The organism is Actinacidiphila guanduensis, assembly GCF_900103985.1.
Lineage (GTDB): Bacteria > Actinomycetota > Actinomycetes > Streptomycetales > Streptomycetaceae > Actinacidiphila > Actinacidiphila guanduensis.
The window spans coordinates 344,198-401,868 of the sequence record NZ_FNIE01000007.1 but is presented as its reverse complement, the minus strand read 5'-3'; the positions used below and the strand labels follow the sequence as shown (position 1 = coordinate 401,868).

General features: G+C 74.1%; 43 protein-coding genes and 2 tRNA genes (2 of these 45 running past the window's edge). 14 read left to right on the top strand and 31 right to left on the bottom strand.

The genetic code is table 11. The annotated features are described in order from the left end of the window. A protein-coding gene (locus tag BLR33_RS17915; protein ID WP_093785483.1) for a PfkB family carbohydrate kinase crosses the window boundary here: on the bottom strand, positions 1 to 836 show its 5' portion. Its footprint begins 274 nt before the window's first position; only the first 836 of its 1,110 coding nucleotides appear in the window; the start codon lies at positions 834 to 836; its stop codon lies beyond the left edge, outside the window. A gap of 120 nt (positions 837 to 956) precedes the next feature. On the opposite strand from BLR33_RS17915, the gene BLR33_RS17910 reads away from it, so the two are divergent. Further along, positions 957 to 2,288: a family 4 glycosyl hydrolase gene (locus BLR33_RS17910; protein ID WP_093785482.1), complete on the top strand. Its 1,332-nt coding sequence runs from the start codon at positions 957 to 959 to the stop codon at positions 2,286 to 2,288. Positions 2,289 to 2,439: 151 nt separating this feature from the next. Next, positions 2,440 to 3,243 carry an HAD family acid phosphatase gene (locus BLR33_RS17905; protein ID WP_093785481.1) on the top strand — a complete coding sequence of 268 codons (804 nt, stop codon included), beginning with the start codon at positions 2,440 to 2,442 and terminating at the stop codon, positions 3,241 to 3,243. Here the strand turns inward: BLR33_RS17905 and BLR33_RS17900 are convergent, their stop codons facing one another. Together BLR33_RS17900 and BLR33_RS17895 are read right to left on the bottom strand one after the other, a co-directional pair. After that, positions 3,244 to 4,191 carry a ribonuclease Z gene (locus BLR33_RS17900; RefSeq protein ID WP_093785480.1) on the bottom strand — a complete coding sequence of 316 codons (948 nt, stop codon included), beginning with the start codon at positions 4,189 to 4,191 and terminating at the stop codon, positions 3,244 to 3,246. A 133-nt stretch (positions 4,192 to 4,324) separates the two neighbouring features. After that, a complete protein-coding gene (locus tag BLR33_RS17895) occupies positions 4,325 to 4,681 on the bottom strand; it encodes a histidine triad nucleotide-binding protein (protein WP_093785479.1) in 357 nt (118 codons plus the stop codon). A 208-nt stretch (positions 4,682 to 4,889) separates the two neighbouring features. On the opposite strand from BLR33_RS17895, the gene BLR33_RS17890 reads away from it, so the two are divergent. Together BLR33_RS17890 and BLR33_RS17885 are read left to right on the top strand one after the other, a co-directional pair. Then, positions 4,890 to 5,267: a hypothetical protein gene (locus BLR33_RS17890; RefSeq protein ID WP_093785478.1), complete on the top strand. Its 378-nt coding sequence runs from the start codon at positions 4,890 to 4,892 to the stop codon at positions 5,265 to 5,267. Positions 5,268 to 5,460: 193 nt separating this feature from the next. Continuing rightward, positions 5,461 to 8,811, top strand: coding sequence for a S41 family peptidase (locus BLR33_RS17885; protein WP_093785576.1), 3,351 nt, complete (start codon positions 5,461 to 5,463; stop codon positions 8,809 to 8,811). Positions 8,812 to 8,968: 157 nt separating this feature from the next. On the opposite strand, the gene BLR33_RS17880 is transcribed toward BLR33_RS17885, so the two are convergent. Then, positions 8,969 to 9,922 carry a helix-turn-helix domain-containing protein gene (locus BLR33_RS17880; RefSeq protein ID WP_176930297.1) on the bottom strand — a complete coding sequence of 318 codons (954 nt, stop codon included), beginning with the start codon at positions 9,920 to 9,922 and terminating at the stop codon, positions 8,969 to 8,971. A 117-nt stretch (positions 9,923 to 10,039) separates the two neighbouring features. Between BLR33_RS17880 and BLR33_RS17875 the strand changes: the two genes are divergently transcribed. After that, on the top strand, positions 10,040 to 14,149 hold the full coding sequence (locus BLR33_RS17875; protein WP_143031708.1) for an outer membrane protein assembly factor BamB family protein: 4,110 nt from the start codon (positions 10,040 to 10,042) through the stop codon (positions 14,147 to 14,149). A gap of 403 nt (positions 14,150 to 14,552) precedes the next feature. On the opposite strand, the gene BLR33_RS17870 is transcribed toward BLR33_RS17875, so the two are convergent. The 4 genes from BLR33_RS17870 to hrcA form a co-directional block, all read right to left on the bottom strand. Next, on the bottom strand, positions 14,553 to 15,308 hold the full coding sequence (locus BLR33_RS17870; RefSeq protein ID WP_093785475.1) for a 16S rRNA (uracil(1498)-N(3))-methyltransferase: 756 nt from the start codon (positions 15,306 to 15,308) through the stop codon (positions 14,553 to 14,555). Beyond that, positions 15,305 to 16,312, bottom strand: coding sequence for a nitronate monooxygenase (locus tag BLR33_RS17865; protein ID WP_407639693.1), 1,008 nt, complete (start codon positions 16,310 to 16,312; stop codon positions 15,305 to 15,307). Before BLR33_RS17865 ends, BLR33_RS17870 begins: the two co-directional genes overlap by 4 nt. 428 nt (positions 16,313 to 16,740) lie before the next feature. Beyond that, positions 16,741 to 17,880 (bottom strand): molecular chaperone DnaJ, encoded by a 1,140-nt coding sequence (dnaJ, locus tag BLR33_RS17860; protein WP_093785473.1) that lies wholly within the window; start codon positions 17,878 to 17,880, stop codon positions 16,741 to 16,743. Continuing rightward, positions 17,881 to 18,897, bottom strand: coding sequence for a heat-inducible transcriptional repressor HrcA (gene hrcA / locus BLR33_RS17855; protein ID WP_093785472.1), 1,017 nt, complete (start codon positions 18,895 to 18,897; stop codon positions 17,881 to 17,883). Positions 18,898 to 19,280: 383 nt separating this feature from the next. Here hrcA and BLR33_RS17850 point away from each other — a divergent pair, with 383 nt between their 5' ends. Then, positions 19,281 to 20,042: an MBL fold metallo-hydrolase gene (locus tag BLR33_RS17850; protein WP_093785471.1), complete on the top strand. Its 762-nt coding sequence runs from the start codon at positions 19,281 to 19,283 to the stop codon at positions 20,040 to 20,042. A gap of 99 nt (positions 20,043 to 20,141) precedes the next feature. Beyond that, positions 20,142 to 20,975 carry a DUF3097 domain-containing protein gene (locus tag BLR33_RS17845; protein ID WP_093785470.1) on the top strand — a complete coding sequence of 278 codons (834 nt, stop codon included), beginning with the start codon at positions 20,142 to 20,144 and terminating at the stop codon, positions 20,973 to 20,975. Positions 20,976 to 21,012: 37 nt separating this feature from the next. Here the strand turns inward: BLR33_RS17845 and hemW are convergent, their stop codons facing one another. From hemW to lepA, 3 genes are all read right to left on the bottom strand, one after another. Continuing rightward, on the bottom strand, positions 21,013 to 22,245 hold the full coding sequence (gene hemW / locus BLR33_RS17840; protein WP_093785469.1) for a radical SAM family heme chaperone HemW: 1,233 nt from the start codon (positions 22,243 to 22,245) through the stop codon (positions 21,013 to 21,015). Positions 22,246 to 22,276: 31 nt separating this feature from the next. Beyond that, entirely contained in the window at positions 22,277 to 24,160 is a 1,884-nt protein-coding gene (locus BLR33_RS17835; RefSeq protein WP_093785468.1) for an AMP-dependent synthetase/ligase, read from the bottom strand. A 105-nt stretch (positions 24,161 to 24,265) separates the two neighbouring features. Beyond that, entirely contained in the window at positions 24,266 to 26,152 is a 1,887-nt protein-coding gene (gene lepA, locus BLR33_RS17830) for a translation elongation factor 4 (protein ID WP_093785467.1), read from the bottom strand. A gap of 332 nt (positions 26,153 to 26,484) precedes the next feature. On the opposite strand from lepA, the gene rpsT reads away from it, so the two are divergent. Both rpsT and BLR33_RS17820 read left to right on the top strand, forming a co-directional pair. Then, the gene (gene rpsT, locus BLR33_RS17825) at positions 26,485 to 26,751 is read left to right on the top strand and encodes a 30S ribosomal protein S20 (RefSeq protein WP_093785466.1); all 267 of its coding nucleotides are present in this window, start codon (positions 26,485 to 26,487) and stop codon (positions 26,749 to 26,751) included. Between the two features lie 571 nt (positions 26,752 to 27,322). After that, the gene (locus tag BLR33_RS17820; protein WP_143031707.1) at positions 27,323 to 28,039 is read left to right on the top strand and encodes a hypothetical protein; all 717 of its coding nucleotides are present in this window, start codon (positions 27,323 to 27,325) and stop codon (positions 28,037 to 28,039) included. 52 nt (positions 28,040 to 28,091) lie between these two features. Here BLR33_RS17820 and holA read toward each other — a convergent pair whose 3' ends face one another. Next, complete coding sequence (gene holA / locus BLR33_RS17815) at positions 28,092 to 29,078, bottom strand: DNA polymerase III subunit delta (protein WP_093785464.1); 987 nt, start codon at positions 29,076 to 29,078, stop codon at positions 28,092 to 28,094. Between the two features lie 72 nt (positions 29,079 to 29,150). On the opposite strand from holA, the gene BLR33_RS17810 reads away from it, so the two are divergent. Further along, positions 29,151 to 29,417, top strand: coding sequence for a hypothetical protein (locus tag BLR33_RS17810; RefSeq protein ID WP_093785463.1), 267 nt, complete (start codon positions 29,151 to 29,153; stop codon positions 29,415 to 29,417). A gap of 66 nt (positions 29,418 to 29,483) precedes the next feature. Here the strand turns inward: BLR33_RS17810 and BLR33_RS17805 are convergent, their stop codons facing one another. From BLR33_RS17805 to BLR33_RS17770, 8 genes are all read right to left on the bottom strand, one after another. Then, complete coding sequence (locus BLR33_RS17805) at positions 29,484 to 30,935, bottom strand: MFS transporter (RefSeq protein WP_093785462.1); 1,452 nt, start codon at positions 30,933 to 30,935, stop codon at positions 29,484 to 29,486. After that, positions 30,932 to 31,525 (bottom strand): winged helix-turn-helix domain-containing protein, encoded by a 594-nt coding sequence (locus tag BLR33_RS17800; protein WP_245771475.1) that lies wholly within the window; start codon positions 31,523 to 31,525, stop codon positions 30,932 to 30,934. The genes BLR33_RS17805 and BLR33_RS17800 overlap by 4 nt, the downstream gene beginning before the upstream one ends. A 63-nt stretch (positions 31,526 to 31,588) precedes the next feature. Continuing rightward, positions 31,589 to 33,937: a ComEC/Rec2 family competence protein gene (locus BLR33_RS17795; protein WP_407639692.1), complete on the bottom strand. Its 2,349-nt coding sequence runs from the start codon at positions 33,935 to 33,937 to the stop codon at positions 31,589 to 31,591. 848 nt (positions 33,938 to 34,785) lie between these two features. Beyond that, positions 34,786 to 35,598, bottom strand: a complete 813-nt coding sequence (locus BLR33_RS17790; RefSeq protein ID WP_093785574.1) for a ComEA family DNA-binding protein — start codon at positions 35,596 to 35,598, stop codon at positions 34,786 to 34,788. An 831-nt stretch (positions 35,599 to 36,429) separates the two neighbouring features. Continuing rightward, entirely contained in the window at positions 36,430 to 37,275 is an 846-nt protein-coding gene (locus tag BLR33_RS17785; RefSeq protein ID WP_093785460.1) for a DegV family protein, read from the bottom strand. Positions 37,276 to 37,324: 49 nt separating this feature from the next. Continuing rightward, positions 37,325 to 38,071, bottom strand: coding sequence for a hypothetical protein (locus BLR33_RS17780; RefSeq protein WP_093785459.1), 747 nt, complete (start codon positions 38,069 to 38,071; stop codon positions 37,325 to 37,327). A 202-nt stretch (positions 38,072 to 38,273) separates the two neighbouring features. After that, on the bottom strand, positions 38,274 to 41,168 hold the full coding sequence (gene leuS, locus BLR33_RS17775; RefSeq protein ID WP_093785458.1) for a leucine--tRNA ligase: 2,895 nt from the start codon (positions 41,166 to 41,168) through the stop codon (positions 38,274 to 38,276). A gap of 305 nt (positions 41,169 to 41,473) precedes the next feature. After that, positions 41,474 to 43,438, bottom strand: a complete 1,965-nt coding sequence (locus BLR33_RS17770) for a S53 family peptidase (RefSeq protein ID WP_093785457.1) — start codon at positions 43,436 to 43,438, stop codon at positions 41,474 to 41,476. 287 nt (positions 43,439 to 43,725) lie between these two features. Between BLR33_RS17770 and BLR33_RS17765 the strand changes: the two genes are divergently transcribed. Beyond that, positions 43,726 to 44,511 (top strand): GPP34 family phosphoprotein, encoded by a 786-nt coding sequence (locus tag BLR33_RS17765; protein WP_093785456.1) that lies wholly within the window; start codon positions 43,726 to 43,728, stop codon positions 44,509 to 44,511. 380 nt (positions 44,512 to 44,891) lie between these two features. On the opposite strand, the gene BLR33_RS17760 is transcribed toward BLR33_RS17765, so the two are convergent. Continuing rightward, a tRNA-Ala gene (locus BLR33_RS17760) sits at positions 44,892 to 44,964 on the bottom strand. Positions 44,965 to 45,192: 228 nt separating this feature from the next. Between BLR33_RS17760 and BLR33_RS17755 the strand changes: the two genes are divergently transcribed. After that, a complete protein-coding gene (locus BLR33_RS17755; RefSeq protein ID WP_093785455.1) occupies positions 45,193 to 46,263 on the top strand; it encodes an alkene reductase in 1,071 nt (356 codons plus the stop codon). A 129-nt stretch (positions 46,264 to 46,392) separates the two neighbouring features. Here the strand turns inward: BLR33_RS17755 and BLR33_RS17750 are convergent, their stop codons facing one another. Beyond that, positions 46,393 to 47,868 (bottom strand): MFS transporter, encoded by a 1,476-nt coding sequence (locus BLR33_RS17750; protein WP_176930295.1) that lies wholly within the window; start codon positions 47,866 to 47,868, stop codon positions 46,393 to 46,395. Positions 47,869 to 47,970: 102 nt separating this feature from the next. On the opposite strand from BLR33_RS17750, the gene BLR33_RS17745 reads away from it, so the two are divergent. Beyond that, a complete protein-coding gene (locus BLR33_RS17745) occupies positions 47,971 to 48,963 on the top strand; it encodes a helix-turn-helix transcriptional regulator (protein WP_093785454.1) in 993 nt (330 codons plus the stop codon). Positions 48,964 to 49,388: 425 nt separating this feature from the next. On the opposite strand, the gene BLR33_RS17740 is transcribed toward BLR33_RS17745, so the two are convergent. The 6 genes from BLR33_RS17740 to BLR33_RS35240 all read right to left on the bottom strand — a co-directional run bounded on the left by BLR33_RS17740 (position 49,389) and on the right by BLR33_RS35240 (position 53,374). After that, positions 49,389 to 49,461: transfer RNA gene (locus BLR33_RS17740), tRNA-Ala, on the bottom strand. Between the two features lie 91 nt (positions 49,462 to 49,552). Then, on the bottom strand, positions 49,553 to 50,209 hold the full coding sequence (locus BLR33_RS17735; RefSeq protein ID WP_093785453.1) for a histidine phosphatase family protein: 657 nt from the start codon (positions 50,207 to 50,209) through the stop codon (positions 49,553 to 49,555). A gap of 7 nt (positions 50,210 to 50,216) precedes the next feature. Beyond that, on the bottom strand, positions 50,217 to 50,648 hold the full coding sequence (gene rsfS, locus BLR33_RS17730; RefSeq protein ID WP_093785452.1) for a ribosome silencing factor: 432 nt from the start codon (positions 50,646 to 50,648) through the stop codon (positions 50,217 to 50,219). Positions 50,649 to 50,804: 156 nt separating this feature from the next. After that, complete coding sequence (locus BLR33_RS17725) at positions 50,805 to 52,598, bottom strand: LCP family protein (RefSeq protein ID WP_176930294.1); 1,794 nt, start codon at positions 52,596 to 52,598, stop codon at positions 50,805 to 50,807. Positions 52,599 to 52,629: 31 nt separating this feature from the next. Continuing rightward, positions 52,630 to 53,229 carry a nicotinate-nucleotide adenylyltransferase gene (gene nadD / locus BLR33_RS17720; RefSeq protein WP_093785451.1) on the bottom strand — a complete coding sequence of 200 codons (600 nt, stop codon included), beginning with the start codon at positions 53,227 to 53,229 and terminating at the stop codon, positions 52,630 to 52,632. 1 nt (position 53,230) lies between these two features. Then, the gene (locus BLR33_RS35240) at positions 53,231 to 53,374 is read right to left on the bottom strand and encodes a hypothetical protein (RefSeq protein ID WP_176930293.1); all 144 of its coding nucleotides are present in this window, start codon (positions 53,372 to 53,374) and stop codon (positions 53,231 to 53,233) included. 157 nt (positions 53,375 to 53,531) lie between these two features. Here BLR33_RS35240 and BLR33_RS17715 point away from each other — a divergent pair, with 157 nt between their 5' ends. After that, positions 53,532 to 54,656: a M48 family metallopeptidase gene (locus BLR33_RS17715; RefSeq protein ID WP_093785450.1), complete on the top strand. Its 1,125-nt coding sequence runs from the start codon at positions 53,532 to 53,534 to the stop codon at positions 54,654 to 54,656. On the opposite strand, the gene BLR33_RS17710 is transcribed toward BLR33_RS17715, so the two are convergent. The 3 genes from BLR33_RS17710 to BLR33_RS17700 all read right to left on the bottom strand — a co-directional run. Continuing rightward, on the bottom strand, positions 54,580 to 55,929 hold the full coding sequence (locus BLR33_RS17710) for an SCO2583 family membrane protein (protein WP_093785449.1): 1,350 nt from the start codon (positions 55,927 to 55,929) through the stop codon (positions 54,580 to 54,582). The genes BLR33_RS17715 and BLR33_RS17710 overlap by 77 nt on opposite strands. Before the next feature lie 64 nt (positions 55,930 to 55,993). Then, positions 55,994 to 56,413 carry an SCO2583/SCO2584 N-terminal domain-containing protein gene (locus BLR33_RS17705; protein WP_093785448.1) on the bottom strand — a complete coding sequence of 140 codons (420 nt, stop codon included), beginning with the start codon at positions 56,411 to 56,413 and terminating at the stop codon, positions 55,994 to 55,996. A gap of 125 nt (positions 56,414 to 56,538) precedes the next feature. Then, a protein-coding gene (locus BLR33_RS17700; RefSeq protein WP_093785447.1) for a glutamate-5-semialdehyde dehydrogenase crosses the window boundary here: on the bottom strand, positions 56,539 to 57,671 show its 3' portion. Its footprint extends 166 nt past the window's final position; 1,133 of the gene's 1,299 nt are visible here — the last part of the coding sequence; its start codon lies beyond the right edge, outside the window; the stop codon is at positions 56,539 to 56,541.

The following is a 57,671-nucleotide window of genomic DNA, read 5'->3' as shown; positions in this document are numbered from 1 at the left end:
CCGGTCACGAATCCGGCGACGAAGACGTCGCCCGCGCCCGTGGGGTCCAGCGCCTCGACCGCGAGGGCGGGCACCTCGGCGGTCTCGCCGGTGCCGGAGTCGACCGCGAAGGCGCCCTCCTCACCGAGGGTGACGACGGCGAGCGGGACGAGTTCGGCCAGCCGGCGGGCGGCCTCGCGGGGCCCGGCCGCCCGGGTGTAGCGGACGGCCTCCTGCGCGTTGGGCAGGAAGGCGGCGCAGTGCTGAAGGCCGTCGAGGTCGGCCATGTCCCAGCGCCCGGTCTCGTCCCACCCGACGTCGGCGAAGACCTGGGTGCCGGCGGCCGCGGCCTCGGCGATCCAGGCGTGCTCGCCGCGTTCGGCCGGGCCGCGGCCGAGGGAGGCGACCGCGGCCCGCGCGGGCGGCGGGCAGGCCGGCACGGCGCCCTCCGGCGGCGGTGCCTGGTGCCCGTGGCTGACCATGGTGCGCTCGCCCTCGTACGCCATGGAGACGGTCACCGGGGAGTGCCAGCCGGGGATGCGGCGGGAGGGGCCGAGGTCGATGCCCTCGCCGTTCTGCAGGCTGTCCCAGCAGTAGTCGCCGTACATGTCGTCGCCGAAGGCGGCGGCGAGAGTGGTGCGCAGGCCGAGGCGGGCCAGGGCGGTGGCCATGTTGGCGATCCCGCCGGGGCTGGAGCCCATTCCGCGGGCCCACGACTCGGTGCCGCGCACGGGGGCGGAGTCGAGGCCGGTGAAGATGATGTCCAGGAACACGGTGCCCTTGAGGTAGACATCGGTCGCGGGGTCCCCGGGTGCGCGCAGCCCCTTCAGCGGGTCGATGACAGCCTGGTCCTCCATTGAGCCACTGTTGCACAGGGCGTGGCCGGATATTGGCCGGATACCGTCCGTCCGGCCCCGTACTGTCGGTTCCCGGACCGGTGAGACCCGGCAGAACCCGGCAGCACGGAAGGAAGCCGCATGCGGTTGGCGATTCTCGGGGGCGGGGGGTTCCGGGTGCCTCTGGTGTACGGGGCGCTGGTGGGCGACCCGCTCGTGGACGAGGTCGTGCTCCACGACACCTCGGCGCAGCGGTTGCGGGTGATCGCGTCGGTGGTGGGCGCGCAGCAGGCGGTGGCCCGGCGGGAGGGGCACCGGGCACCCGCGGTACGGGTGACCGCGTCGCTGGACGAGGCGCTGCGCGGGGCGGACTTCGTGTTCTCGGCGATCCGGGTGGGCGGGACCGAGGGGCGGGTGCGCGACGAGCGGGTGCCGTTGGGCGAGGGGCTGCTCGGGCAGGAGACCGTGGGCGCGGGCGGGGTGCTGTACGGGCTGCGCACGGTGCCGGTGGCGATGGGGATCGCCCGCCGGGTGAAGGCGCTGGCCCCGGACGCGTGGGTGATCAACTTCACCAATCCCGCGGGGATGGTGACCGAGGCGATGGCGCGGGTGCTGGGCCCGCGGGTGATCGGTATCTGCGACTCGCCGGTGGGGCTGGTGCGGCGGGCCGCGCGGGCGGCGGGCGCCGACCCGGACGCCCCCGGCTTCGGCTTCGACTACGTGGGCCTGAACCACCTGGGCTGGCTGCGGTCGCTGACCGCCGGCGGGCGGGACCTGCTGCCAGGCCTGCTCGCGGACCCCGCCGCGCTCGCGACCTTCGAGGAGGGCCGGCTCTTCGGCGCCGAGTGGCTCTCGGCGCTGGGCTCGCTGCCCAACGAGTACCTGCACTACTACTACTTCCGCCGTGAGGCGCTGGCCGCGGTGCGCCGATCGGCCGCCACCCGCGGGGAGTTCCTGCACGAGCGGCAGTCGGCGTTCTTCGCGGCGGCGGACGGCGCGGACGGCGCGGTGGCGTACGGGCTGTGGCAGCGAGCCAGGCTGGAGCGCGAGCAGACCTACATGGCGGAGAACCGCGCGGCGACCGGCGGTTGGGAGCGCGACCCGCACGATCTGGACGGCGGCGGCTACGACCGGGTGGCGCTGGCGCTGATGCGGGCGGTGGCCCGCGACGAGCCGGCCGTCCTGGTGCTCAACGTGCCGGGCGGCGGGGCCGTTTCGCTGCTGGACCCACAGGCGGTGGTCGAAGTGCCGTGCGAGGTGGGGGCGTTCGGGGCGCGGCCGCTGCCGGTGTCGGCGCCGGACGAGCACCAGGGCGGGCTGATGCTGGCGCTGAAGTCGGTGGAGCGGGCGGCGATCGAGGCGGCGGAGACGGGGTCGCGGGCGGCGGCGCTGCGGGCGCTGGTGCGGCACCCGCTGGTGGATTCCGCCGCGGCGGCCGGCCGGGTGCTGGACGCGGCCGGCTTCAGCCGCTGACCGGTCGTCACGCCGCCCCAACTGCTTCTGAACAGGGGGTTAACGCGAGCGAAACCGGCCGTGCCGACCACGCGCGTAGACATCCCTTGACCTGCCCGGATCGCTGGGTCTAGGTTTCGCCGCACCAACCAGCACCTCAAGGAGCACCGCCATGCCCCGAAACCGGCTCACCGCCCGCGCGTCCAGCCGTACCAAGGTCCTGACCGCCACCGCGGCGGCCGCGGCCCTGGGTCTGACGCTCTACGGCGTCGGCGCCGCCACCGCCGACCAGTCCGCCCCGCGCAGCGACAAGCAGATCCCCAACCTCACCAACGTGGTGAACGAGATCAAGGCGTACTACGGCGACACCGTCGACTCCGCGGGCGAGCACCAGGCCTCGGCGACGAGCAACTACGCCAGGCAGGTCGCCGGGATCGAGGCGCAGGCGAAGTCCTACCTGGCGCACGCCGGCAAGTCCGGCAAGCACGGCAAGAAGCCCGCGATCGTGCTCGACGTGGACGACACCTCGCTGCTCACCTACAACTACGAGCTGGAGGTGGGCTTCAACTACACCCCGGCGAGCAACCAGGCGTACCTGGACACCAAGAACATGCCCGCGGTGTTCGGGATGGACACGCTCACCGACTGGGCCGCCAAGCAGGGCATCACGGTCTTCTGGATCACCGGCCGGCCCGAGTCGCAGCGCGCCGACACCGTGCGCAACCTGGCCGCCTCCGGCTTCACCCCGGCCGCCGACACCGCCCACCTGTACCTGAAGAACACCGCGACCCCGCCGTCGTACCTGGCGTGCGGCGCGACGTGCACGACGATCCAGTACAAGTCCGGGACCCGCGCGCACATCGAGTCGCTGGGCTACGACATCGTCGGCAACTTCGGCGACCAGTACAGCGACCTGTCCGGCGGGTACGCGGACAAGTCCTTCAAGCTGCCCAACCCGATGTACTACCTGCCCTGATCAGGCGCCCGGCCCGTCCTGCGGCCGCGAAGAAGCGGCCGCGGGGCGGCGCTTGGGGACGGGGACGCGCATGAGGTCGCGTGCGATCGTCAGCCCGCCGGTGAACCCGGCGGCGCGGGCCTGCCGTTCGAAGTCCGCGGGCTCGGTGTAGCGCTGCGAGAAGTGGGTGAGCACCAGGTGCCGCACCCCGGCCTCGGCGGCGATCCGGGCCGCCTGGCCTGCCGTCAGGTGCCCGAAGTCCTCGGCGAGGGCGGCGTCTTCGTCGAGGAAGGTGGACTCGATCACCAGCAGGTCGCAGCCCTGGGCGAGCCGGGGCACGGCGGGGCACAGGCGGGTGTCCATCACGAAGGCGAACGCCTGCCCGGGGCGCGGTGCGCTGACCTCTTCGAGCCGTACGCCCCGCAGTTCGCCCTGCTGCTGCAGCCGGCCTACATCGGGGCCCTCGATGCCTGCGGCGGCCAGGAGTTCGGGCACCATCCGCCGCCCGTCGGGCTCCTGGAGCCGGTAGCCGTAGGTCTCCACCGGGTGCGAGAGGGCGGCCGCGCTCAGGGTGAAGGCGGGGGTGACCGCGAGGGTGCCGTCGCCGGACACCGGGGCGGGGCGCAGGTCGGCCGTCTCGTGGAAGGCGGTGGCGTGCCGCAGCCGGTCGAAGTAGACCTGCCCGCCCGCCGGGTAGTGGGCGGTGACCGGGTGCGGCACCCGGTCCAGGTTGATCCGCTGCACGATGCCGGCCAGGCCCAGGCTGTGGTCGCCGTGGAAGTGCGTGACGCAGATCCGGGTCAGGTCGTGCGCGGACACCCCCGCGTGCAGCATCTGCCGCTGGCTGCCCTCGCCGGGGTCGAAGAGGATGCCCTCGCCGTCCCAGCGCAGCACGTAGCCGTTGTGGTTGCGCTCACGGGTGGGCACCTGGCTCGCGGTGCCGAGCACGACGAACTCGCGCGGGGACAAGGGACGGCGCTCCTGCGGTCGTTGGCGGGCGATCGGGCGGACCGGACGGGGGCCGGACGGGCGGGCCGGACGGACCGGACGGGACCGCGCCGACGGCCGGACGACCAGGCGGGCGGCCGGCCGGTGCCAGGTGTCAGACCAGGCGCTGCAGGTCGCGGCCGCCGAGCACGTGGGCGTGCGCGTGGAAGACCGTCTGGCCCGCGCCGGAGCCGGTGTTGAAGACGATCCGGTAGCCGGAGCCGTCCACCTTCTCCCGCGCGGCCACCTCGCCGGCCTCGCGCAGCACGTCGGCGGCTGCGCCGGGGTCGCCCGCGGCGAGCTCGGCGGCGTTGGGGTAGTGCACCCGCGGGATCACCAGCACGTGGGTGGGGGCCTGCGGGTTGATGTCGCGGAACGCCAGGGTGGTGTCGGTCTCGCGCACGACCGTCGCCGGGATCTCCCCGGCCGCGATCTTGCAGAACAGGCAGTCCGGCTGCGCTTCTCCCGCCACGACCCGGCTCCTTCCCTCGTCTTCCTCGTCCGCGATCCCGTCCGTCGATCCCGTCCGGGGTGCCGCCGCGCCGGGCACCGCGCCCCGCCGGCACCCGCATGCTATCGGCCGCGGCGTCCCCCGGAAGCGGGACCGGCGGGCGGAGCGGGCCGCGGGTCCAGCCGTGTGGGTGATGTACGGCGGCCAACCCCGGGTGCACGGTGGGAGGATGGGACATCTCGGGATCACATGGGCGGCGGGCGCCGCCCTGCTGGTGGCCGCGCTGGCGGCGTGCGAGCCCACGGACGCGCTCAACAGCGCCAACGTCTCCGTGACCACGCACCAGTTGACGACGCGCGCGCTGGCCGACGACCGGGTCGCGGTGGACTGGCTCTCCTGCGGCGCCTCGGACGACCCCTCGGACCCCGAGGTGCACTGCCTGGGCCGCACCCGGGACGACCGGAAGATCACCGTCAAGGGCCACGTCACCCGGCAGTACGACCTGAAGTGCCTCACCGGCCATCTGACCGCGGTCGTCGGCGGTCGCACCGTCTTCGACGTCCGCGGGCTCGGCAACTGCGGCGGCCGGGTCCCGGCGAGCAGGTGATCGTGATTAGGTGGGCAGCGTGACGCAGCCCTCCACCACCCCGCGCTCCGCGGGCACTTCGCAACCGGCTCCCTCGTCGCAAGGGACGCAGCCGTCGCAGGACGCACAGCCGCACCGGTCGGCACAGGACCGGCAGGGGCAGCACGCGGGCCCGTCCGGGCCGCGCGGCAGCCGCCAGGCCCCGCCGTCGTACCTGCGCAGCCCGCACCCGCACGGCGACCTGCTGGCGTTCACCGCCGAGGACGACGTGTGGGTCGCGCCACTGGACGGCGGGCGGGCCTGGCGGGTCAGCGCCGACAACATGCCGGTGCGGCGGCCGCGGATCTCCCCCGACGGCACCCTGGTGGCCTGGACCTCGGCCCGCGACGGCGCCCCCGAGGTGCACGTGGCCCCGCTGGACGGCGGCCCCTCGCAGCGGCTGACGTACTGGGGCAGCGCCCTGACCGCGGTGCGCACCTGGACGCCCGAGGGCGAGCCGGTCGCGGTCACCACCGCGGGCGAGGTCTCGCTGCGCCGCACCTGGGCGCACCGGCTGCCGCTGGACGGCGGCCCGTCGCGGAAGCTGCCCTGGGGGCCGGTCGGCGACGTCGCCTACGGCCCCGGCGGCGCGGTACTGCTGCAGTCGGTGACGATGGGGCGCGAGGCCGCGTACTGGAAGGGCTACCGCGGCGGCACCGCGGGCAAGCTGTGGCTGGACGCGGACGGCAGCGGGGAGTTCGTCCGGCTGCACGCGGACATCGCCGGCAACATCGAGTGCCCGATGTGGGTCGGCGACCGCATCGCCTTCCTCTCCGACCACGAGGGCACCGGCGCCCTCTACTCCAGCCGGCCGGACGGCGGCGACCTGCGCCGGCACACCCCGCTCGCCGGCACGGACGGCTTCTACGCGCGGCAGGCCGGCACCGACGGCACCCGTGTCGCCTACACCGCCGGCGGCCGCATCCACCTGCTGGACGACCTCGCCGAGGGCACCGAGCCGCGCCCGGTCGAGGTCGTGCTCGGCGGGCAGCGCGCCGACCTGCAGCCGCACCCGGTACGGGCCTCGGCCCACCTCGGCGACGCCCGCCCCGACCACACCGGGCGCGGCAGCGCCGTGGAGATCCGCGGCACCACGCACTGGGTCACCCACCGCGGCGGCCCGGCCCGCGCGCTTTCCGCCGAGCCCGGCGTGCGCACCCGGCACCCGCGGGTGTTCTCGCAAGGCCAGGACCAGCACGTGGTGTGGGTGACCGACGCGGACGGCGACGACGCCCTGGAGACCGCGCCGGCCACCGGGCTGCCCGCGGGCGCCGCCCCGCGCCGGCTCGCCGCCGGCCGGCTCGGCCGGGTGCTCGACCTGGAGGTCTCGCCCGACGGCCACCGCATCGCGGTCGCTTCCCACGACGGGCGGCTGCTGCTGGTGGAGACCCAGACCGGCGAGGTCCGCGAGGTGCCGCTGGCCGATGAGTCCGCGGCGCCGGGCGGGGTGAGCAGCGACGAGGTCACCGGCCTGACCTTCTCGCCGGACTCCGCGTGGCTCGCCTGGTCGCACCCCGGCCCCGGCTCGCTGCGGCACATCCGGCTGGTCAACACCGCGGACCTGACCCTGGTGGAGGCCACCCCGCTGCGGTTCAACGACTTCGACCCGGCCTTCACCGCCGACGGCAAGCACCTGGCGTTCCTCTCCGAGCGCGACTTCGACCCGGTCTACGACGCCCACGTCTTCGACCTGTCCTTCCCCAACGCCTGCCGCCCGTACCTGATCACGCTCGCCGCCACCACGCCCTCGCCCTTCGGCCCGCAGCGGCACGGGCGGCCCTACGGCGAGGGCGACGCGGAGGAGGACGGCGACAGCGACGGCAAGGGCCCCGGGGGCGAGGACGGCGACAGCTCCGCGACCGGCGCCGACGCGCCGGAGACCGCGGGGAGCACCGGGGACGGCGAGGGCGCCACGGCCGCCGAGGAGGGCGGCACCGGCAAGCGCGAGCGGCCCCGCCCCACGACGGTGGACGCCGAGGGGCTGGCCGACAGGATCGTCGCCTTCCCCGTGGAGGCCGGCCGCTACTCGGGCTTGCGGGCCGCCAAGAACGGCGTGCTGTGGCTGCGCCACCCGCTGGTCGGCACCCTGGGCACGAGCCTCGCCACCCCCGAGGCACAGCCGCCGGACACCGTGCTGGAGCGCTACGACCTCAAGCAGTTGCGGCTGGAGACCCTCGCCGAGGACGCCGACGACTTCGCGGTCACCGGCGACGGCTCCAAGGTCCTCATCACCGCCGGGTCGCGGCTGAAGGTCGCCCCCGCCGACGCCAAGGCCGACGACGACTCCGACAGCACCGTCACCGTGGACCTGTCCCGGGTCCGCGTGACCGTCCGCCCGGCCGCCGAGTGGCGGCAGATGTACGACGAGACGCACCGCCTGATGCGGGACAACTTCTGGCGGGCCGACATGAACGGCATCGACTGGGAGGCGGCCGGGGCGCGCTACCGCCCGCTGCTGGAGCGGATCGCCACCCACGACGACCTGGTCGACGTGCTGTGGGAGCTGCACGGCGAGCTGCGCACCTCGCACGCCTACGTCACCGCGCCCGGCGGCTACCGCGACCCGCTGCACCGCCAGGGCCTGCTCGGCGCGGACATCTCCCGTACGGACGAGGGCACATGGCGGATCGACCGGGTGCTGCCCGGGGAGTCCTCCGACCCGCACGCGCGCTCGCCGCTGGCCGCGCCCGGTGTCGCGGTGCGGGCCGGGGACGTGCTGCTCGCTGTGGACGGTGTCCCGGTCGACCCGGTCGCGGGCCCCGCGCCGCTGCTGGTGGGCACCGCGGGCAAGCCGGTGGAGCTGACCGTCGCCCCTGCCGCGGGCGGGCCCGAGCGGCACGTGGTGGCGGTGCCGCTGGCCGACGAGGAGGCACTGCGCTACCACGACTGGGTGGCCGGCCGGCGCGCGTACGTGCACCGGGCCTCCGGCGGCCGGCTGGGATACCTGCACGTGCCCGACATGGTGGGCAACGGCTGGGCGGAGTTCCACCGGGACCTGCGGCTGGAGGTGGCCCGCGAGGGCCTGGTGGTGGACGTGCGGGAGAACCGCGGCGGCCACACCTCGCAGCTGGTGGTGGAGAAGCTGGCCCGGCGCATCATCGGCTGGGACGTGCCGCGCTACGGCCACCCGTTCAGCTACCCGCAGGACGCCCCGCGCGGCCCGGTGGTGGCGGTGGCCAACGAGTTCTCCGGTTCGGACGGCGACATCGTCAACGCGGCGATCCGCACCCTGGGCATCGGCCCGGTCGTCGGCACCCGCACCTGGGGCGGCGTGATCGGCATCGACAGCCGCTACCGGCTGGTGGACGGCACCGCGGTCACCCAGCCGAAGTACGCGATGTGGCTGGAGGGCTTCGGCTGGTCGGTGGAGAACCACGGGGTGGACCCCGATGTCGAGGTCCCCATGACCCCACAGGACTGGGCGGCGGGGCGCGACCCGCAGCTGGACCGGGCGGTCGAACTGGCCCTGGCCGCCCTGGAGTCCAGCCCCGCGCTGTCGGCCCCGCCGCTGCCCGAGCTGGAGTGACCCGCGGGCGGGAGTGAGACGAGGGGTGCGGCGGGCCGGGCCGACGGGCCCGCCGCACCCGGTCGTTGACGCCGGAGGGCGGCCAACGGGCCCTGGCCGGTGGCCGCTCGCACCCCTCGCATCTCCTTCGATTGCCCCCGGGGTGCCGGCCGCGGCCCTACAGCCAGCCGCGGCGGCCCGCCTGCAGGCCGGCCTGGAAGCGGGTCCGGGCGCCGAGTTCGGCGAGCAGTTCGCGCACGTGGCGCTGGGCGGTGCGCGGGTGCCAGCCCATCTGGCGGGCTATCGCCTGGTCGGTGAGGCCGGCCGCGAGCAGGCCGAGCAGGGTGCGGTACTCCTCCCGGCGCGGCCCGTCGGCGGCGCCGGCCGCGTCGAAGCGCATCGGCACCGCGTCCACCCACACCGCCTCGAACAGCGCGATCAGCGTGTCCAGCAGCGAGGAGGGGTGGATCACCAGGGCGCTGTCGCTGCTGGCCGGGCGGTCCAGCGAGATCAGCCCGAGGGTGTTGTCGGCGAGGAACATCTTCACCGGCACCCCGACCGCGACCCGCGCCTGCTCCCCGCGGTCCACCAGGTGCCGGATCGCCTCCAGGCGGCCGGGCAGCTCCAGCCCGGAGCGGTCGTAGACGGTGCGGTAGCGGATGCCGGCGGGCAGCAGCTCGTACTCGATCGGATTGGTGCCGGACGCCTCGACGTAGGGCGGGCGGTCGAAGGCGCGCACCTCGGTGCGGGCGCTGCGCTGGAGCTGGGCCCAGCGCTGCAGGGTGGCCTCGCGGGTGGTGACCACCTCGACGATCTCGGTGGGGCTGATCGTGCCCTGCCCGGCCCGGAAGCGCTCCATCAGCCCGGCGGCGGCCGCCCGCACCCGCTGCAACTCCTGCTCCTGGGCGCGGACCAGGACCTCCATCGCCATGTCGGGGCGGGCCGGCTGGTAGCGCACCGGGCGGCCGGCCAGCCGCGAGATCAGCCCCTTGGTCTCCAGCGCGGACAGCGCGGGGGCCACCCGCGCGCCCGCCACCCGCTCGCGCACCTGCGCGGCGGTGGCCGGGCCGCCGTCGAGCAACGCCAGGTAGACCGCCTGCTGTTCGCCTGTCAGACCCACTGCTGCCAGCACGCGTACCACCGCCGTATTCACGCCACTGCCGGAAACTGGGCCCCATCTTCCCTTCCTGCGCCACTCGCACGCATGCGAGCGTGACCGGAAACACAGCGATCTTGGAAAGGAGGCGCGGTGCGCTCCCAGCGGTTTCACCGCGTGTTCACCGGTGGCGCGGCCTTCGTGCTGGCCGCCGCGCTGGCGCCCGGGATATGGAGTCAGCAGGCCGGCGCCCAACCGGCGGCCGGCCCGTCCCCGGCGGCCGCAGCGGCCGCCGGCACGGCTTTCGACCCGGCCCGTGCCTTCGTCCCCGGCTCCCCGAAGCCGCTGACCACGGCGGGCACGGCGCAGAGCACCTCACCGGGTTCCGGTGCGGACACATCCGGCACCCCGTCCGCCGACCCCAACGGCGGTTCCCTCCAACTGGCCGAATCCGGCGGGGTGGAGACCGCCCAGGGCGTGCCCGTCACGGCCACCCTGCCCGGCGGCGACTCGCTCCAGCTGCACGGCCTGGGCGCCGTCACCCGCGTCCACCCCGACGGCACCACGGTCTGGCAGCGCAGCACCGGCTCCCTCTACCGCGACTGGCACCTGACCTTCCCCGCCGGCGGCTACGTCCCCACCCCCCAGCTCCTGTTCGGCACCGACCCGGCCGACCCGTTCTACGTCACCACCGCCGTCCCGTACGCCATGGCCGACGCCCAGCCCTACGCGGTCGGCGACCTGGACGGCGACGGCTCGGCCGACGTCGCGGTGGCCGAGACCGTGGGCGTGAACCTGGGCGCGGCCTCGTGCGGCAACTGCGGCTGGCCGTTCACCGTGCCCGGCTCCGACCTGCACATGGGCACCTTCGTCACCGTGCTCGACGGCCGCACCGGCACGACCCTCTTCAGCGAGCTCGACCCCGGCTTCGTCACCCAACTCGCCGTCTCCGGCAAGCAGTTGGTGATCGGCGACGAGACCGGCGACCCCAGCACCAAGAACGGCCCCGGTGCCTGGGACTCGGCCACCACCGTCAAGGCGGTCGCCCTGCACGCGGCCGGCCACGGCAAGGTGACGGCGAAGACCGCCTGGACGTACACCACCGGCGCCCAGTGGGGGCGGCTGCTCGGACTGCAGCCCGTCGACGGCGGCGTCGCCGTGTCCTGGAGCGACACGCCGCTGGGGCTCGGCGTTCCCGGGCCGCCGGACGGCCACGTGGTGCTCGTCGGCGCCGGCGGCACGGTCCGCTGGGACCGGCGCACCGCCGGCTACCCGGTGCTGACCCGCTACGACGCCGACCGGAACCTGATCGCCGTGGTGGAGCAGACCGACCCCACCCAGGCGGTCTCCGCGGTGCTCGCCGGGCTGCGGCCCGCCGACGGCTCGACCGCGAGCAGCACCCGCCTCGACGGCGTGCTGCCCACCGCCCTCGCCGTCGGCCCGCTCAGCCCGCACGCCGCTACGTCCTGGCTGGTCGCGGGGGTCGTGACCACCACCGACCTGGTCTCGCCGCCCGGCTACGGCTACACCTCGGCCACCGTCACCGCGGTCGACCCCGGCGCCTCCCGCACCCGCTGGTCGCGCACTCTGGCCACCGGCGACCCGCAGGCACTGCAGCCCGGATCGCTACAGGTGCTCCCCGCGGCCGGCGGCCGCGCCACCGTGGTCGTCGGCTCCTGGACCGGCTCGGTGACGCCGAGCCCGGCGGCTCCGGTGGAGGAGCAGCAGGACCTGCGCGGCCTGTCCGGCGCGGACGGCAGCCAGCTGTGGGACCACGTCGGCGACGTGCCCGACCCGCTCTCGCTCGCCGCGGACGGCGCCGCCGTGCGCGGTGTCACCGACGAGCAGGTGGCGGTCACCTACGCGGCCGACGGGCGGCAGACCCGCACCGCTCCCCTGCTCGGCGACCTGTACGCGGCCGTGGCGGCCGACGTGAACCGCGACGGGCGGGCCGACGACATCGCCGGCGGCCAGAGCGGCGCCGTCTACGCCTTCGACGGCCGCTCCCTCACCCCGGACGACGACGCCCCGCATGTGCTGTGGCGGGCCGACGTGGGCGGCCCGGTGCACAGCATCGTGCCCGCGACCGTGGCCGGCCGCCGAGTGCTGGCCGTCGCCGCCACCAGCGGGCTCGCGCTGGTGGACGAGGCCAGCGGCCGCGTGCTGCACCGCATGGCGCTGCCCGGCCAGTTCGTGTGGAACGCGGCCGTGGGCACCGCGGGCGGCCGCAGCGTCGTGGTGACCGGCACCGACCGCGTCACCGCCTTCGACGCCGCCACGGGGAAGGCGCTGTGGACCTACCGGCCCGCGTCCGCCTCCTACTTCGCGAACACCGAGGTGACCGGCGGCGTGGTCGTCACCGAGTACCAGAGCCAGGTGGAGGAGCACCAGGACCCGGCGGCCACCGCCGCCACCGGCCTGGACGCGGCCACCGGGCACGTGCGCTGGACGGCGGCCGGCGACCCGGCGGCCACCGAGTCGGCGCAGCTGACCTACGGCGTCGCCGCGGGCGCGGGCATCCCCGGCGCGGGCGCGTACGGCGCCGCCTTCACCTGGAACACCACCGACGGGCAGGGCCGGGTGGACGTCCGCGACGCCCGCACCGGCGCCCTGGACTACAGCGACACCGATCCGAGCCTCACCAACCACGAGGACTTCGTCCTCGACCCGCGGGTCGGCCTGGTGGCCACCGGCGACTTCGGCTCGGTGTCCATCGCGCCCGGCGGGCCCACCGGCTCGCCCTGGGTGCACGGCACCGACTCGGCGGTCGCCGAGTCCGGCGGCGCCCCGGTGCTGCTGGGCGCGGATGTCGCGGTGAGCGCCTACCCGCTCTCCGCGCTCTCCGCCACGGACGAGAACCCGGTGGCCGCCCTGGCCGAGTTCGACCCGTACCAGACCGGCCAGCTCGAAGCGACGGCCGGCGACCACGTGCTGGCCACGCCGGTCGACTGGCGCCGGCACGAAGTGCTCACCGCCGAGGCCGGGCTGACCGTGCGGCCGTACGACGTCTCCATCCAGCACGGCCTGGCCGACCTGGCGCTCACCGGCACCCCGGCCGCCCAGGCGGCCCGGCAGCCCGCCCGCAAGGCCGCGCCCAAGGCGGCGGCCCGGCCCGGCACGCTGCCGCTCGCCGACAGCGCCGACCTCGGCGCGCGGATCGGCACCGCCCAGCCACAGGCCGAGGTCACCGTCCACGGCTACGCCAAGGACGGCACCCCGCAGCTGACCGAGGCGGCACCGAGCGGCTACGACCCGGCGACCCTGCGGGCCTACCTCGGCCTGCACGGCACCGGCGCCGGCCAGACCGTCGCGGTGGTGGACGCCTTCCACGACGCGGCCATCACCTCCGACGTCGACGCCTTCAGCGCGCAGTTCGGCCTCCCGCCGACCTGCGCCGGCGGCGCCACCACGGGCTGCTTCCACCTGACGGTCTCGGCGCCCGACGGCAGCGGCGGCACCGACCCCGGCTGGGCGCTGGAGACATCGATGGACGTGGAGTGGGTGCACGCCGTCGCCCCCCAGGCGTCGGTCGTCCTGGTCGAGGCCCGCGACGGCACCTTCGGCTCGCTGTTCCACGCCGTGGACAGCGCCGCCGCCCTGCACCCGGACACGGTCAGCATGAGCTGGGGCATCCCCGAGGAGTTCACCGACGAGACCTACTACGACGCGCACTGCCGGCTCGCCGACTCCCTGTGCGTGGTCTCCAGCGGCGACTACGGGCACCCCGGCTCCTACCCGGCCTACAACCCGGCCGCCCTGTCGATCGGCGGCACCACCCTGCAACTGGACGGCGACGGCTCGGTGACCGCCGAGACCGCCTGGTCCGGCAGCGGCGGCGGCCGCAGTCACGTCGAGCCCGCTCCGGCCTACCAGCACGGGGTGGTCACCGGCGGGCGCGGCACCCCGGACGTCAGCTTCGACGCCGACCCCGCCAGCGGCGTCGCCGTCTACGACACGGCCGGCTACTACGGCCAGACCGGCTGGTTCCAGGTCGGCGGCACGAGCCTGGGCGCCCCCGCCTGGGCCGCGGTGATCGCCTCGGCCGACCAGCTGCGCGCCGCCGCGGGCCACGGCCGCCTCACCTCCACCGGCTCCGCCCAGCAGGCCGTCTACGGTGCGGCCGCGCACCTCGGCGACATCGTCTCGGGCCCGGCCAACGGCATCTGCCCCACGCAGTGTTCGGCCACCCCCGGCTACGACTTCGTGACGGGGCTCGGCAGCCCGAGGACGGGGGTGGACGCCACGCTGGCGGCAGCGCGCTGACCACTCCTCACAACAGTCGCTGACACGGCGGCCGGTCCGGGACCCGAGGGTCCTGGACCGGCCGCCGCCGTTCGCGGCAGCAGGGCGCGCCGAAGGGGGCTGCGGCGGACGCCGTGGCCTGCCGCACGCGGCCGCGGGCCCCGGCGCCCGCGGCGACCGTGGCGAGGGCAACGTCGCCGATGCCGAGCGGGCACCACAACCGCTCGGTGCAGACGGCATACGGGCCCGGACGCCGGACCCCGTGGCGGCGATGTCCGGGTGCCCGCATTCAGTGCAGGGGTCGGCGTCGAGGCGGCGCCGTGCCGTACCCCGTGCCCTGCGAGCCTGCGCCTCGCCGGGAGACGACGGGGAGACCACCGGCGCCGGGCTGCGTCCGCGGGCCGCGTCGACGGTCCTTCGCCGGTCAGCTCCAGCGCCCGGTGCGGGCCAGCAGGAGCGAGACCGCGGCCACGCCCGCCGTCGAGGTGCGCAGGACCGTGGGGCCGAGGCGGTGGGGGGTCGCGCCCACCTCCGCGAAGAGGGCCAGCTCCTCGGGCGCGATGCCGCCCTCGGGGCCCACGACCAGCAGCAGCGAGCCGGACTGCGGGAGCGCGGCGGTGGCCAGCGGCACCGAGCCCTCCTCGTGCAGCACCGCGGCGAAGTCGGCGGCGGCCAGCAGCGGCAGCAGCTGACGGGTCGTCACCAGGTCGCCCACCGTGGGGAACCGCAGCCGGCGGGCCTGCTTGGCGGCCTCGCGGGCCGTCGAGCGCCACTTCGCCAGCGACTTCGCGCCCCGCTCGCCCCGCCACTGGGTGACACAGCGCGCCGCCGCCCAGGGCAGCACCGCGTCCACGCCCGCCTCCGTCATGGTCTCCACGGCGAGTTCGCCGCGGTCGCCCTTGGGCAGCGCCTGCACCACCGTGACCGTCGGCCGCGGGTCGGGCTCGGTCCGCATCTCCCGCACCCGGACGGTCAGTTCGTCCTTGCCCGCGACAGCGGCCACCTCCCCGTGGGCCCCGCGCCCGGCGCCGTCGGTGAGCACCACCTCCTCACCGGGCTGCAGCCGCCGTACGGAGACCGCGTGGCGGCCCTCGGGCCCGGTCAGGACGATCTCGCGGGGCCCGGCCGGGCCGCCGCCGTCGAGCAGGGCGGGCTCGACGAGGAACACGGGGGCGGTCATGCGCGGGCCTCCTGGGCGGTACGCAGCTCCTCGGCCAGGGTCTCCACGAGCGCGCCGGCCGACATCTCGCGGGCCAGCCGGTGGCCCTGCCCGGCCCACAGCGCCATCGCCTGCGGGTCGCCGAGTTCGGCGGCGGCCCGGCGCACCGGGCTGGTCAGGTGGTGCACCTGCGGGTAGCCGGCCGGGGCGTAGCGGCCGTGCTCGCGCACGAAGCGGTTGAGCAGGCCGCGGGCGGGGCGGCCGGAGAAGGCCCGGGTGAGTTCGGTGCGGGCGTAGACCGGGTCGGTGATCGCCCGCTTGTGCAGCGGGTGCGCCCCCGACTCCGGGCAGACCAGGAACGCGGTGCCGAGCGCGGCCGCGTCCGCCCCCGCCGCGAGCACCGCGGCGATCTGCCGCCCGCGCATCAGCCCGCCGGCGGCGATCACCGGCAGCCGCACCGCCTCGCGCACCAGCGGGATCAAGGTGAGCAGGCCGATGCCGGCGCCGTCCAGCTGCGGGTCGTCGCGGTGGGTGCCCTGGTGGCCGCCGGCCTCCACGCCCTGCACCACGAGCGCGTCCGCGCCGGCCCGCTGGGCGGCCAGCGCCTCGGCCGGCGAGGTCACCGTCACCACCGTGTACGTGCCCGCCTCGGCGAACGCCTCCAGCACCGACCGCTCCGGGCAGCCGAAGGTGAAGCTCACGATCGGCACGGGGTCCTCCAGCAGGACGGCCACCTTCGCGTCGTACGCGTCGTCGCTGCCCGCCTCGGGATCGCCCAGCTCCGTGTCGTACCAGGCGGCCTCGCCGTGCAGCTGTTCGGCGTAGACGGCCACCGCCGAGGGGTCCACCGTGTGCGGCTGCGGCATGAACAGGTTCACGCCGAAGGGGCTCGACGTGGCGTCCCGCAGCTGGCGGATCTCCTCGTACATCGCCTCGGACGTCTTGTACCCGGCGGCCAGGAAGCCGAGGCCGCCGGCCGCCGCGACGGCCGCGGCCAGCCGCGGGTTGGAGGCGCCGCCGGCCATCGGTGCCTGGATGATCGGGTAAGCGGAGAACGAGGAGAGGTCGGGGGACACGGCCTCATGGTGCCACGCCCCTCCCACAGGGCTTCGCCCCCTCCCCCGCCTGAAGGGTGCGCTCCGCGCGAGGGCACTGCGTGCACCCCAGGGGCGCTGGGGGTACCCCCGGGCGAAGCTCTGGGGGAGAACTGCGCGAGCAACCCGCCACGGGCCGGTGGTCCGGAGCGGACCGGGCTGCCCCTTCGGGCCGGTGGCGAAGCGCGACCACTGTCCCATGGGGCAGGTCCGCCCCCAGAGCCTCGCCCGGGAGGTACCCAGCACCCCTGAGGCATCGCGGTGTACCGCGCCGCGCAGCGGGACCGCGCGCCCGAGGGGCGCAGACCGCCGCCGCGCGGAACGGCACCCCTGTCACGGGATGATGGAGGAGGCCGGCGCTAGCGGCCGTTGAACGCGTCCTTCAGGCGGGAGAACAGGCCCTGCTGGCCCGGGGCGAACTGGCCCGTGGGGCGTTCCTCGCCACGGAGCTGGGCGAGGCGGCGGACCAGTTCCTCCTGCTCGGCGTCGAGCTTGTTGGGGGTGACGACCTCGACGTGGACGACGAGGTCGCCGCGGCCCCCGCCGCGCAGGTGGGTGATGCCGCGCTGGTGGAGCGGGATGGACTGGCCGGACTGGGTGCCGGGCCGGATGTCCACCTCCTCCAGGCCGTCCAGCGTCTCCAGCGGGCACTTCGTGCCGAGCGCGGCCGCCGTCATTGGGATCGTCACCGTGCAGTGCAGGTCGTCCCCGCGCCGCTGGAACACCGGGTGCGGCAGCTCACGGATCTCGACGTAGAGGTCGCCGGCCGGCCCGCCGCCGGGCCCGACCTCGCCCTCGCCGGCGAGCTGGATGCGCGTGCCGTTGTCCACGCCGGCCGGGATCTTCACCGTCAGCGTGCGCCGGGAGCGCACCCGCCCGTCGCCCGCGCACTCCGGGCACGGCGTGGGCACCACGGTGCCGAAGCCCTGGCACTGCGGGCACGGCCGGGACGTCATGACCTGGCCCAGGAAGGAGCGGGTCACCTGCGAGACCTCGCCGCGGCCGCGGCACATGTCGCAGGTCTGCGCGGAGGTGCCGGGCGCGGCGCCCTCGCCGTTGCACGTGCCGCAGGTGACCGCGGTGTCGACCTGGATGTCCTTGGTGGTGCCGAAGGCCGCCTCGTCGAGCTCGATCTCCAGCCGGATCATCGCGTCCTGGCCGCGCCGGGTGCGCGAGCGCGGGCCGCGCTGCGAGGACTGCCCGAAGAAGGCGTCCATGATGTCGCTGAAGTTGCCGAAGCCCGCGCCGAAGCCGCCCGCGCCGCCGCCGGCCCCGCCCGCCGCGGACAGCGGGTCGCCGCCGAGGTCGTAGACCTGCTTCTTCTGCGGGTCGGAGAGCACCTCGTAGGCGGCGTTGATCTCCTTGAAGCGCTCCTGCGTCTTCGGGTCCGGGTTGACGTCCGGATGCAGTTCGCGCGCGAGGCGGCGGAATGCCTTCTTGATCTCGTCAGGCCCCGCGTCGCGGCGTACGCCGAGCACGGCGTAGTAGTCCGTGGCCACCTACGACTCCGCCAGGATCTGTCCGACGTAACGTGCCACTGCGCGTACCGCTCCCATCGTTCCGGGGTAGTCCATGCGGGTCGGTCCGACCACGCCGAGTTTGGCGACTGCCTCGTCGCCCGAACCGTAGCCGACCGCCACGACGGAGGTGGAATTGAGGCCCTCGTGGAAGTTCTCGTGCCCGATCCGCACCGTCATCGAGGAGTCGTTGGCCTCGCCGAGCAGCTTCAGCAGGACCATCTGCTCCTCCAGTGCCTCCAGCACCGGCCTGATCGTCAGCGGGAAGTCGTGGTGGAAGCGGGTGAGGTTGGCAGCGCCGCCGAGGACGATCCGCTCCTCCTTCTCCTCCACCAGGGTCTCCAGGAGCGTGGCCAGCACCGCGGCGACCGAGGGCCGGTCGTCCACCTCGAAGCTGTCGGCCAGGTCCTGCACCAAGGGCGGCACATCGGGGAAGCGGCGGCCGACGATCCGGCTGTTGAGCCGGGCCCGCAGGTCCGCGAGCAGGTTCTCGCCGACGGGCGCCGGGCAGTCCACGAACCGCTGCTCGACCCGTCCGGTGTCGGTGATCAGCACCAGCATCACCCGCGCGGAGGCGAGCGAGAGCAGCTCGACATGGCGCACCGAGGAGCGGGTGAGCGAGGGGTACTGCACCAGGGCGACCTGCCGGGTGACCTGGGCGAGCAGCCGCACCGTGCGGGCCACCACGTCGTCCAGGTCCACCGCGCCCTCCAGGAAGTTCTGGATCGCGCGGCGCTCGGCGCCCGACAGCGGCTTGACGCCGGCGAGCTTGTCGACGAACAGCCGGTAGCCCTTGTCGGTGGGGATGCGGCCGGCGCTGGTGTGGGGCTGGGCGATGTAGCCCTCGTCCTCCAGGAAGGCCATGTCGTTGCGCACCGTGGCCGGGGAGACCCCGAGCTGGTGCCGCTCGGTCAGCGCCTTGGAGCCCACCGGCTCCTCGGTGCCCACGTAGTCCTGGACGATGGCACGCAGCACTTCGAGTCTGCGTTCGCTCAGCATCGCGCACCTCCTGCCACAGGCCCTCAGGCTCTGACCTGGCACTCGTCCGTTTCGAGTGCCAACTTTCCCGCAGCCAGTGTACGGCGAGGCCACAAGTGCTCGGCAAGAGCACAGGGCGATCGGCAGGTGGTGGTGCCGCCGCGGGACGCGGTCGGCGACCGGTACGGGCGGAACGCGCCGAACGCCCCCCTGGCACGGCGGGCGGGGTGGCGGCGTATGGCTGGGGACGGGTGCGGCCGTCCGCGTCGCGTTCCGCCGCGGTCCTCCGCGGCTGTCCGGCACCTCTCGTGCCGCTACCCGAGGCTGTCCCCGGCTGTCGGCCCCTCTGGGCAGCTGTCCGCGGCTGTCCGCGGCTGTCGGGGAGCAGCGATAGCGTCGGGGCCGTGCATGACGCGGAGAGCACGGACGGGCGCCCGACGGACGGTGCGGGGTCGGCGTGGGAGCAGCTGGCCCCCGGGGTGGCCAGGCGGCGGCTGCCGCACCTGGACGTGACGATCGGCCTGGTGGTCGGGGCGCGGGGGGTGCTGCTGGTCGACACCGGCTCCACCCTGCGCGAGGGCGAGGAGCTGCGCGCCCAGGTGGCCGCGCTGACCGGGGGACGTGACGTGACCCACATCGTCCTCACCCACGGCCACTTCGACCACGTCTTCGGCGCCGCCGCTTTCGAGGGCGCGGAGATCTACGGGCATCAGCGGCTCGGCGGGTACCTGGCGGCGCAGCGCGAGGCCCAGCGGGCGGTCGCGGTGGAGCTGGGCACCGATCCGGACGAGGCGGCGCGGGCGGCCTCCGCCCTGGCGCGCCCCTCGCACCCGGTCACCCGCGAGCTGGGCCTGGACCTGGGCGAGCGCCCGGTGCGGCTGGTCCACCCGGGCCCGGGGCACACCGCCCACGACCTGGCCGTGCTCGTCCCCGGCGCGAGCCCCAGCGACCCGGCGGTGGTCTTCTGCGGCGACCTGGTCGAGGAGTCGGGCGAGCCGCAGACCGACGCGGCCTCGGTGCCGCACGCGTGGCCCGCGGCCCTGGACGCGCTGCTCCTGCTGGGCGGCGAGACGGCCCGCTACGTGCCCGGGCACGGCGCCGTGGTGGACGCGCGCTTCGTACGGGCCCAGCGGGAGGCGCTGGCCGCGCGCTTCGGCACGGCGTAGCGAGCGGTACGGGGCGGCACGGGGTACGAGTGCGGCACGGGGAAACTTCCGGCCCGTCGCGGCCCCGCCGCCGCGGGGCCCGTGGTTACGATCAGGCGCATGCGCAGCAGGAGTTACGGCCCCGACCTCACGCCGCCGTGGAAGAAGCCGACGCCGGTGCCCGAGGTGGCCGCCGAGCCGGACCTGGTGGTGGAGGAGGTCGGCAGCGGCTTCTGCGGGGCCGTGGTCCGGGTGGAGAAGACCGCCGAGGGCCTGACGGTGACCCTGGAGGACCGCTTCGGCAAGCTGCGGGTCTTCCCGATGGTGCCGCGCGGCTTCCTGCTGGAGGGCCGCACGGTCACCCTCGTGCGCCCCAGGGCCGCTCCGGCGCCGCGCGGGCCGCTGCTGTCGGCGTCGGGCTCGATCGCGGTGCCGGACGCCAGGGCGCGGGTGGCCAGGGCGGGCCGGATCTACGTCGAGGGCCGCCACGACGCCGAGCTGGTGGAGAAGGTGTGGGGCCACGACCTGCGGGTGGAGGGGGTGGCCGTGGAGTTCCTCGAAGGCGTGGACGACCTTCCCGCGATCGTCGCGGCCTTCGGCCCGTCCCCCGACGCGCGGCTCGGCGTCCTTGTGGACCACCTGGTGCCCGGCTCCAAGGAGTCGAGGATCGCGGCCTCGGTGACGGACGCGAACGTCATGATCGTCGGGCATCCCTACATCGACATCTGGGAGGCGGTCAAGCCTGCTTCCGTGGGAATCGCCGCATGGCCGCGGGTGCCGCGCGGGGAGGACTGGAAGACGGGCGTGTGCCGCGCGCTCGGCTGGGGCCACCTGAGCACCGGTGAGGCGTGGCAGCGCATCCTGGGCTCGGTGCACTCCTACCGGGACCTGAAGCCGGAGCTGCTGGGCGCGGTGGAGCGGCTGATCGACTTCGTGACGGAGCCGCCCGCGTAGCACCGCTCAAGGCCCGCCCGGTCCCGCCCGGTCCCGCTCAGTCGACCAGGTCGCGGACGACCGCGTCGGCGAGCAGGCGGCCGCGCAGGGTGAGCACGGCGCGTCCCTCGGCGTAAGGGGCGGGCTCCAGGAGACCGTCCCTTACCGCGCGCTCCGCCGCCCTGGTGCCCTCCTCTGTGAGCAGGTCCAGCGGGCAGCCGGCCGAAAGGCGCAGCTCCAGCAGGATGCGCTCGACCCTGCGGTCCTCGGCGGTCAGCACCTCGCGGCCGACGCCGGGGGTGCGGCCCTCGGCGAGGGCCTGGGCGTAGGCGCCCGGGTGCTTGGCGTTCCACCAGCGCACCCCGCCGACGTGGCTGTGCGCGCCGGGTCCGGCGCCCCACCAGTCGGCGCCCGTCCAGTACAGCTCGTTGTGCCGGCAGCGGGCGGCCTCGCCGGTGGCCCAGTTGGAGACCTCGTACCAGCCGTAGCCGGCCGCGGACAGCCGCTCCTCGGCGATCAGGTAGCGGTCGGCGTGCTCGTCGTCGTCCGTCGCGGGGACCTCGCCCCTGCGGATGCGGCGGGCCAGCTGCGTGCCCTCCTCGACGATCAGCGCGTACGCCGAGACGTGGTCGGGGCCCGCGCCGATCGCCGCGTCCAGGGAGGCGTGCCAGTCCGCGTCGGACTCGCCGGGGGTGCCGTAGATCAGGTCGAGGTTGACGTGGTCGAAGCCGGCCGCGCGGGCCTCGGCGACGCACGCCTCGGGGCGGCCCGGGGTGTGGGTGCGGTCCAGCACCCGCAGCACGTGCTGCCGGGCGCTCTGCATGCCGAAGGAGACGCGGGTGAAGCCCTGGGCGCGCAGGTCCGCCAGGTAGCGGGGGTCCACGGACTCGGGGTTGGCCTCGGTGGTCACCTCGGCGTCCGCCGCCAGGCCGAACTCCTCCCTGACGGCGGCGAGCATCCGGCCGAGGTCGGCGGCGTCCAGCAGCGTGGGGGTGCCGCCGCCGACGAAGACGGTGCTCACCTCCCGCGGGTCGTCGCCCAGCACCTTGCGGGCCAGGCGGACCTCCTCGACCAGGACGTCCGCGTAGTTCTCCCGCGAGGCGAGCGCGCCGCCCTTACCGCGCAGCTCGCTCGCCGTGTAGGTGTTGAAGTCGCAGTAGCCGCAGCGGGTCGCGCAGTAGGGCACGTGCAGGTAGAAGCCGAGGGGGCGCCGCTGGGCGCCCTCCAGCGCGGACGGCGGCAGGGCGCCGTCGCGCGGCAGGGGTTCCCCCTCGGGGAGTACGGAGGCCATCGGTCCATTATCCGTGACGGCCCCGCGTTCCCTACTTCTCGCGGCTGCCCTCGTACATCTCCTCGATGAGCGGGGCGAACTCGCGCTCGACCACCGGCCGCTTCAGCTTCAGGGACGGGGTCAGGTCGCCGTGCTCGACATCGAGGTCGCGCGGCAGGATGCGGAACTGGCGGACCTGCTGCCAGCGCTGCAGCGAGGTGTTGACCTCCTCGACGTACCCGGCGATCAGGTCGTGGACCTCGGGGCTCGCGACCACCTCGGCGTACCCCTTGCCCTCCTGGCCGTTCTCCGCGGCCCAGGCGAGGATCGAGGGCTCGTCCAGGGCGAGCAGCGCGGAGCAGAAGTTGCGGCCGCCGCCGAGCACCAGCACGTTGCTGACGTAGGGGCACACCGCCTTGAAGTGGCCCTCGATCTCGGCCGGCGCGATGTACTTGCCGCCCGAGGTCTTGATCAGGTCCTTCTTGCGGTCGGTGATCTTCAGGAAGCCGTCGGGCGACAGCTCGCCGATGTCGCCGGTGTGCAGCCAGCCGTCCGGCTCCAGCACCTCGGCGGTCTTCTCGGGCAGCTTGTGGTAGCCCCGCATGATGCCCGGGCCGCGCAGCAGCACCTCGCCGTCCTCGGCGATGCGCACCTCCAGGCCGGGCAGCGCCTTGCCCACCGTGCCGGTGCGGTACTGCTCGCCGGGGTTGACGAAGCTGGCCGCGCTGGACTCGGTGAGGCCGTAGCCCTCCAGGATGTGGATACCGGCGCCGGCGAAGAAGTAGCCGATCTCGGGGGCGAGCGCGGCCGAGCCGGACACGCAGGCGCGCAGCCGGCCGCCGAAGGCCGCGCGCAGCTTGGCGAAGACCAGCCGGTCGGCGACGGCGTGCTTGGTGCGCAGGGCCAGCGGGGCGCTGCGGGTGCCGGTCAGCCGCATGCTCTCCTGGGTGGCCTTGGCGTACTCGCGGGCCACGTCGGCGGCCCAGCGGAAGATCTTGTACTGCGCGGCGCCGCCCTCGCGGGCGCGGGCGGCCACCCCGTTGTAGACCTTCTCGAAGATCCGCGGCACCGCGGCCATGTAGGTGGGCTGGACCACCGGCAGGTTCTCGATGATCTTGTCCACCCGGCCGTCCACGGCGGCGACGTGGCCGACCGCGATGTGCCCGGCGGTGAGCACCTTGCCGAAGACGTGCGCGAGCGGCAGCCACAGGTACTGCACGTCGTTCTCGTCGAGCAGGTCGATCGCCTGGATGGCGCGGGCCATGTACGCCCAGGCGTCGTGCGGCAGGCAGACGCCCTTGGGGCGGCCGGTGGTGCCGGAGGTGTAGATGAGCGTGGCCAGCTGGTCCTTGGTGATGGCGCCGACGGTCTCCGCGATCACCCCCGGGTGCTGCTCCAGGTAGGCGGCGCCGCGCTTCTCCAGGTCGGCCAGGGAGAGCACCCAGCCGTCCCCGTCGGCGTCGGCGGCGGCCGCCGGGTCCATCACGACGACGTGTGCGAGCTCGGGCAGCTCGGCCCGGTGCTCACGGGCCTTGGCCAGCTGTTCGGCGTTCTCGGCGATGAGCACCCGGCTGCCGGAGTCGGAGAGGATGAAGACGGTCTCGTCGGCGTTGGTCGTCGGGTAGACCGTGGTGGTCGCGGCGCCGGCGCACATGACGCCGAGGTCGGCGAAGATCCAGTCCACGCTGGTGGCCGCGGCGATGGCGACCCGCTCCTCGGGGCGCACCCCGAGGTCCATCAGCCCGGCCGCGATGGCGTCCACCCGGTCGGCGGCCTGCCGCCAGCTGAGCACCCGCCACTCGTCGGGGCCCTCGCCGGAGGCCGGCGGCACCGGGTGCCGGTACGCCTCGGCGTCGGGGGTGGCGGCGACCCGCTCCAGGAAGAGCGCGGCCACGGAGGCCGGCCGGTTCTCGATCAGCGTCTGTGTGTCGGTCACCGCAACCTCCGGGCTGTGCGCGTTCTTAACTCACCAGTAACCTTGTCCGCCGCCAGAGTAGAGGGCCCACGCGCCGTACGTAAGGCCCCCACACCGCCCGATCGGCTACTTCCTGGCCTTGGCCTCCCCCTCGGAGTCGGTCGACAGCACCGCGATGAACGCCTCCTGCGGCACCTCGACGCTGCCGACCATCTTCATCCGCTTCTTGCCCTCCTTCTGCTTCTCCAGCAGCTTGCGCTTGCGGGAGATGTCGCCGCCGTAGCACTTGGCGAGGACGTCCTTGCGGATGGCGCGGACCGTCTCGCGGGCGATCACCCGCGCGCCGATGGCGGCCTGGATGGGCACCTCGAAGTTCTGCCGGGGGATCAGCTCGCGCAGCTTGGCGACCAGCCGGACCCCGTAGGCGTACGCCTTGTCCTTGTGGGTGATCGCAGAGAAGGCGTCCACCTTGTCGCCGTGCAGCAGGATGTCGACCTTGACCAGGCTCGCGCTCTGCTCACCGGTGGGCTCGTAGTCCAGCGACGCGTACCCGCGGGTCTTGGACTTCAGCTGGTCGAAGAAGTCGAAGACGATCTCGGCGAGCGGCAGGGTGTAGCGGATCTCGACGCGGTCCTCGGAGAGGTAGTCCATGCCGAGCAGCGAGCCGCGCCGGTTCTGGCACAGCTCCATGATCGCGCCGATGAACTCGGTGGGGGCGAGCACGGTGGCGCGCACCACCGGCTCGTACACCTCGTCGATCTTGCCCTCGGGGAACTCGCTGGGGTTGGTGACGGTGTGCTCGCTGCCGTCCTCCATCACCACGCGGTAGACGACGTTGGGCGCGGTGGCGATCAGGTCCAGGCCGAACTCGCGCTCCAGGCGCTCGCGGATCACGTCGAGGTGGAGCAGGCCGAGGAAGCCGCAGCGGAAGCCGAAGCCGAGGGCGGCGGAGGTCTCCGGCTCGTAGACCAGGGCCGCGTCGTTGAGCTGGAGCTTGTCCAGCGCCTCGCGCAGCTCGGGGTAGTCCGAGCCGTCCAGCGGGTACAGGCCCGAGAAGACCATCGGCTTGGGGTCCTTGTAGCCGCCCAGCGGCTCGGTGGCGCCCGCGCTCTGGCTGGTGATGGTGTCGCCGACCTTGGACTGGCGGACGTCCTTCACGCCGGTGATCAGGTAGCCGACCTCTCCGACGCCCAGGCCGTCGGCGGGCAGCATCTCCGGGGAGTTGGTGCCGATCTCCAGCAGCTCGTGGGTGGCGCCGGTGGACATCATCCGGATCCGCTCGCGCTTGTTGAGCTGGCCGTCCACCACCCGGACGTAGGTGACGACACCGCGGTAGGAGTCGTAGACCGAGTCGAAGATCATCGCGCGGGCGGGGGCGTCGGCTACGCCGACCGGGGCCGGCACGTCGCGGACCACCCTGTCCAGCAGCGCCTCGACGCCCAGGCCGGTCTTGGCGGAGACCTTGAGCACGTCGGCCGGGTCGCAGCCGATGAGGTTCGCCAGCTCCTCGGAGAACTTCTCCGGCTGGGCCGCGGGCAGGTCGATCTTGTTGAGCACGGGGACGATGGTGAGGTCGTTCTCCATCGCCAGGTAGAGGTTGGCGAGGGTCTGCGCCTCGATCCCCTGGGCCGCGTCCACCAGCAGGATCGTGCCCTCGCAGGCGGCCAGCGAGCGGGACACCTCGTAGGTGAAGTCCACGTGGCCGGGGGTGTCGATCATGTTGAGGATGTGGGTGCGGCCCTGCTGCTCGCCGTCGGTCGGGGCCCACGGCAGCCGGACGGCCTGCGACTTGATGGTGATGCCGCGCTCGCGCTCGATGTCCATCCGGTCGAGGTACTGCGCGCGCATCTGCCGCTGGTCGACGACTCCGGTGAGCTGGAGCATGCGGTCGGCCAGCGTCGACTTGCCGTGGTCGATGTGGGCGATGATGCAGAAGTTGCGGATCAGCGCCGGGTCGGTACGGCTCGGCTCCGGTACGCGGCCGGGATCTCTGGAATCAGGGGTGGCGGGCACGCAGGGTCCAATTTCTTGAGACTGCTTGAGACACGTGGTGGCGGTACTGGCTGCTGGGTACTGGCTTGGTGCTGGCTTGGTTCTGGCCGGATGCTGGTTCGGGTGCTGTTTCGGTGCTGGCTTCGTACGGGCTCGGTGCGGGCCGGATGCCGGTCCGGGGCGGGCCGGTGCGGGCTTGCGGCCGCCTCCCCATAGTCCCACGGACGGGGCCCGGCTCCGGTTTGGGAGCGCCCATCGGCTGCTGGTAGCCTGGGGCGCTGTGTCTCGTGCCCTCCATCCGAGGCGCGCGGCACCAGACCCCAGTGATGAACCGAAGCTGAGAAGGCTCTTTCGTGGCGAACATCAAGTCCCAGATCAAGCGCAACAAGACCAACGAGAAGGCGCGCCAGCGCAACAAGGCCGTCAAGTCCGAGCTGAAGACCGCGGTGCGCCGCACCCGCGAGGCCGTCGCCGAGGGCGACGTCGAGAAGGCCACCGCCGCCGCGCGCGCCGCCGCCAGGAAGCTCGACAAGGCCGTGAGCAAGGGCGTCATCCACAAGAACCAGGCCGCCAACAAGAAGTCGGCGCTGGCCCAGTCGGTCTCCGCGCTCCAGGGCTGATCCTCCCCCGCCGACGGCTCCGGCCGTACGGCGGGTGCGCACCCGCGCCAACGGCTCGCGGCACCGCGGGGAACCCGGAACAGCGGCCCCTCTACCGCCCGGACCCGCACCGCCCCGGCCAGCACGCCGCACGCGGACGTTCGCCACGTGGCAGCGGCGCAGGACGCGGAGCGCACAACAGCGTGTCCCTGCGGGTCTTTCCGCAGGTGTGACCACCGCCCGCCCGGGTCTGCCGGGCGGGCGGTGGTGCTGTGCGGGGACGTTCCGGGGTACGGCCGGGCCGGCTTCGGGCAGGGGTTCGGCGGCGCGTTCCCGGGCATCCACGGCGAGGTTCCGGCGGGGGTTCCGGGGCCGTCACGATCCGGTGCGGGTTCGGTCACCGACCGTCGCGGCGGGGTGCGCCCGGCACTATCCTCACGGCATGTCGACGCCGCCTGAGCAGCCGGGCCCCTCTCCCTACCAGCCGTCGCAGCCACTCCCCCCACCAGGACAGCACCCAGGACCGCAACCGGGACCGCAGCCGGGCGCGGCACCCGGGCAGCCGCCGAGCGGCGGTGGGTACGGCGCTCCGGTGCCGCCGCAGCACAACCCGTACGCGCAGCCGAGCCCGTACGCTCCGGCGCAGCCGGGGTACTACGGGACGCCGGGGATGCCGGGCGGGCCGGGAGCGCCGGGTGCCGCGCGCGGGTCCGGCGGGGTGGGGCGCGCCGTGCTGTGGGCGGTGGTGGGCGCGGCTGTGGCGTCGGCGCTGTGGGGCGGCGGGGTGCTGCTCCTCGGCAAGGACTCCGGCGCCAAGGCCGACCTGCGGGGCTACACGGTCAGGAACGACCTGTGCTCCAGCGCCGACCTGACCGCCTTCTCCGGCACGTACGCGGGCGGATCGACGCCGACCGCGTACACCACCAAGGGCAGGACGCTGGACGAGATGGAGTGCAGCGAGGGGATGAAGATCTCGGCCACCTCGGACCTGTCGGACGCGTACGTAGACATCGAGGTGGACCTGCACAAGAAGACCGATCCCGCCGGGGAGTTCGACGACCAGTGGCTCGGCTACCGGCAGCACAAGCCGGCCAGCACCGTCGTCCCGGTGAGCGGCTACGGGGACGAGGCGTTCCTGGTCACCGCGAGCGGGAGCGACGAGGTGACGCTGGCGGTCCGCGACGGCTGGGTGACCTACTCGATGACCTGGAACTCCTTCTCCTACGAGGACTCGGCGCCGTCGTCGAGCGACGCCACAGCATGGGTGAAGTCCTCCACCCGGGCGACGCTGGCGAAGCTCAAGTCGTAACGCCCGCGGGCCGGGCGGCCCGTTCCTGCCTGCCGGAACGTATGGGCGCCGGTCAGGAGCGGGTGCGGGCGGCGCGGGCGATGGCGACCACGGCCTTCTCCAGGGCGTAGGCGGGGTCGGCGCCGCCGCCCTTGACCGCGGCGTCGGCCTCGGCGACCGCGCGCAGGGCGACCGAGACGCCGTCGGGCGACCAGCCGCGCATCTGCTGCCGGACCCGGTCGATCTTCCACGGCGGCATGCCGAGGTCGCGGGCGAGCTGGCCGGGGTTGGCGCCGCGGGGGGCGGCGGCGAGCTTGCCGATGGCACGCACCCCGGAGGCGAGCGCGAAGGTGATGCCGGGCAGCGGCTGCCCGACCGAGATCGCCCAGCGCAGCCGCTCCAGCGCCTCGGCGGCCCGCCCGGTCACGGCGAGGTCGGCCACCTCGAAGCCGGTGGCCTCGGCGCGGCCGGTGTAGTAGCGGGCGACCACGCCGACGTCGATGGTGCCGTCCACGTCGGCGGTCAACTGGGCGCAGGCGCTGGCCAGTTCGCGCAGGTCGCCGCCGAGGGCGTCGACCAGGGCCTGGGCCGCCTCTGGGGTCGCGGAACGGCCGAGGGTGCGGAACTCCTGGCGGACGAAGGCCAGCCGGTCGGCGGGTTTGGTCATCTTCGGGCAGGCCACCTCGCGGGCGCCCGCCTTGCGAGCCGCGTCCAGCAGCGCCTTGCCCTTGGCGCCGCCGGCGTGCAGGAGCACCAGGACCACCTCCTCGACGGGCGCCGCCAGGTACGCCTTGACGTCCTTGACGGCGTCGGCCGACAGGTCCTGCGCGCCGCGCACCACCAGGACCTTGCGCTCGGCGAAGAGCGAGGGGCTGGTCACCTCGGCGAGGGTGCCGGGCTGGAGCGCGTCGGCGGCGAGTTCGCGCACGTCGGTGTCCGCGTCGGCGGCGCGGGCGGCGGTCACCACCTCGCGCACGGCGCGGTCGAGCAGCAGGTCCTCCTGGCCCACGGCGAGGGTGACGGGGGCGAGCAGGTCGTCGGGAGCGGTCTTCCTGGCCATCGCCGACCAGCATCCCACGCGGATGTGACAGCCCCCTGCGGGACCCCGCGCGGCCTCGGGCACAATGCCCGGGTGAGCGACGTACGACATGTCCTGGTGCTGCCCGACCGCGACAGCGCGGAAGAGGTGGCCGAACTCCTGGCCGAACGCTACGACCTGCCCGAGGAGCCCCGGCTGCGCCGCGACGCCCTCTCCGGCGAGGACGACGCCGAGGACGCCCAGTGGCTGGTCCTGGTGACGGACGAGGACGGCGAACTCGATCCCGGAGCGCTGGACGACCTGGCCGCCGACTACGGCGGCTGGCTGGAGGAGGACGACGACTCCGACGAGGAGGAGTGAGCCGGCCTGGCCGGGGGCTTCGGGGGACGGCGCTTCCGGGGACGGCGGGGGTTCGGGTTCGGGGGCTCAGGCGCCGTCCTGGACGGGCGGGTGAGCGAGGCCGCGGGGCTGCACCTGCGGAACGGGGTCGGCGGCGATCCGGGGCGGGCCCTGCCGGGCATTCGACGCCGGCTGCGCGGCAGGGGTCCGCGCCGGGTCCTGGGCGAGAGGCCGGTCAGGGTCTCCGGCCGGGATCGCGGGCGGCGCGGGTGACAGGGCCTTCGCGGGCAGTTCGCGCATCCGCGGGACCGGGGAGGGCAGCAGCCACAGCACGCTGAGCACGCCGCCGGTGGTGGCGAGCCACAGGGTGGGGCGCAGGCCGATGGTGCTGCCGAGCAGGCCGCCGGCGAGGGCGCCCAGGGGGCGCATGCCGTAGTTGACCGTCCGCCAGGCGCCGCTGACGCGCGAGCGCAGGGCGTCGGGTATCAGCGCGGCCTGCACCGAGCCGCTGCCGATGTCCAGCAGCATCAGGCCGAAGCCCGAGAGGAACTCCGAGGCGAAGAAGGCCGCCAGCACCGCCGCCCTGGGCCCGCCGGCGAGCGGCACGAGCACCAGCGGCGCCGGGAACCCGACGTACCCGAGCACCACCGTCGGCCCGATGCCGATCGCCCGCACGATCCTGCGGGTCAGGGCCGCGCCCAGCACGCCGCCGACCGCCCCGGCGCCGACCACCGTGCCCAGCGTGCCCGCGCTCAGCCCGAGCGTGCCGACGGCGTAGAGCACCACCAGGGTGTGGAAGGCGAAGTTGAAGAAGTTCACCGTGGCCGCGGCGGCGACCAGGGCCCGCAGCGTCGCGGACCCGGCGACGAACCGCAGCCCCGCCCACAGGTGGCCCTTCTCCCGCCGGGCGGCGGGGGGTTCGGCCGGGGTGATCCGGGCCAGCAGTCCGGCCGACACCAGGTAGGAGGCGGCGTCGGCGAGCAGCGCGAAGGGAGCGGCGAGCACCTGGACCAGCAGCCCGCCCAGGCTGGGGCCGGCCATGAACGAGAAGGCGCTGCTGCCGTTGGTCAGCGCGTTCCCCTCCACGTACCGCTCGGGCTCGACCAGCGACACGAACAGCGCGGCGTCGCACACGTCGAAGACGACGGCCAGCGCGCCCACCGCGAAGGCCACCGCGATCAGCTGCCACAGGCCGAGCACCCCGAGGGCGTAGGCGACCGGCACGGAGGCCATCAGCGCGGCCCGGGCGAGGTCGGCGGCGATCATCGTGCGCCGCCGGCGGGCCCTGCGGTCGGCCCACGCGCCGGCCGGGATCGACAGCAGCAGCGCGGGCAGCAGGCCGGCCATCGACAGCCAGCCCATCTCGGCGGCGCCGGCGTGCAGGACGAGCACGGCGGCCAGCGGCAGCGCGAGGTAGGTCACCTGGTCGCCGAGGGCGGAGACCGCCTGGCCGGTCCAGTACCGCCGGAAGGCCCGCTCCCGCAGCAGCCGCGGCACCCGCTGCCCCAGCCCGCGCGCCACCACCGCCACCGCGCTCACCGGGTGCCGCCCGGGTCGCGCGGCGGCTCGGGCTCCACGAAGGCGATCTGCAGGTACGGCACCCGCCGGGCGCCTGCCGGGCGCAGCACGGGGTCGGTCGCACGGCCGGTGTACTCCCGCACCAGCGCGTCGATCCGCTCGCCCAACTCGGCCAGTTCCTGCGGGGTCAGGTACAGCGTGCTGTCGGTGAACCGCTCTGCCTCCTGCCACTCCCGGGGCAGCTCGCCCCGGGCCTCCTGCGCCCTGGCCATGCGGTGGAAGTAGTTCTCGGCCACGGCGAGCGTCAGCGACTGCGCGGCCTCGGCGACCGCCGGGTCCTCGGAGTAGCCGGGCCAGTCCGTGAACTGCGCGGTCGCCCGCCACGGCTTCTCCCGCCCGGGCCCGCCCGGCTCCGCCTCCTCCGCCAGCCCGTACTTCGCGAGTATCCGCAGGTGGTACGAACAGCTCGCCACCGACTCCCCGGTCAGCTCCGCCGCCCTGGTCGCGGTCAGCGGGCCCTCCCTGCGCAGCAGCCCCGCGAGCGCCATCCGCGTGGGATGCGCGTACGCCCGCAGCGCCTTGGGATCGGTGAGCCTGACCTTGTCCTCCACTGCTGCCTCCCTGTGGCGTGTATCTAAAGCTATCTTTACAAAGAACTCTTTACAAGCGGCCTCTCACAACGGCCCGTCCGTACGCACCTCCCGCTTCGCCCGGTACGTCGCCCGCAACTCCCGCGGCGTACTCCCCTCGACCGCGATCGGCCCGTCCACGTCCGTCCGCAGCACCACCGCCCCCGACCCGCGCAATTCCCGCACCGTCCGCGCCGCCGGGTGCCCGTACGGATTGCCGGCACCCACGCTGATCAGCGCCAGCCTCGGCCGCACCCGCGCCAGCAACGCCGGGTCCTGGTAGGCCGAACCGTGGTGCGCCACTTTCAGGACGTCGACCCTCGGCAGGTCCGGCAGCCGCAGCAACTCCCGCTGCACCGCCGGTTCCAGATCGCCCATCAGCAGCAGCGTCAGGCCCGCGTCGCGGACCAGCAGGGCCACGCTCGCGTCGTTCGGGTCGTCGTCGGGCAGCCCGTACGGCGCCGGCGGCGGCCACAGCACCCGCCACGACAGCGGGCCGAGCCGCCGCTCCTCGCCCGCCACCGCCGTCGTCACCGGTACGCCCGCCGCCGCGGCCTCCCGCCGTACGCGCGCCGCCCGGCCCTGCGGCTCGTCGAGCACCGTGGTCTCGATCGCGCCCACCCTGCGGCCGCGCATCGCACCGGGCAGCCCGTCCACGTGGTCGGCGTGGAAGTGCGTGAGCAACAGCAACGGGATCGAGGTCACCCGCAAGTCGCGCAGGCAGCGGTCCTCCGCGGCCGGGTCCGGCCCCGTGTCCACCACCATCGCCCGGCCAGGTCCCACCGACAGCGCCAGCGCGTCGCCCTGGCCGACATCGCACATCGCGAACCGCCAGTCCCCCGGCGGCCACCCGGCCACCACCCGCGGCAACGGCACCGGCCGCACCAGCGCCAGCAGCAGCGCCACCGCCGCCCCCGCGCACACCCACGGTCTGCGGGCCAGCTCCCGCCCGCACACCGCCACCGCCACCGTGACCAGCGCCAGCAGCCCCGCGCCCGACCAGCCGCCCGGCCAGCCGACCTCCGCTCCGGGCAGCGCCGCCCCCCGCCGTGCCACCGCCGCGATCCACCGCGCCGGCCACCCGGCCGACCACGCCAGCGCCCGCGCCGCGCCCGCCGACAGCGGCGCCGTCACCAGCGCCCCGAACCCCAGCACCGTGGCCGGGCCCACCGCCGGCTCCGCCAGCAGGTTGCACGGCACCGCGACCAGGCTCAACCGCGCCGACAGCAACGCGATCAGCGGACCGCACGCGGCCTGCGCGGCCGCCGCCGCGGCCAGCGCCTCCGCCAGGCGCGGCGGCACCCGGTGCCGGCGCAGGGCCGCGCCCCAGCGCGGCGCCACCGTGAGCAGCGAGCCCGTGGCCAGCACCGACAGGGCGAACCCGGCCGACCGCGCCAGCCCCGGCTCCCACAGCACCAGCACCAGCACCGCCGCGGCCAGCGCCGGAAGCAGCGAGCGGCGGCGGCCCGTGGCGATCGCGAGCAGCGTGACCAGCCCGCACACCGCCGCCCGCAGCACGCTCGGGCCCGGCCGGCACACCAGCACGAAGCCGATCGTCAGCGCGGCGCCCGCCAGCGCCGTCCACCGCAACGGCAGCCCCAGCCACGCGGCCAGCCCCCGCCGTTCCGTCCGCACGGCCAGCCCCGGCGGGCCGATCAGCAGGATCAGCACGATCGTCAGGTTCGCGCCCGACACCGCCGTCAGGTGCGCAAGGTCCGTCGCCTTGAACGCCTCCGCCAGGTCCTCCGGCACCGCCGAGGTGTCGCCCACCACCAGCCCCGGCAGCAGCGCCCGGGCATCCGGCGGCAACGGCGCGGCCGCTTTGCGCAGCCCCGCCCTCAGGTGCGCGGCCACCGCCTGGGCCCGGCTCGGGGGGCCTGTGACGCGCGGGGCTCCGCGAATCCGTACGACCGCCGCGCTCTCGCCCCTGTCGTCCGGCGCGAATCGCGCACTGCCCGACACCCGGGTCGACGGCACCAGGCCCAACCACTCCTCCCGCGCGTCCGACACCATCACCACCACCGGTGTCCGCACTCGTGTCCGCCCGACCCGCTCCACCACCGCGGGCACCACCACGACAGCGGTCCGCCCCTGCGCCCCGGCCCGGAACGGATCCCCCGTCACGCGCAGCACGGCCTCCGCCGTACCCCGGTGCCGGGCGAGCCCCGGTACGGGACCACGGGTCAGGTCCGCCGCCGCCAGCACCGCGGCACCCGCCGCCACCGCCCCGCACAGCAACGACGCCACCGCGGCCAGCACCAGCCCACGCCTCCCCCGCGTCCCCGCGACGACGGCCACCACCGCGCCCAGCACCGCCAGCCCGCCCACCACCACCGACGCCCCCACCTCCGGCGTCAGCCCGGCCGCCGCCCACGCGACCAGCGCGGGCCCCACCAACCGCAGATCCGCGGGCCCCTCCTGCCGCGGATTCGCCGCCCCCAACCGCGACCTCGCCAACGCATGCACAGCCGCCCGCGCCCGGCCTTCTTCCCCAGCGGCAGGCTCAGCGGCCACGGTGGACAGGGCGGGCGCGGCGGACCCGGCAGACCCGGCGAACCCTGCGGGCTTGGCGAACCCTGCGGGCGCCAACGGCTCGGCAGGCACGGCAGTCTGCGTGGGCAGGGCGGGCCTCACGGACCCGGCGGGCTCCATGGGCACCCTGAGCACCGTCTGCGCCCCGGGCTCCGCGGGTTCCGCGGACCCCCCGGACTCCGGCCGTCCCGGCACGCCAGGCCAGCCGCTCGGGCTTCGCGCATACCAACCAGGCGACGCACCAGTTGAGTTGACCGCGCCCTCTGGAAGGGCGCCCACGGCTCCGCCCGAATCACCCCCGGTTTCGCGCCCCAGCACGCCCGAGCCCGAGGCCGCCCCCGCGCCACGCCCAGCCGCGGAAGGAACCAGCACCCGGCCGCCCTGCACGGCCGACCCCGGCGAGATGGGGTGCGGCCTCGTGCCGGGTCGGCGCGAACCGGCTGTCGCCGCATACGAGTCGGCCGCACGTCGCTGCGCGATCGGCGAGTCGGCCGAGGTGTCGGTCAGGGCCGGCTCGGGCGCCGCCGGCCCCTGGGCAGCCGCTCGTTCCCCGCTGTCGAGCGGATCGGTGGCCTGGACAGGCGCGTGGGCCGGGCTTGGCCCCGGAGCCGTCTGTGCCGGCAGGTTGCCCGCTGGGACCGCGGGCGCGGGACGGCTGCTTGCAACAGGAGGATCAGGCAGTCCGCTCGGGTCCTTGGGGGTGTTGGTGGTCATGGCTCGACCAAGGGCTGGAGGGTGGCGTATTTGCGGGGGCCGATGCCGGGGATCTGGCGGAGTTGCTGGGTGGAGGTGAAGGAGCCGTGCTGGGTGCGATAGGTGAGAATGTGCTGGGCCAGGACCGGGCCCACGCCGGGCAGGGCGTCGAGTTGGGCTTCGGTGGCCGTGTTCAGGTGGACCGGGCCCGTGGTGCCGGCGCCGGTGGATTCCGTTGTGGGGTCCGCGGCGGACGGGGGCGGGGTGACGCCGACAAGGATCTGCTCGCCGTCGGTGAGAGGGCGGGCGAGGTTGAGGGCGGTGAGGTCCGTGCCCGGGAGCGGGCCGCCCGCCGCGGAGAGCGCGTCGGCCACCCGGGACCCTCCGGGCAGGCTGCGCAGGCCCGGCTTGGCCACTTTGCCCGCGATATCCACGGTGACCTTGGCCGCGGGCGAGGGCGCGGGAACGGGATCGGGCGACGCCGGCTCCTCGGTTGCCGCACCCTCCTCCGCCGGCTCCGGCTTGTCCTCGGCCGAGGGGAACTGTGCCGCGGACTGCGCGACCTGGAGCGTGCGGGGGCGGCCGACCCAGTAGTGGTGCACGGCCAGGCCGAGCGCGACGGTGAGCACGAACGCGAGGGCCAGCACCGCCCTGAGTTCGAGCCCGCATCGCACGTACAGCCAGGTGCGGGCCCGGCCCAACGGCCCCGTGCCGAAGACGGGCACGCCGGGCGGGTGCGCACCGCGGTCACCGGAGTACGACGGTGCCCCGCCCAGCCCGTACGTCCCCGTCTCGGCAGCAGCGGCCACCACCGGCGCGGCCACCCGCATCGGCACTGCCGTATCGCCGCCCGTAAGCCCCGCGCGGTCCGTACCACCCGGTTCGCCCGCTTCATCGGCGCCGCCCGGCGCCCAACTGCCCGGCCCCGTACGACCGCCGCCCGGCGGTCCGGCATCACCACCGACCCGTACGCCCGCCTCCCGCGAACCTCTTTCCGACACCGCCGGCCCGCCCTTCGGCAGACGCCCGAACCGACCGCCCGGCGGCAGCCCCTTGCTCGCACGCCCGCCATCGCGCGTACCGCCCGCACTGCCCGTACCGCCCGCCGCACCCGGGACTTCGCCCCACCAGCCCGGTGGCCCTTCACCCGGCGGCTCCGGGACCGGCAACTCCGCAGCGGCAGCCTCAGGCGGCGGCTCCGCGCCGGGCCGTGGGCCGAAGATCGCCGCCGTGCGGGTGCGCACAGCTGTGTCGGCAGGAACGCGCGAGCCCTGGCGGTCCAGGGAAGGAAAGAGGTTCATGGCTCGATGGTGAGCCCCGTGCAAGCCCCCGAACGGCCCGCGGCCGAATCTGTGGAAAAGCCCGCACATGTGGATAACTCGGCCACCCGCAAGCGTGAGTTGAGCTCATGTCAACGCGCGCCGGCCGCCACCCCGTACACCACCCCGCTCCGGCCCCCGGTACGTACTTCCACCCCCGCGCCGACCCCACCCCGCACCCTCACTCAGCGCCCGATCCGTACGTCCACCCGAGCGGCCCTCACCCAACCCCCGACCCGTACCTCCACCCCGCACCCGAACCGTCCTACGCCGCACCCCCACCGCCCCCGGCCGGCGCCGCGCCGCCTCACCCCCGCCAATGACCCTGCCGCTGACGCCCCCTCACCGCGGCGCGATCACCACGCCCAGCAGCCCCGGCCCCGCGTGCGCCCCGATCACCGCCCCCACCTCGCTCACGACCAGCGAGTTCGCCGAAGGCACCCGGGTGCGGAGCCGCTCTGCGAGGGTCGCGGCCCGGTCCGCCGCCGCCAGATGGTGCACCGCCAGGTCGACGGACGACGTGCCCGCCCGCTCGACCACGATCTCCTCCAGACGCGAGACGGCCTTCGACGCCGTGCGGACCTTCTCGAGGAGTTCGATGCGGCCGTCGGCGAGCCGCAGCAGCGGCTTGACGGCGAGGGCGGAGCCGAAGAGGGCCTGGGCCGCGCCGATGCGGCCGCCCCGGCGCAGGTAGTCGAGCGTGTCGACGTAGAAGAACGCCGAGGTGCCCGCGGCCCGCCGCTCCGCCGCGGCGACGATGTCGTCGAGGCTGCCGCCCGCCTCCGCGGTCTCGGCGGCGGCCAGCACGGTGAAGCCGAGGGCCATCGCCACCATGCCGGTGTCCACCACGCGGACCGGGACCGGCGCCTCCTTCGCGGCGACGATGGCCGCGTCGTACGTGCCGGAGAAGTCCGCGGACAGGTGGAGGGAGACGATCGCCTCGGCGCCCTCGTCGGCGGCGGCCTCGTACGCGGCCGCGAACTCCGCGGGGCTCGGCCGCGAGGTGGTCACCGGGCGCCGCCGCTGCAAGGCGCGGGCCACGGCCGGAGCGGAGACCTCGGTGCCCTCTTCGAGCGCCTCGTCGCCGATCACCACGGTGAGGGGGACCACCCGCACCCGATGGCGTTCGAGTGCCTCGTGACCTAGGTAGGCCGTGGAATCCGTGAGGATGGCGACGTGCGGGGGCATGGACGGAGATTACCCGGGTGCGTGCCGCAGTTGCCGGTCGGCCCGTCGGTCAGGCGCCGGACGGACCCGAGCCGGGCAGTTTGCGCAGCCGCGGGCGGCCCGCGGAAGGCGCGGCCGGGGAGTCGCCGGCCCGGCCCGTCCCCCCGGCGGCCGGGTTCCCGTAGGGCTGCGGCCCCGCGGCCTGGCCGCCGAGCCGCCCGGCCCCGGAGCCCCCGACCGCATGCTCGCCGAAGGATGCGGCGCCCGAGCCGTCCAGCGGGCCGGCCGCCGGTTCCCAGTGCCGCAGCGCCCTGGCCTCCATGTCGACCTCCCGCGTCAGGTCGGCGAGATCGTCGGTGACGGCGTGGCGGGCCCGGTCCTGCGCGGCCCAGCGCAGCGCGTCCGCGGAGTGCGTGATGCGGTGGGCACGCTCGGTGAGCGCGGGCAGTTGGGCGGCGACCCTGGACCGGTCCGGCTCGCGCTCCAGGAGCCTCAGCTCGGCGTCCAGGGCGCGGGCGTGGCTGTCGAGGCGGTTCATCAGGGCCGCGGCCTCGGCGAGTTCCGCGCTGTCCAGCGCCTCGAAGGTGCTGTCGATGGAGGTGCGCAGCTCCAGCCGGAGCTGGGCGAGTTCGCCGAGCGCGCCGGGCAGGGCGAACCGGCGGGCGCGCAGCCGCTGGTCCTCGACCGCCCGGCGGGCCTGGGCGGTGCTCCGCTCGATGCCGCGCTTCACCTTCTGCGCGGTCTTCACCACCGCGACCGTCACCAGGGCCCCGAAGGCGAGGACGATCAGGAGCACGATGAGGCCGACGGTCTCCACGGGCGTCTCCCAGGATCGGCGGACCGCTGGCGGTCCAGGTCCAGCGGCGGGCTGTCCCTCCACGGTAGCCGCACCGCCCGCCCCCGCGCGGCCGATGCGGCCCCTGGTCCCTTCCCCAGGGCTCGGGCACGTGGCGCCCGGGCTCGTGGGAGCCCGGGCGCCCGCCCGCTCCTCGGGCCCTCGACCGGCGCGGGGACCGGCCTCAGACCACCACGTTCACCAGCTTCGGTGCCCGGACGATCACCTTCCGCACCGGAGCGCCGCCGACCGCCTCCACCACGGCGGGAGCCGCCAGCGCCAGCGCCTCCAGCTCGGCCTCGGCGATCGTCGGCGGGACCTCCAGGCGGGCCTTGACCTTGCCCTTGACCTGGACGACGCAGGTGACCGTCTCGTCCTGGACCAGCGCCGGGTCGGCGACCGGGAAGGGCGCGTGCGCCAGCGACTCCGCGTGGCCCAGCCGCGACCACAGCTCCTCGGCGATGTGCGGGGCCAGCGGCGCGATCAGCAGCACCAGCGGCTCGGCGACCGCGCGCGGTACCCCGCCGGTGTACGTGCGCACCAGGTGGTTGTTCAGCTCGGTGATCTTGGCGATGGCCGTGTTGAAGCGCAGGTTCGCCATGTCGGCGGTGACACCGTCGATCGCCTTGTGCAGGGCGCGCAGCGTCTCCTCGCCGGGCTCCTCGTCGGTGACGGAGACCCCGCCGGTGGCCTCGTCCACCACGTTGCGCCACACCCGCTGCAGCAGGCGGTACTGGCCGACCACGGCCCTGGTGTCCCAGGGGCGCGAGACGTCCAGCGGGCCCATCGCCATCTCGTACAGCCGCAGGGTGTCCGCGCCGTACTCCGCGCAGATCTCGTCGGGCGTGACGGCGTTCTTCAGCGACTTGCCCATCTTGCCCAGCAGCCGGGAGACCTGCTCGCCCTGGTAGTAGTACGAGCCGTCGCGCTCCTCGACCTCGGCCGCGGGCACCGCGATGCCGCGCGCGTCGCGGTAGACGAACGCCTGGATCATGCCCTGGTTGTACAGCTTGTGGAAGGGCTCGAAGGACGAGACGTGGCCCAGGTCGAAGAGCACCTTGTGCCAGAAGCGGGCGTACAGCAGGTGCAGCACCGCGTGCTCGGCGCCGCCGACGTACAGGTCCACACCGCCGGCCAGCTCGCCCTCGCGCGGGCCCATCCAGTACGCCTCGGCCTGCGGGGAGACCAGCTGCTCGCTGTTGCGCGGGTCCAGGTAGCGCAGCTCGTACCAGCAGGAGCCGGCCCAGTTGGGCATGGTGTTGGTCTCGCGGCGATAGGTACGCGGGCCGTCGCCCAGGTCCAGCTCGACCTCGACCCAGTCGGCGTTGCGGGACAGCGGCGGTTCGGGCGAGGTGTCGGCGTCGTCGGGGTCGAAGGTGCGCGGGCTGTAGTCGTCCACCTCGGGCAGCTCGACCGGCAGCATGGAGTCGGGCAGGGCGTGCGGGACGCCGTCCTCGTCGTAGACGATCGGGAAGGGCTCGCCCCAGTACCGCTGGCGGCTGAACAGCCAGTCGCGCAGGCGGTAGTTGACGGTGCCCTCGCCGATGCCGCGCTCCTGCAGCCAGGCGGTGACCGCGGCCTTGGCGGCGGCCACGTCCAGGCCGTCCAGGGTGATGTCGTCGTTAGCGGAGTTGACGATCTCGGCCTCGTGGGAGACGAAGGCGTCGTCCCAGGCGGCGGGGTCCTCGCCGCGGCCGTCGGTGGGCCGCACCACGCAGCGCATCGGCAGGTCGAAGGCGCGGGCGAAGGCGAAGTCGCGGGTGTCGTGGGCCGGCACGGCCATGATCGCGCCGGTGCCGTAGCCCATCAGCACGTAGTCGGCGATGAAGACCGGGACGGGCTCGCCGCTGACCGGGTTGACCGCGAAAGCGCCGGTGAAGACGCCGGTCTTCACCTTGGCGTCGGCCTGCCGTTCGACGTCGGACTTGGCGGCGGTGGTCTTGCGGTAGGAGGCGACGGCGTCGGCGGGGGTGGCGTGGCCGCCGGTCCACGCCTCGTGGGTGCCCTCGGGCCAGGCGGCGGGCACGATGGCGTCGACCAGGTCGTGCTCGGGGGCCAGCACCATATAGGTGGCGCCGAACAGGGTGTCCGGGCGGGTGGTGAAGACGGTGATCGCGCGCTCGGGGCCGCTCGCCCCGGTGCCGCGGGCCTCATGCACGGGGAAGTCCACCCGGGCGCCCTCGCTGCGGCCGATCCAGTTGCGCTGCTGCAGCTTGATGGGCTCGGGCCAGTCCAGCAGGTCCAGGTCGTCGGCCAGCCGGTCGGCGTACGCGGTGATGCGCATCATCCACTGGCGCAGCTTGGTCTTGAAGACGGGGAAGTTGCCGCGCTCGGAGCGGCCCTCGGCGGTGACCTCCTCGTTGGCCAGTACGGTGCCCAGGCCGGGGCACCAGTTGACCGGGGACTCCGCGGAGTAGGCCAGCCGGTAGCCGCCCAGGACGTCGGCCCGCTCGGTCTCGGTCAGCTGCTGCCAGGCGCGGCCGTCGGGGGTGGGGCGGCTGCCGTCGGCGAACTGCGCGACCAGTTCCTCGATGGGCCGGGCCCGGCCGGCGGAGGTGTCGTACCAGGAGTTGTAGATCTGCAGGAAGATCCACTGCGTCCAGCGGTAGTACTCGGGGTCGATGGTGGCGAAGGCGCGGCGGCGGTCGTGGCCCAGGCCCAGGCGGCGCAGCTGGGTGCGCATGGTGGCCATGTTCGCCTCGGTGGACACCCGCGGGTGCGTGCCGGTCTGCACGGCGTACTGCTCGGCGGGCAGGCCGAAGGCGTCGAAGCCCAGGGTGTGCAGGACGTTGTAGCCGGTCATGCGGTGGTAGCGCGCGTAGACGTCGGTGGCGATGTAACCCAGGGGGTGGCCGACGTGCAGGCCCGCACCCGAGGGGTACGGGAACATGTCCATGATGAACTTCTTGGGGCGCGCGGCCAGCTCCGGCTGCCCGTCCAGCTCGCCGCTGGGGTTGGGCGCGGCGAAGGTGCCCTGGGCCTCCCAGAAGTCCTGCCAGCGGTTCTCGATCCGCCCGGCCAGGGCTGCGGTGTAGCGGTGCGGCGCAGCCGTCTCGGCGGCCGGGGTGGTGTCGCTCATCGTCCTCGGTACTCCATCGATGTCGTGACGGCTGCGTGACCGTGTGCGGCCCCTGGGCACTGGCGGGGGAAACAAAAAAGCCCCTCACGCATGAGGGGTGCCGCACTGACGTGGTTCGCGGTCAGCGCGGCTCGCCAAGAAGAAGGCTCACGGCTCGCATGCGGTTCAGGGTACCGCAGGGGGTGCGGCGGCCGCACGGAGGTACCGCACGGGCACGGCCGGTGCCGGGCGGAGGGGTCCGCCCGGCACCGGCCGGGTCACGCGGTCCTGCCCGGCAGCCGCTCACGCGCTGCCGGCGGTGGTGCTCAGTGCCGCTTGGCGGGCTTGTAGGACTTGACGTAGTCCGTGCCCGGCGAGCCCACGCCCGTCACGTCGTCGTAGCCGACGGTGGCGTGCAGCGAGCTGTCGACACCCAGGGTGCGCAGGCTGGTGATGGTGCCGTCCGAGGCGTCGGTGGTGTTGACGAAGTCGACGCGCACGTTGGCGATGCCCTGGCCCTGGCCCAGCGGGTGGTCCGTCACGTCGTGGTAGGCCGACGTGCCGTACTTGTCGTAGATCCCCGGGTTGGCGAAGCCGATCGGGACGCCGCCGCGGGCCTGCTCGGCCAGCGCCTGGACGCCGGCGATCACCGGCGAGGCCAGCGAGGTGCCGCCGAGGCGGTACTCGTTGTACTTCACGGTGCCGTCGGGGAAGGTCTGCGTCTCACCGACCAGGAAGCCCGTGGTCGGGTCGGCGACCGCGGAGATGTCCGGCTGCACGCGCATCGGGGCGCTGGTGCCGTTCGCCTTGGAGAGCGCGTCGGGGACGACGCCGCGCTGGTAGAACGGCTGGGTGATCACGCGGCTGGTGCCGCCGCCGGCGCCGGAGGTGAACGGGCCGGGGAAGCCGGACCAGCTCTTGCCGTCGGCCGACAGCGGGGCGCGCTCGGTGCCCCAGCCGGTCTCCCACAGGTACTTGTCGTTCTTGCCGACGGCCAGCGAGGTGCCGCCGACCGAGGTGGCCCACTGGGAGTTGGACGGGACGGAGACGTCGGTCACGCCCTCGTCGATGACGTCGTCGCCGTCGTCACCGGAGGAGAAGTAGAAGCCGATGCCCTCGACCGCGCCCTGCTGGAAGATCTGGTCGTAGGCGGCCTGGATGTCCGGCGTCTCGTTGGCCTCCACGTCGCCCCACGAGTTGGAGACGATGGTGGCCAGGCGCTGGTCCACGACGCTGCTCAGGGCGTCGATCAGGTCGTCGTCGCCGCAGGAGGCGGCGCCGACGTACACGATGTCCGCGTCGGGCGCGACCGCGTGCACGGACTCGACGTCCAGGGACTCCTCGCCGTACCAGCCGGAGGCGTCGCAGGCGTCGACGCTGTTGTAGCCGTCCGGGCCCGGGGTGACCTGGGTGAGCTGGCCCTTGCGGTACTTCTGGCCGCCGGTGTCCTTCGCCAGGTGGGCGCTGTCGCTGACGATGTTCGGCGAGGCGTACGCGTCGGTGATCGCCACCGTGACGCCCTTGCCGGTGTACTTGCCCGCGCCGTAGGCGGCGCGCAGCTGCTCACCGGTGTACCCCTTGATCACGTACGGGGCCTTGCCGCCGTACGCCGAGGGAAGCTTCTTGTCGGTGTTCGACCCGTAGTACGTCGAGAACGGGCCGGAGTTGACGAACGCGGGCTCCGGGGGAGGCAGGGTGTCGTCGTGGCTCGCCAGCTTGGGGGCGTTGTCCAGGCCGGTGACGGTCAGGACGGCGCCCTGGAGGGAGGCGGGGGCCGAGGCGGTGCTCACCGGGGCGTGGTAGGTGTGCCCGTTCTTGGTGAAGTTGTGCAGCTGGGTGCCGAACGCCTTCTCCATCGACTTCACGTCACCGGTGACGGTCACGTAGTGCTGGGTGGTGCCCGTGACCTTCAGGCCGGAGGAGGTCAGCCAGCTCTTGACCGCGCTCACCTGGGCCTTGGTGGCGCCGAAGCGGGCCTGGGCCTGAGCGGGCGTCAGGTAGTGCTGGTAGTCGGCCGAGCCCGGCGTGGACACCGAACGGGCGTAAGCCGCGAGGCCCTTGGCGTCACGGCCGGCGAAGTAGACCCGGACGGAGAGCTTGCTCGCGTCCGACGTGTCCCCCTTGTCGGCGCGGGCCGTCGCCCACAACGGCTTGGTGCCGCTGAGCTGCTGGCGCCCGCTGGGCTGGTCGGCCGTGGCGCTCTGGGCGCCAAGCGCGAGGGCGCCGGCGACCAGGGGCAGCGCTGCGGCCACCACCAGCCCCGCACGCGTTCTCTTGCGCTCAAATCTCATGGAACCCCCATGCGAAGCGAGTGTTGTCGCGTTCTGACACGGCGTCGCCGCTATGCGTGCGCGGTGCACCGCAGAGCGACACTCTTTCGCTCATCAGGTCATACCAGGGCCACGACTTCCCCAAGAGAAAGTCAAGGAACGTCAGGATCGGGATCCGGCGACGACCCGTCAGCGTCAAAGGGCACCATGCGGGTTGACGCTAGCAGCGGCCCCGTGACCAGGACAGGGACACGCCGGAGAACCGGTGGCGGGCCACAGGCGTCCTCATTCGACAGGGGGTGTGTTCCATGACACTTGCGGACGATCTGGCCCTGCTCGCGCTCGACCCCGCAAAACGGCGGATACGGGCCGCGGGCCGGCTCCCCTTCGCGCTGCGGGCCGCGGAGCTGGCCGAGTTGGCGCTCGCCGGGCGGATCGAACTGACTCGCCGGATCGAGGTACGCGACAGCGCCCGGATGGCGGACCGGCGGCTGGACAACACGCTCCAGGCGCTCGCCCGCACCACGCCGGCACCCCTGCTCGACACCTGGCTGCGCACCACACCGCGCGGCCTGGCCGGCGAGTACGTCTCCCGCCTCGAGGACCGACGGACCGTCAAGGTGCGGCGAGTCCGGGAGCGCGGCGGCCGCACCCGCACCGACATCCTCGCGGTCGACCGCGAGCGCCGGGACGCGGTGCTCGCCCGCCTCGACGCGGCCGTGCGCAGCCGGCAGCCCGCCGAGGCCGACCGCTGCCTGGCCGTCCTCGTCCACGCGTGCGGCCTGGGCGCGCACCTGTACGGCCGCCTGACCGGCAGGGCGGCCCGCCGCCGCCTGGCCGCCCTCGCCGAGCCCGCGACCGCGGAGGCGATCGGCACGGCTGCCGCCGAGGAGGACCTCGCCCTGGTGGCGGCCGTGCGGGTGGACACCACGCGCCTCGACGACACGGTCTTCGACCAACTGAGGGACATCTACCGCGACTTGGCGCACAGCACCCACGGCAGCTTCCTGGCCGCGGACGTCAGCGGCGGCCTCCACCACCACGACGGCTACCACGACACGGGCGCCCACGGCGGAGGCCACGGCGGCTACTGACCTGCGCCCGCGCAATGGCGGTCGACCGGCAAAGCGCAGCACGGCGCCCGGGCACGGGGTGCGGGGTGCGGGGTGCGGGCAGCGAAGCCCCCGACAAGCGAGGCCGCAGCCCGAGCAGAAACAACCAAAGCGAGACGGCCCGCACTACCCGCGAACGCACCTCGCCCATCGCCAGACGGCCCGCACTACTGGCGAACGCACCTCGCCCCCCGCGAAGCGAACCCCGCTCCCGGGCACCCCAACCGCGGACGTCCCCCCCGCAAGACCCCCCGGGGGCGCGGGTGGCGAAGCCCCCGCCACGCGAGGGCGCAGCCCGAGCAGAAACGACGAAGGCGAGACGGTCCGCGCTTTCCGCGGACACACCTCGCCCATCGCCTTCGTGGAGCTACGGGGATTCGAACCCCGGACCTCTTGCATGCCATGCAAGCGCTCTACCAACTGAGCTATAGCCCCTCGGCCGGTCCGCCGGGAGCCCCGGCGACCTGGGATTACTTTACACGGCCCGGGAGGTGGGTCGGCAACGCGATTACCCCGGACCGACGCCATGGGCGCGGGGCAGGACCCGCCGCCCGGGAGCGTCCAAGGAGCCCCGCGCCGCGGTGTTCACACGCTCTCAACACTTCGCGGCCCGGCACCGGGTTACGGTGAAGGCGGCCGAGCGGAGGAGAGCTGGAGGGTGCCGTGACCACCGCGTTCGATCCGATCGACCTCGCCGGCACGCTGCTGCCCAACCGCATCGTCATGGCGCCGATGACCCGCAGCCGCGCCTACGGCCCGGGGCTGACGCCCACCGCGTCCACCGCGACGTACTACGCCCAGCGCGCCTCGGCCGGGCTGATCGTGACCGAGGGCATTCAGCCCTCCCCCGGCGGCCAGGGCTACCCCGATACCCCGGGGCTGCACAGCCCCGAGCAGGTCGCCGCCTGGCGCACGGTCACCGACGCCGTGCATGCGCGGGACGGGCGGATCTTCGCCCAGCTGATGCACACCGGGCGGATCGGCCACCCCTCGCTGCTGCCCGGCGACCTGGTGCCGGTCGGCGCCTCGCCGGTGGCGGCCAAGGGCAGCGTCTACACCGCCGAGGGGCCCAAGGAGTTCGTGGTGCCGCGCGAACTGGACGAGGACGGCATCCGGCAGATAGTCGACGAGCACGTGGCCGCCGCCCGCAACGCGCTGGCCGCGGGGTTCGACGGTGTGGAGGTGCACGGCGCCAACGGCTACCTGGTGCACCAGTTCCTCGCCCCGAACTCCAATGTGCGCACCGACGCCTGGGGCGGCGACGCCGAGCGGCGGGCCCGGTTGGCCGTGGAGCTGGTGGCGGCGGTCGCGGCCGAGATCGGCCCGGAGCGGACAGGACTGCGGATCTCCCCCGGCAACCCGCTGGGCGACATCGAGGAGCCCGAGCCCGACGCGACCTACCTGGCGCTGCTGCGCGGCCTGGAACCCGTCGGCCCGGCCTACCTGCACGTCGTGGAGGGCCCGGACCGGGCGCTCACCCTGGAGCTGCGCAAGCGCTTCGGCGGGGTGTTCCTGCTCAACGCCCGTACGCAGGGCCGCCCGAGCGGTCCGGAGGAGCTGGCCCTGGTGGAGGACGGCACCGCCGACATGATCTCCTACGGCGCCCTCTTCCTCGCCAACCCCGACCTCCCGCGCCGCCTGCGCGCAGGAGGCCCCTTCAACACCCCGGACCGCGCCACCTACTACGGCGGCACCGATCGCGGCTACACCGACTACCCGGAACTGGACGCGTAGGCAGCGGGGTTGGGCACCCTGGGTGCCAGTCGAACACCCAGGTGCCGAGGTTGAGCACTCAGGGCGCGCATCGGCCTCCCTGGATGCTGCCTTCGGCACTCAGGTGCCCGACCTGGCACCCAGGGGTGTTCAGGTACGGCGGCGGACGCCCAGGATCGAGGCCGCCGCGGCGCCCAGGACGGCGACCGCGGTCAACGCCACCGCGGTGACGGCGAAGGCGTGCGCGGAGGCGTGGGCGCCGGACGAGGGACCCAGGCGGTTGACGTAGAGCGTGCCCAGGGTGGCCACACCGATCAGCTGGCCCAGTTGCGTGCAGGTGGCGAGGAGCCCGCTGGCATCGGGCGCGTCCTTGGGTGCGACCTGGCCCAGCGCCAGAGTGAAGGCCGAGCTGAACGCGAGGCCGAGCCCGGCGCCCAGGACCAGCAGCCCGGCGTAGAAGAGGGCGCCGCCCTGACCGCCGCCCCGAAGAGCCAGTCCCAGGGCCACAAAGGCCGCCGCGGCCAGCAGCAGGCCCACGGGGAGCAGCCGGGACCACCACGGCCTCGGCAGCCGGCGCCAGGTCATGCCCGCCGCTCCGAAGGCGAGGGCCGTGACCGCGAAGGACAGGCCCGTGCGCAGGGCGGAGAAGCCGAGCCCGCTCTGCAGGTGCAGCGCCACCGCGAACAGGAAGCCCCCGTTCGTCGCCATGGCGACCGTGATCACCACCAGCGAGCGGCCCATGCCGGGCGCCCGCAGCACGCGTCCCGACACCAGGGGCGCGCCACCACGCCGGGTCAGCCGTGCCTCGATTGCCGTGAAGACGCCGAAGAGCACCGCGCTCAGCGCCAGGCACACCCAGCCCCACACCGGCCAGCCCTCCTCCTGCCCCAGCACCAGCGGCACCGTGAAGAGGGTCACCGAGCCGGCGAGCGCCATCAGGCCGGGCAGGTCGAGGCCGCGCCGCTCGCTCGCGGCCGGCCGGTCCTTGGGCAGCACGCGGGGCGCGACGATCAGCATGGCGGCGCCGATCGGCACGTTCACCAGGAAGACCGGCCGCCAGCCCGTGCCGAACAGGTCCGCGCTGACCAGCACACCGCCGAGCGACTGCCCGAGCGCGGCGCCGGAGGAGAGCACTGCCGCGTAGACGCTCATCGCGCGGGTGCGGGCCTCGCCGACGAAGTTCAGCTGGAGCAGGCTGAGCACCTGCGGGATCATCAGCGCCGAGCCGATGCCCTGGACGAACCGGAAGCCGATCAGCTCGCCGGTGCTCTGCGCGAGCCCGCAGGCCAGCGAGGCGGCCGTGAAGAGCGCGAGGCCGGCGAGGAAGAGCCGGCGGTGCCCGAACAGCCCGCCGAGCCGCGCCCCGGTGATGAGCAGCACCGCGTAGGAGATCGTGTAGCCGGCGATCACCAGCTGCAGCCCGGAGCCGGAGGCGTGCAGGTCGGTACGGATCGTGGGCGCCGCGACGTTGACGATGAAGACGTCGAGCAGGGCCATGAATTGGCCGGTGAGGATGATCGCGAGCAGCAGCCCGCCGCGCGGCCCGGCCCGCCCGGCCTTTTCGGTGCCCGAATCGCCGGTGCGGAGGAGGCCCGCCGGCCGTGCTTGCAGCGCTTCGTTGGTCATGTCCAGCAGACTGCGGCCGGCCCGGTACCGGTAACGAGAGCCCCGTGATCCTGGTACTGGCGGCACCTGGCAGCACGGGGACGCCCCGGAGAGGATGGCAGCATGGCCCAGACGCGCACCGCCGGCAACGCCCCCGAGCCGACCGCCCCCGCCCCGCCGCAGGCCCGGCCGGGCGGAAGCAGCACGGACGGGAGCAGCACCGGGCAGCGCCGCAGCGAGCTGGCCGCCTTCCTGCGCAGCCGCCGGGCCCGGATCCGCCCGGAGGACGTCGGCATGCCGCCGGGGCTGCGCCGCCGCACGCCGGGCCTGCGCCGCGAGGAGGTCGCGCAGCTCGCCGGGGTCGGGGTGACCTGGTACACGTGGCTGGAGCAGGGCCGCCCGATCAACGCGAGCGTCCAGGTGCTCGACGCGGTGGCGCGGGTGCTGCGGCTGGACGCCACCGAGCGTGAGCACCTCTACCGGCTGGCCGGCATCCCCTTCGTGAACGAGCACGTCAGCGACGCCGAGATGGTCGGCGAGGAGGTGCACGGCATCCTCGACGCGCTCGACCCGCTGCCCGCCGCCGTCTACAACGCGCGCTACGACGTGCACGCCACCAACGCCACGTACCGGGTGCTGTGGCCGACGGACGCGCTGGCGGAGCGGTGGGAGCGGAACGCGCTCTACCGGATCTTCAGCGTGCCGGCGTGCTGCTCCAGCTTCGCCAACGGGGACGAGGAACTGCCGTCGATGGTGGCGCAGGTGCGTCGCAGCTACGGGCGGCACGTCGGGGAGCCGGCGTGGGAGGGCTTCATCGCGCTGATGGTCGAGGTGAGCCCGACGTTCGCGCAGATGTGGGCGAGCCGCGACGTGGCGGCGCCGGGCCGCCGCGTGAAGGTGTACCGGAACGCGGACATCGGCACGATCAACCTGATGTCCAGCTCACTGAGCATCGACGGTTCGGCCGAACAGCGGATCGTGGTCTACACACCCGTCGCCGAGGACGACCGCGACCAGCTCGACCGCCTGCGCGCGATCGCCGACCCCACGGTCGGCTGCGCCCTCCACGGCAAGCCCCTCTCCCAAACCCTCGCCACCCGCACCCCCCGCCCCTGAGGACCGCCGAAGGCGAAACGGCCCGCACCGCCCGCGAACGCACCTCACCCCCCGCGAAGCGAACCCCGCTCCCGGCCACCCCGACCGCGGACGTCCACCCCGCAACCCCCCACAGGGGTGCGGGTGGCGAAGCCCCCGCCACGCGAGGCCGCAGCCCGAGCAGAAGCAACCAAAGCGAAACGGCCCGCACTACCCGCGAACGCACCTCACCCATCGCCAGACGGCCCGCACTACCCCCGAAGACACCTCGCCCCCCGCGAAGCGAACCCCGCTCCCGGCCACCCCGACCGCGGACGTCCACCCCGCAAGAGCTCACGGGGGTGCGGGTGGCGAAGCCCCCGCCACGCGAGGGCGCAGCCCGAGCAGAAACGACGAAGGCGAGACGGTCCGCGCTTTCCGCGGACACACCTCGCCCATCGCCTTCGTGGAGCTACGGGGAATTGAACCCCGGACCTCTTGCATGCCATGCAAGCGCTCTACCAACTGAGCTACAGCCCCGTGTCTGCCGGGTTGGCCCGGCGACGAGAAGAAGCATAGCCGGTGGACGCTCCGGAAACGAAATCGGCTGCCCGGCCCGCCACGGCGGGCCTCAGCGGTCGTCGCCGAGCACCGCTTCCGGGAGGCTGTGCGCGTTGTGCTCCATCAGCCGCCAGCCCCGCTCGGTCTCGGCCAGCACCGACCAGCAGCAGTTGGACAGCCCGCCCAGCGACTCCCAGGTGCGCGGGTCCAGGCCGAGCAGGCGGCCGATGGTGGTGCGGATGGTGCCGCCGTGGCTGGTGACCACGAGCACCCCGCCGCTCGGCAGCTTGTCGGCGGCGGCCTGCACCACGGGGGCGGCCCGGTCGGCGACCTCGGTCTCCAGCTCGCCGCCGCCGCGCCGGACCGGCTCCCCGCGCCGCCACGCCAGGTACTGCTCGCCGAAGCGGGCGGTGATCTCGTTGTGCGTCAGGCCCTGCCAGACGCCGGCGTACGTCTCGCGCAGCGCCTCGTGGTGGGTGACGGAGAGCCCGGTCAGGGCGGCCAGCTCGGCCGCGGTGTCGGCGGCGCGCTGCAGGTCGGAGGCGATCAGCGCGTCGGGCGCGAGGGCGGCGAGCATGCGCGCCGCCCGCTTCGCCTGGGCCCGCCCGGTGTCGGTGAGCGGGATGTCCAGGTCGCCCTGGAAGCGCTGCTCCAGGTTCCAGGCCGTCTGGCCGTGACGCCACAGGACCACGCGGCGCCGGGGAGCCTGGTTGTCGAAGAGGGTCACGGCGGGGTCAGTCCTCCCCGGCCTCGGCCGCCGCGGTCGCCTGCGCGTGTGCCGCCGCCTTGCCGCGGGTGGCCACCGCGTCCTCGGGCAGCTCGATCTCCGGGCAGTCCTTCCACAGCCGCTCCAGGGCGTAGAAGACCCGCTCCTCGGAGTGCTGGACGTGCACGACGATGTCGACGTAGTCCAGCAGCACCCAGCGGCCGTCCCGCTCGCCCTCGCGCCGCACGGGCTTGGCGTCCAGCTCCTTGAGCAGGGTCTCCTCGATGGCGTCGACGATCGCCTTGACCTGCCGGTCGTTGGGCGCGGAGGCGACGAGGAACGCGTCGGTGATGGAGAGCACGTCGCTCACGTCGTAGGCGATGATGTCGTGCGCGAGCTTGTCGGCGGCTGCCTGGGCGGCGGAGCGGATCAGCTCGGTGGAGCGGGCGGTTGCGGTCACTGTGCGGCTTTCCGATCGGGAATCCTGTGCTTCTAGGGTCTCACGACCCTCCGACAGGACCCGACCGGATATGCGATCGGCCGGGTGGCGGCGGTGCCCCGAAAGGCCCCACCGCCCGCCTCGGCCCTCGTCCCGGCCCGTGTCTCAGCCCGTGTCTCAGCCCTCGTCCTTCGGCAGCTGGTAGTCCTCGCCGAGGACGACCGCGATGTCGGCGTTCGAGGGCACGGCGCCCTTCTTCACCTCGGTCGGCGACAGGCCCAGCGTGGCCGCCACGTCCTTGGCCGCCGCCTCGCGGGACGGGTCGGCGTAGAGCACCTGGGAGGTCGGCTGCGCGGCCGCCTTGCCGCCCGGCACGTAGGTGTACGTGCCGCCGTTGACGATCGCGGCCTGCGCCATCGGGGCCGCCTTGGGGTTGCCGGTGGCGTCCTTGATCGAGACCCGCGGCTGCGCCGAGGCGCCCGTGCTCTGCTTCACGGCGCCGCCGAGCACATCCTTGACGATGCTGTCGGTGGCCTGCGGGCTCAGCGTGCCGTCCTGCTGGACCGGCAGCACCGTGGTGCTGTAGGCGCCGGTCTTGGCGAGGTCGGCGAGCTGGGCGAGGGAGGCGCCCAGCTCCTTGTCGGTGAGCGAGGGGTCGAGGATCTGGGCGAGCGCCTGGACGGTCTTGGTGGCGTCGGCGGCGTCGCTCGGCATCTTCTCCAGCACCGCCTCCATCACCTGACCGAACCGCTTGAGCTGCGCGGTCTGCGGTTCGCCGGGCGCCCGGTAGGTGGCGTACGCGACGGCGGCCTGGCCGCTGAGCTCCTGCTGCTCGCCCTTGGGTACCAGGACCTTGTCCTTGTCCTTCCCCGTGCCCTTGACGGCGGTGTCGGTGTCCACGATGACGTTGCCCAGGGAGTCCACGAGCAGTTCGAGGTAGGGCGAGTCCAGCCGCCAACTGCCCTTGATGTCCGTGCCGAGCAGGGCGTTGAGGGCGTCGCGGGTGGGGCCGACGCCGTCCTGCACGGAGGCGTCCAGGCTCTCGGTGCCGTCGTCGCCGGTGAGTTGGACCGCGTTGGGGATGAGCACGGTGGTCCCGTGCTTCTTGGTGGTGTTGTCGACCAGCAGCGCGGTGGAGCTGGGGCCGCCGCCGACCGGCAGCAGGTGGACCACGATCACGTCGCGCTTCTGGGAGCCGCTGACGGCCGCCGCCGCGGTGGTGTGCTTCTTCAGTCCCGGGATCTTCCCGGCCTGGTACAGGTAGCCGGCGCCGCCGATCATCGCCAGCACCACGAGGACCACCAGGGCGATCCGGCGGTTGCGGCCGCGGCGCCTGGCCTCCTCGCGGCGCTCGGTGCGCGACTCGGAGAACTTCAGCCAGTCGATGACCTCTTCGGACTCCTCGGAGTCCTCGTCGAGGAAGGCGAACTGCTCGGTGCGGTAGTCCCCGTCGGAGGCGGCCGGCGCCTCCTGCTCGCGGTACGCCGGCTGCTGCCCGGTCTCGTACGCGGGTATGTGCCCGGTGTCGTGGGGCGCCTGCACGTGGGGGTGCTGCCCGGTGTCGTACGGCGGCACCTGGGCGTGCTGCCCGGTGTCGTAACCGGGGTCGTAGCCGGGGTTGTAACCCGTGTCGTAACCGGTGGCGCCGTAGCGGGGCATCTGCCCGGTGCCGTAGTCCTGGGCGGGGTACTGGCCCGTGTCGTAGCCCTGCTGCTCGTAGTACGGCGGCGGGGCCTGCGGCGGGATCCAGCCCGGCGGGTGGCCGCCGTAGGTCTGCGCGGGCTCCTGGTACGAGGGGTACTGGCCGGTGTCGTAGCCCTGCTGCTGCGGCCCGGGCTGCTGGGGGTCCGGGTGGCCGTACGGGTCGTAGCCGTACTGCTGCTGGGTGTAGTGCGGGTCCTGCTGGTAAGGGTCACTCTCGTTGTCGGGACCGCCCTGGGCGTAATGCCTGCGGGGGTTGGCGTCGTTCACGAGGGAACCCCTTCACGGTTGCGTCGCGCCGCTACCCGGTCTCCGGCCGGTACAGCGCACGTTTGTCGATGTAGCGCACCACACCGTCCGGTACCAGGTACCAGACCGGGTCCCCCTTGGCCACCCGCTGGCGGCAGTCGGTCGAGGAGATCGCCAGCGCCGGGACCTCCACCAGGGACACGCCCCCCTCGGGGAAGCCCGGGTCCGACAGCGTATGCCCCGGACGTGTCACGCCGATGAAGTGCGCGAGGTCGAAGAGCTCCCCGGCGTCGCGCCAGGAGAAGATCTGCGACAGCGCGTCGGCGCCGGTGATGAAGAACAGCTCCGCCTCGGGGTGTTCGGCACGCAGGTCGCGCAGCGTGTCGATGGTGTACGTCGTGCCGCCGCGGTCGATGTCGCTGCGGCTCACCGAGAACTGCGGGTTGGAGGCGGTGGCGATCACCGTCATCAGGTAGCGGTCCTCGGCGGCCGACACCTTGCGGTCGTCCTTCTGCCAGGGCCTGCCGGTGGGCACGAAGACGACCTCGTCGAGGTGGAAGAGGCTCGCCACCTCGCTCGCGGCCACCAGGTGCCCGTGGTGGATGGGGTCGAAGGTCCCGCCCATCACACCGATGCGCTTTTTCGCCGACATGCTAGTCCCGGTTGAAGCGGGTGACGACCCACAGCAGGAGCAGCAGGGCGCCGAGCGCGCCGAATCCCGTGAGGAATGGGCTGAGGCTGGGGTGGTTGCCGCCCTCGGCGAGAGTGGTCAGGGCGGTGGCGGTGGCGCTCGGCATGACGTCGGACCCTTTGCGTGGTAGGGGACGGGCGGGAAGACACTGGGGGACACGGCAAGACTCTGCGCTCATGGTACGGGCGGTCGCCGGGGAACTTCGCGCAGGCTCCGTGCGTCCAGTCTTGTGAACCGTTTGGCTACCAGGGGGTTGGGCCGGTATGTCCGAGTCGAAGAAGGCCAAGAAGGACGGACCCGGCGGAAAGGGCGGGGGCGGCGAGAAGCTGCCCGGCCGCAGGCGGCAGCGTTTCCCCGACATCTCGTCACGGGCGTACGAGCACCCGGCCGACAAGTCCGCCCTGGTCGCCCTGCGCAAACTCAGCGGATTCGACACGGTCTTCAAGGCGCTCAGCGGCCTGGTGCCCGAGCGCAGCCTGCGGCTGCTGTTCCTGTCCGACTCGGTCCGGGTGAGCGACGAGCAGTTCGCCCATCTCAACGCCATGCTGCGGGACGCCTGTTACATCCTGGACCTGGAGAAGGTCCCGGCGATGTACGTCACGCAGGACCCGCAGCCCAACGCGATGTGCATCGGCATGGACGCGCCGATCATCGTGATCACCACCGGCCTGGTGGAGCTGCTGGACGAGGAGGAGATGCGCGCGGTCGTCGGCCACGAGGTGGGCCACGCCCTGTCCGGCCACTCCGTGTACCGGACGATACTGCTCTTCCTCACCAACCTCGCCCTGCGCGTGGCCTGGATCCCGCTGGGGAACGTGGCGGTGCTCGCCCTGGTCACGGCCCTGCGCGAGTGGTTCCGCAAGTCGGAGCTGTCCGCGGACCGGGCCGGGCTGCTCGTCGGCCAGGACCTGCAGGCGTCGATGCGCGGCCTGATGAAGCTCGCCGGCGGCAACCACCTGCACGAGATGAACGTGGACTCCTTCCTGAAGCAGGCCGACGAGTACGAGGCCGCCGGCGACCTGCGCGACTCCGTGCTGAAGATCCTCAACGTGCTGCCGCGCAGCCACCCGTTCGCCACCGTGCGCGCCGCCGAGCTGCGCCGCTGGGCCGCGTCGAGGGAGTACCAGCGGCTGCTCGACGGCCACTACCCCAAGCGCACCGAGGACAAGGACACCTCGGTCTACGACACCTTCAGGGAGTCGGCGAACCACTACGCCGACACGGTGAAGCAGAGCAAGGACCCGCTGCTGGGCCTCATCCGCGACCTGGGCAACGGCGCGGGCGACCTCGGCGGGAAGTTGCGCGACCGCTTCACCGGCTCGGGATCGGCGTCGGGACCGGAGTCGGGGCCCGGTACCGCAGGGCCCGAGCCGGAGCCCGGGGTGTAGCTCCGGCGCTCTGCGCGCCCGCGGGGGCCGTCGCCTCGTACGGTCCGCCGGCCGCGAGGGCGGGCCGGACGGCGGACGGCTGCGCGGCGGTGTCGGCGGTCGTGACGGCCGCGGTGGTCGTGGCCGTCTGCTGCGGCGCCCCGGCCGGCGGGGCGGAGGAGCCGGTGGCCGGTGTCGTGGCCGTGGACGTGCCGGTCGGGGTGCCGGTCGGCTGCGGTGTCCCCTCGGCGAGCGTGCTCAGCGGCGCGCAGACCGCGTCCGCGGAGTGCGCCCGGTCGTACGGGTCGGTGCCGAGGACCGGCGCGGCGCGGCCGCCGGCGAGGATCGGGCGGAAGTAGCCGTCCACACTGGTGGAGCAGGACAGCGGTCCGGCCTGCACGCGGGCCTCCACCAGCTCGATGTGGCTCTCGCGCAGGTCCGCGTGGTCGAAGTGGAAACGCATCTGGCGGCGCACGGTGAACAGCGACGTCCCGGTGTCGGCGGTCCCGGCGCCGTGCACGGCGTAGACGAAGGTGTGGTCGGAGTCGATCTCCAGCTGGTTGCCGCTGGCCATGGAGGTGAAGGCGCCGCTGACCCGGATGCCGCCGTGGGCGAGCTCCACGGAGTCGGCCGGGTCGAAGCGGACCAGCCAGCCGGTGACCTCGTGGCTGCCGTCGGCGTCGGGCCGGCCGAGGGCGGTGTCGAACTGGTCGAGCTGGCCGGGGTCGATCAGGTCGCGCACCGGGCCCACATCGCCGTAGAGCACCGTCGCGGGGTCGATGGAGGAGTCGGCCAGGTACTCCTTGGCGGTGTCCAGCGCCTTGGCGACCTCGGCCTGGTCGAAGCTGCCGACCGGGTGCGGCGCGGGCAGCTCCAGTCCGGCGGCGCCGGCCTTGTAGCCGGCCGCGCGGGTGCCGGCGAAGGGCGAGCTCCGGCGGACGACGGGCACCCGCCCGTCGGGCACCAGCGCTATCACGGTGGACCGCAGCGGCGGCACGGCGGCGGGGCGGTGCGCCTTGTACGGGTGCCTGACACCCATGTAGACCGCGAAGCCGAAGGCCACGAAGATCAGCAGCAGCAGGGCGACGGCCTGCCGGGCCAGCCCGTGCGGCACCATGTGGCGGACCCTGACCGCGCGGGCCCCCTCGTCGAGCCGCTCCTGGGCGGAGAACTCCTGGATGCGGGCAGCCCGCACGAACGACTCGTCGAACACGACGGATCGGTACTCGTCGTCTCCTCCGCCGCCGGGCGCGCCCTCGGACGCGCCCTCGGGGGGGTCGCCATGCCCGCTCATATCACAAGGTTACGGCTCCGAGCGCGGGAATATACGCCCCGGTACCGGCCGACTTGACCCGTGGTCAGGGCAGCGGGCCGGTGGTGGCCGGGGCCATCCGGGGGGTCGCGGCCGGCGGGGTGGTGGCGGGGGCGTGCGGGGCGCGGCCGCCGCCCGCACCGCGGTAGACGGCGGCGAAGGTCAGGGCGACCACCCCGATGCCCATCACCACCGCGAGCGCCCAGGCGACCGGCCGGTGCCATCGGGTGCTGCTGCCGCGGTAGGGGTGGCCGGCGGTGTAGAGGTCGTCGGAGGCGAGGACGGAGTCCTCCTCCAGCTCGGGGACGGCGGCCCCGCTTCTGTGCCGCGCGAGGAGGCCGGGCGGCAGCGCCGGGCCTTCCATGACGGCAAGCATCCGCTCCCGGGCCGTGGGCTCGTGGAACAGGGCTGACCGTACGAAATCTTCGTCGAGGACTACGGAGGCGAACTCGTCATCGTCCGGCATCTGTTCAGGGTAAGCCGGGAGGACGCCTTTTGGGCAGGGGATCCGGTGCTGCCTTGGTCACCCGTCCGGCCCCTTCTGCCCGTCCTGCCCCAGGGGACAGAATGGGCACAAGAGGACGGTCCGGATCAGCGGATGTGGCCGTCGCCGGTGACGATGTACTTGGTCGAGGTCAGCTCCGGCAGGCCCATGGGGCCGCGGGCGTGCAGCTTCTGGGTGGAGATGCCGATCTCGGCGCCGAAGCCGAACTGGCCGCCGTCGGTGAAGCGGGTGGAGGCGTTCACCATGACCGCCGCGGAGTCCACCAGCTGGGTGAAGCGGCGGGCGGCGGCCTGCGAGGTGGTGACGATCGCCTCGGTGTGCCCGGAGGACCACAGCCGGATGTGGGCGACAGCGGCGTCCAGGGAGTCCACCACGCCTGCGGCGATGTCGTAGGAGAGGTACTCGGTCTCCCAGTCCTCGGCGGTGGCGGGCACCACCGTGGCCTTGCTGCCGTGCTCCTCGGCGGCGGCCAGCACCTGCGGGTCGCCGTGCACGGTGACGCCCGCGTCGGCCAGCGCGCTCAGCGCGAGCGGCAGGAAGCGCTCGGCGATGTCGCGGTGGACGAGAAGGGTCTCGGCGGAGTTGCAGACGCTGGGGCGCTGGGCCTTGGAGTTGACCAGGATCTGCACGGCGGTGTCGAGGTCGGCCTCGGCGTCCACGTAGACATGGCAGTTGCCGGTGCCGGTCTCGATCACCGGCACGGTGGAGCCCTCCACCACGGTGCGGATCAGGGCCGCGCCGCCGCGCGGGATGAGCACGTCCACCTGGCCGCGGGCGCGCATCAGCTCGGTGACGGACTCGCGGCTCTCGCCGGGCACGAGCTGGACCGCGTCGGCGGGCAGGCCCGCGCCGCCGACCGCGTCGCGGATCACCGTGACCAGGGCGGTGTTGGAGGCGCGGGCGGAGGAGGAGCCGCGCAGCAGCACCGCGTTGCCCGACTTCAGGCACAGGGCGGCGGCGTCCACGGTGACGTTGGGCCGGGCCTCGTAGATGATGCCGACCACGCCGAGCGGCACCCGGACCTGCCGCAGGTCCAGGCCGTTGGGCAGGGTGGAGCCGCGCAGCACCTCGCCGACCGGGTCGGGCAGCGAGGCGACGTGCCGGACGTCGGCGGCGATGGCGGCGACGCGTTCGCGGGTCAGGGTGAGCCGGTCCACGATCGAGGCGCTGGTGCCGGCCTCCTTGGCGCGGGCCACGTCCTCGGCGTTGGCGGCGACGA

Excerpts from the sequence above, each read along its gene's own strand:
- BLR33_RS17910 (WP_093785482.1), top strand. The coding sequence starts at position 957 with ATGCGGTTGGCGATTCTCGGGGGCGGGGGGTTCCGGGTGCCTCTGGTG.
- BLR33_RS17905 (WP_093785481.1), top strand. The coding sequence starts at position 2,440 with ATGCCCCGAAACCGGCTCACCGCCCGCGCGTCCAGCCGTACCAAGGTC.
- BLR33_RS17890 (WP_093785478.1), top strand. The coding sequence starts at position 4,890 with ATGGGACATCTCGGGATCACATGGGCGGCGGGCGCCGCCCTGCTGGTG.
- BLR33_RS17870 (WP_093785475.1), bottom strand. The coding sequence starts at position 15,308 with ATGACCGCCCCCGTGTTCCTCGTCGAGCCCGCCCTGCTCGACGGCGGC.
- BLR33_RS17865 (WP_407639693.1), bottom strand. The coding sequence starts at position 16,312 with ATGGCCGGCGGCGCCTCCAACCCGCGGCTGGCCGCGGCCGTCGCGGCG.
- hrcA (WP_093785472.1), bottom strand. The coding sequence starts at position 18,897 with ATGCTGAGCGAACGCAGACTCGAAGTGCTGCGTGCCATCGTCCAGGAC.
- BLR33_RS17845 (WP_093785470.1), top strand. The coding sequence starts at position 20,142 with ATGCGCAGCAGGAGTTACGGCCCCGACCTCACGCCGCCGTGGAAGAAG.
- hemW (WP_093785469.1), bottom strand. The coding sequence starts at position 22,245 with ATGGCCTCCGTACTCCCCGAGGGGGAACCCCTGCCGCGCGACGGCGCC.
- holA (WP_093785464.1), bottom strand. The coding sequence starts at position 29,078 with ATGGCCAGGAAGACCGCTCCCGACGACCTGCTCGCCCCCGTCACCCTC.
- BLR33_RS17790 (WP_093785574.1), bottom strand. The coding sequence starts at position 35,598 with ATGCGGGTGGCCGCGCCGGTGGTGGCCGCTGCTGCCGAGACGGGGACG.
- BLR33_RS17785 (WP_093785460.1), bottom strand. The coding sequence starts at position 37,275 with ATGCCCCCGCACGTCGCCATCCTCACGGATTCCACGGCCTACCTAGGT.
- leuS (WP_093785458.1), bottom strand. The coding sequence starts at position 41,168 with ATGAGCGACACCACCCCGGCCGCCGAGACGGCTGCGCCGCACCGCTAC.
- BLR33_RS17770 (WP_093785457.1), bottom strand. The coding sequence starts at position 43,438 with ATGAGATTTGAGCGCAAGAGAACGCGTGCGGGGCTGGTGGTGGCCGCA.
- BLR33_RS17765 (WP_093785456.1), top strand. The coding sequence starts at position 43,726 with ATGACACTTGCGGACGATCTGGCCCTGCTCGCGCTCGACCCCGCAAAA.
- BLR33_RS17750 (WP_176930295.1), bottom strand. The coding sequence starts at position 47,868 with ATGACCAACGAAGCGCTGCAAGCACGGCCGGCGGGCCTCCTCCGCACC.
- BLR33_RS17745 (WP_093785454.1), top strand. The coding sequence starts at position 47,971 with ATGGCCCAGACGCGCACCGCCGGCAACGCCCCCGAGCCGACCGCCCCC.
- nadD (WP_093785451.1), bottom strand. The coding sequence starts at position 53,229 with ATGTCGGCGAAAAAGCGCATCGGTGTGATGGGCGGGACCTTCGACCCC.
- BLR33_RS35240 (WP_176930293.1), bottom strand. The coding sequence starts at position 53,374 with ATGCCGAGCGCCACCGCCACCGCCCTGACCACTCTCGCCGAGGGCGGC.
- BLR33_RS17715 (WP_093785450.1), top strand. The coding sequence starts at position 53,532 with ATGTCCGAGTCGAAGAAGGCCAAGAAGGACGGACCCGGCGGAAAGGGC.
- BLR33_RS17710 (WP_093785449.1), bottom strand. The coding sequence starts at position 55,929 with ATGAGCGGGCATGGCGACCCCCCCGAGGGCGCGTCCGAGGGCGCGCCC.
- BLR33_RS17705 (WP_093785448.1), bottom strand. The coding sequence starts at position 56,413 with ATGCCGGACGATGACGAGTTCGCCTCCGTAGTCCTCGACGAAGATTTC.